This window comes from Collinsella sp. CLA-SR-H006 (assembly GCF_040097075.1).
Lineage (GTDB): Bacteria > Actinomycetota > Coriobacteriia > Coriobacteriales > Coriobacteriaceae > Collinsella.
In genome coordinates this window covers 1-57,671 of sequence record NZ_JBBNPD010000014.1, presented here as the reverse complement: position 1 = coordinate 57,671, position 57,671 = coordinate 1, and the positions used below count along the sequence as shown (strand labels likewise).

The 57,671-nt window shown below is 61.1% G+C and carries 47 protein-coding genes and 1 tRNA gene (1 of these 48 running past the window's edge); 24 read left to right on the top strand and 24 right to left on the bottom strand.

The genetic code is table 11. From position 1 onward, the window contains the following. The 3 genes in view from AAA069_RS08415 to AAA069_RS08405 are tightly spaced (at most 3 nt apart) and all read left to right on the top strand, a layout consistent with a single transcriptional unit that may run on beyond the window. Positions 1–376: the 3' end of an FAD-binding protein gene (locus AAA069_RS08415; RefSeq protein ID WP_349128093.1), read on the top strand. The gene continues 1,001 nt to the left of window position 1, outside the view; the window shows 376 of its 1,377 coding nt (coding positions 1,002–1,377); its start codon lies beyond the left edge, outside the window; its stop codon occupies positions 374–376. 3 nt (positions 377–379) lie between these two features. Then, a complete protein-coding gene (nadC, locus tag AAA069_RS08410) occupies positions 380–1,240 on the top strand; it encodes a carboxylating nicotinate-nucleotide diphosphorylase (protein ID WP_349128092.1) in 861 nt (286 codons plus the stop codon). Continuing rightward, the gene (locus AAA069_RS08405; RefSeq protein ID WP_006235217.1) at positions 1,240–1,785 is read left to right on the top strand and encodes a transcription repressor NadR; all 546 of its coding nucleotides are present in this window, start codon (positions 1,240–1,242) and stop codon (positions 1,783–1,785) included. The genes nadC and AAA069_RS08405 overlap by 1 nt, the downstream gene beginning before the upstream one ends. Before the next feature lie 202 nt (positions 1,786–1,987). On the opposite strand, the gene AAA069_RS08400 is transcribed toward AAA069_RS08405, so the two are convergent. Continuing rightward, positions 1,988–2,173 (bottom strand): 4Fe-4S binding protein, encoded by a 186-nt coding sequence (locus tag AAA069_RS08400; protein WP_006235216.1) that lies wholly within the window; start codon positions 2,171–2,173, stop codon positions 1,988–1,990. A 658-nt stretch (positions 2,174–2,831) separates the two neighbouring features. Between AAA069_RS08400 and dnaK the strand changes: the two genes are divergently transcribed. From dnaK to AAA069_RS08375, 5 genes are all read left to right on the top strand, one after another. Further along, positions 2,832–4,724 (top strand): molecular chaperone DnaK, encoded by a 1,893-nt coding sequence (gene dnaK, locus AAA069_RS08395; RefSeq protein WP_006235214.1) that lies wholly within the window; start codon positions 2,832–2,834, stop codon positions 4,722–4,724. A gap of 2 nt (positions 4,725–4,726) precedes the next feature. Beyond that, complete coding sequence (locus tag AAA069_RS08390; protein WP_271737415.1) at positions 4,727–5,569, top strand: nucleotide exchange factor GrpE; 843 nt, start codon at positions 4,727–4,729, stop codon at positions 5,567–5,569. A gap of 108 nt (positions 5,570–5,677) precedes the next feature. Next, positions 5,678–6,643 carry a DnaJ C-terminal domain-containing protein gene (locus AAA069_RS08385; RefSeq protein ID WP_006235211.1) on the top strand — a complete coding sequence of 322 codons (966 nt, stop codon included), beginning with the start codon at positions 5,678–5,680 and terminating at the stop codon, positions 6,641–6,643. A 72-nt stretch (positions 6,644–6,715) separates the two neighbouring features. Continuing rightward, positions 6,716–7,132, top strand: a complete 417-nt coding sequence (locus AAA069_RS08380) for a helix-turn-helix transcriptional regulator (RefSeq protein WP_006235210.1) — start codon at positions 6,716–6,718, stop codon at positions 7,130–7,132. A 439-nt stretch (positions 7,133–7,571) separates the two neighbouring features. Further along, the gene (locus AAA069_RS08375; protein WP_349128091.1) at positions 7,572–9,872 is read left to right on the top strand and encodes a hydratase; all 2,301 of its coding nucleotides are present in this window, start codon (positions 7,572–7,574) and stop codon (positions 9,870–9,872) included. Between the two features lie 469 nt (positions 9,873–10,341). Here AAA069_RS08375 and AAA069_RS08370 read toward each other — a convergent pair whose 3' ends face one another. Further along, positions 10,342–11,010, bottom strand: coding sequence for a hypothetical protein (locus tag AAA069_RS08370; RefSeq protein ID WP_349128090.1), 669 nt, complete (start codon positions 11,008–11,010; stop codon positions 10,342–10,344). A gap of 141 nt (positions 11,011–11,151) precedes the next feature. Next, the gene (locus tag AAA069_RS08365) at positions 11,152–11,799 is read right to left on the bottom strand and encodes a hypothetical protein (RefSeq protein ID WP_349128089.1); all 648 of its coding nucleotides are present in this window, start codon (positions 11,797–11,799) and stop codon (positions 11,152–11,154) included. 623 nt (positions 11,800–12,422) lie between these two features. Between AAA069_RS08365 and clpB the strand changes: the two genes are divergently transcribed. The 3 genes from clpB to AAA069_RS08350 all read left to right on the top strand — a co-directional run bounded on the left by clpB (position 12,423) and on the right by AAA069_RS08350 (position 17,053). Further along, entirely contained in the window at positions 12,423–15,050 is a 2,628-nt protein-coding gene (gene clpB, locus AAA069_RS08360) for an ATP-dependent chaperone ClpB (RefSeq protein ID WP_055310051.1), read from the top strand. Between the two features lie 133 nt (positions 15,051–15,183). Beyond that, positions 15,184–15,378, top strand: a complete 195-nt coding sequence (locus tag AAA069_RS08355) for a hypothetical protein (protein ID WP_229066879.1) — start codon at positions 15,184–15,186, stop codon at positions 15,376–15,378. 322 nt (positions 15,379–15,700) lie between these two features. Next, positions 15,701–17,053 (top strand): ATP-binding protein, encoded by a 1,353-nt coding sequence (locus AAA069_RS08350; protein ID WP_349128088.1) that lies wholly within the window; start codon positions 15,701–15,703, stop codon positions 17,051–17,053. A 73-nt stretch (positions 17,054–17,126) separates the two neighbouring features. On the opposite strand, the gene AAA069_RS08345 is transcribed toward AAA069_RS08350, so the two are convergent. The 3 genes from AAA069_RS08345 to AAA069_RS08335 form a co-directional block, all read right to left on the bottom strand. After that, a complete protein-coding gene (locus tag AAA069_RS08345) occupies positions 17,127–18,623 on the bottom strand; it encodes a hypothetical protein (RefSeq protein WP_349128087.1) in 1,497 nt (498 codons plus the stop codon). A gap of 236 nt (positions 18,624–18,859) precedes the next feature. Continuing rightward, a complete protein-coding gene (locus AAA069_RS08340) occupies positions 18,860–19,867 on the bottom strand; it encodes a DUF5692 family protein (RefSeq protein ID WP_152068161.1) in 1,008 nt (335 codons plus the stop codon). 63 nt (positions 19,868–19,930) lie between these two features. Then, positions 19,931–20,593 (bottom strand): TetR/AcrR family transcriptional regulator, encoded by a 663-nt coding sequence (locus tag AAA069_RS08335; RefSeq protein ID WP_117770275.1) that lies wholly within the window; start codon positions 20,591–20,593, stop codon positions 19,931–19,933. Positions 20,594–20,782: 189 nt separating this feature from the next. Between AAA069_RS08335 and AAA069_RS08330 the strand changes: the two genes are divergently transcribed. The 7 genes from AAA069_RS08330 (at position 20,783) to AAA069_RS08300 (ending at position 27,974) form a co-directional block, all read left to right on the top strand. Then, positions 20,783–23,560, top strand: coding sequence for an FAD-dependent oxidoreductase (locus AAA069_RS08330; RefSeq protein ID WP_349128086.1), 2,778 nt, complete (start codon positions 20,783–20,785; stop codon positions 23,558–23,560). A 96-nt stretch (positions 23,561–23,656) separates the two neighbouring features. After that, positions 23,657–24,085: a hydrogenase maturation nickel metallochaperone HypA gene (locus AAA069_RS08325; protein ID WP_117770276.1), complete on the top strand. Its 429-nt coding sequence runs from the start codon at positions 23,657–23,659 to the stop codon at positions 24,083–24,085. 405 nt (positions 24,086–24,490) lie between these two features. Then, positions 24,491–25,480 carry a PTS sugar transporter subunit IIB gene (locus AAA069_RS08320; RefSeq protein WP_195246705.1) on the top strand — a complete coding sequence of 330 codons (990 nt, stop codon included), beginning with the start codon at positions 24,491–24,493 and terminating at the stop codon, positions 25,478–25,480. 18 nt (positions 25,481–25,498) lie between these two features. Continuing rightward, complete coding sequence (locus AAA069_RS08315) at positions 25,499–26,317, top strand: PTS mannose/fructose/sorbose transporter subunit IIC (RefSeq protein WP_343006487.1); 819 nt, start codon at positions 25,499–25,501, stop codon at positions 26,315–26,317. Between the two features lie 16 nt (positions 26,318–26,333). Next, on the top strand, positions 26,334–27,254 hold the full coding sequence (locus AAA069_RS08310) for a PTS system mannose/fructose/sorbose family transporter subunit IID (protein ID WP_055310058.1): 921 nt from the start codon (positions 26,334–26,336) through the stop codon (positions 27,252–27,254). Between the two features lie 120 nt (positions 27,255–27,374). Next, positions 27,375–27,773 carry a DUF956 family protein gene (locus tag AAA069_RS08305; RefSeq protein ID WP_195919107.1) on the top strand — a complete coding sequence of 133 codons (399 nt, stop codon included), beginning with the start codon at positions 27,375–27,377 and terminating at the stop codon, positions 27,771–27,773. A gap of 125 nt (positions 27,774–27,898) precedes the next feature. Next, positions 27,899–27,974 (top strand) — tRNA-Arg (locus AAA069_RS08300). 332 nt (positions 27,975–28,306) lie between these two features. Here AAA069_RS08300 and AAA069_RS08295 read toward each other — a convergent pair. The 17 genes from AAA069_RS08295 to AAA069_RS08215 form a co-directional block, all read right to left on the bottom strand. Next, entirely contained in the window at positions 28,307–28,819 is a 513-nt protein-coding gene (locus AAA069_RS08295; protein ID WP_349128103.1) for a restriction endonuclease subunit S, read from the bottom strand. Between the two features lie 22 nt (positions 28,820–28,841). After that, positions 28,842–29,408: a restriction endonuclease subunit S gene (locus tag AAA069_RS08290; RefSeq protein WP_349128085.1), complete on the bottom strand. Its 567-nt coding sequence runs from the start codon at positions 29,406–29,408 to the stop codon at positions 28,842–28,844. Next, complete coding sequence (locus tag AAA069_RS08285) at positions 29,392–31,317, bottom strand: N-6 DNA methylase (RefSeq protein ID WP_349128084.1); 1,926 nt, start codon at positions 31,315–31,317, stop codon at positions 29,392–29,394. Before AAA069_RS08285 ends, AAA069_RS08290 begins: the two co-directional genes overlap by 17 nt. A 585-nt stretch (positions 31,318–31,902) precedes the next feature. Then, the gene (locus tag AAA069_RS08280; RefSeq protein WP_349128083.1) at positions 31,903–32,841 is read right to left on the bottom strand and encodes a relaxase/mobilization nuclease domain-containing protein; all 939 of its coding nucleotides are present in this window, start codon (positions 32,839–32,841) and stop codon (positions 31,903–31,905) included. 10 nt (positions 32,842–32,851) lie between these two features. After that, a complete protein-coding gene (locus AAA069_RS08275) occupies positions 32,852–34,774 on the bottom strand; it encodes a type IV secretory system conjugative DNA transfer family protein (RefSeq protein WP_349128082.1) in 1,923 nt (640 codons plus the stop codon). Further along, the gene (locus tag AAA069_RS08270; protein WP_349128081.1) at positions 34,771–35,115 is read right to left on the bottom strand and encodes a hypothetical protein; all 345 of its coding nucleotides are present in this window, start codon (positions 35,113–35,115) and stop codon (positions 34,771–34,773) included. The genes AAA069_RS08275 and AAA069_RS08270 overlap by 4 nt, the downstream gene beginning before the upstream one ends. Positions 35,116–35,118: 3 nt before the next feature. After that, complete coding sequence (locus AAA069_RS08265; protein WP_349128080.1) at positions 35,119–36,015, bottom strand: DnaB-like helicase C-terminal domain-containing protein; 897 nt, start codon at positions 36,013–36,015, stop codon at positions 35,119–35,121. Next, the gene (locus tag AAA069_RS08260) at positions 36,015–36,257 is read right to left on the bottom strand and encodes a hypothetical protein (RefSeq protein ID WP_006235186.1); all 243 of its coding nucleotides are present in this window, start codon (positions 36,255–36,257) and stop codon (positions 36,015–36,017) included. Before AAA069_RS08260 ends, AAA069_RS08265 begins: the two co-directional genes overlap by 1 nt. Before the next feature lie 76 nt (positions 36,258–36,333). Further along, the gene (locus tag AAA069_RS08255; protein WP_349128079.1) at positions 36,334–37,065 is read right to left on the bottom strand and encodes a hypothetical protein; all 732 of its coding nucleotides are present in this window, start codon (positions 37,063–37,065) and stop codon (positions 36,334–36,336) included. Between the two features lie 122 nt (positions 37,066–37,187). After that, on the bottom strand, positions 37,188–38,489 hold the full coding sequence (locus AAA069_RS08250) for a tyrosine-type recombinase/integrase (RefSeq protein ID WP_349128078.1): 1,302 nt from the start codon (positions 38,487–38,489) through the stop codon (positions 37,188–37,190). Positions 38,490–39,071: 582 nt separating this feature from the next. Then, the gene (gene pknB / locus AAA069_RS08245) at positions 39,072–41,033 is read right to left on the bottom strand and encodes a Stk1 family PASTA domain-containing Ser/Thr kinase (RefSeq protein ID WP_349128077.1); all 1,962 of its coding nucleotides are present in this window, start codon (positions 41,031–41,033) and stop codon (positions 39,072–39,074) included. Between the two features lie 132 nt (positions 41,034–41,165). Next, a complete protein-coding gene (locus tag AAA069_RS08240) occupies positions 41,166–44,036 on the bottom strand; it encodes an FtsW/RodA/SpoVE family cell cycle protein (protein WP_349128076.1) in 2,871 nt (956 codons plus the stop codon). Positions 44,037–44,052: 16 nt separating this feature from the next. After that, positions 44,053–45,852, bottom strand: a complete 1,800-nt coding sequence (locus tag AAA069_RS08235) for a Stp1/IreP family PP2C-type Ser/Thr phosphatase (RefSeq protein WP_349128075.1) — start codon at positions 45,850–45,852, stop codon at positions 44,053–44,055. Then, the gene (locus AAA069_RS08230) at positions 45,849–46,265 is read right to left on the bottom strand and encodes an FHA domain-containing protein (protein ID WP_006235180.1); all 417 of its coding nucleotides are present in this window, start codon (positions 46,263–46,265) and stop codon (positions 45,849–45,851) included. The genes AAA069_RS08235 and AAA069_RS08230 overlap by 4 nt, the downstream gene beginning before the upstream one ends. A gap of 6 nt (positions 46,266–46,271) precedes the next feature. After that, on the bottom strand, positions 46,272–47,285 hold the full coding sequence (locus tag AAA069_RS08225; protein WP_035136732.1) for an FhaA domain-containing protein: 1,014 nt from the start codon (positions 47,283–47,285) through the stop codon (positions 46,272–46,274). Next, positions 47,282–49,135, bottom strand: coding sequence for a serine/threonine-protein kinase (locus tag AAA069_RS08220; RefSeq protein ID WP_349128074.1), 1,854 nt, complete (start codon positions 49,133–49,135; stop codon positions 47,282–47,284). Before AAA069_RS08220 ends, AAA069_RS08225 begins: the two co-directional genes overlap by 4 nt. Positions 49,136–49,279: 144 nt before the next feature. Then, positions 49,280–49,996: a hypothetical protein gene (locus AAA069_RS08215; RefSeq protein ID WP_349128073.1), complete on the bottom strand. Its 717-nt coding sequence runs from the start codon at positions 49,994–49,996 to the stop codon at positions 49,280–49,282. 116 nt (positions 49,997–50,112) lie between these two features. On the opposite strand from AAA069_RS08215, the gene dnaX reads away from it, so the two are divergent. Beyond that, positions 50,113–52,569: a DNA polymerase III subunit gamma/tau gene (gene dnaX / locus AAA069_RS08210; protein ID WP_349128072.1), complete on the top strand. Its 2,457-nt coding sequence runs from the start codon at positions 50,113–50,115 to the stop codon at positions 52,567–52,569. Positions 52,570–52,590: 21 nt separating this feature from the next. Here dnaX and AAA069_RS08205 read toward each other — a convergent pair whose 3' ends face one another. Beyond that, positions 52,591–53,064 carry a hypothetical protein gene (locus AAA069_RS08205; RefSeq protein ID WP_349128071.1) on the bottom strand — a complete coding sequence of 158 codons (474 nt, stop codon included), beginning with the start codon at positions 53,062–53,064 and terminating at the stop codon, positions 52,591–52,593. A 340-nt stretch (positions 53,065–53,404) separates the two neighbouring features. On the opposite strand from AAA069_RS08205, the gene AAA069_RS08200 reads away from it, so the two are divergent. From AAA069_RS08200 to AAA069_RS08180, 5 genes are all read left to right on the top strand, one after another. Further along, positions 53,405–53,725, top strand: coding sequence for a YbaB/EbfC family nucleoid-associated protein (locus tag AAA069_RS08200; protein WP_006235174.1), 321 nt, complete (start codon positions 53,405–53,407; stop codon positions 53,723–53,725). Between the two features lie 13 nt (positions 53,726–53,738). Then, a complete protein-coding gene (gene recR, locus AAA069_RS08195) occupies positions 53,739–54,335 on the top strand; it encodes a recombination mediator RecR (RefSeq protein ID WP_006235173.1) in 597 nt (198 codons plus the stop codon). 245 nt (positions 54,336–54,580) lie between these two features. Continuing rightward, positions 54,581–55,486 (top strand): hypothetical protein, encoded by a 906-nt coding sequence (locus AAA069_RS08190; protein ID WP_349128070.1) that lies wholly within the window; start codon positions 54,581–54,583, stop codon positions 55,484–55,486. Further along, a complete protein-coding gene (locus AAA069_RS08185) occupies positions 55,483–57,327 on the top strand; it encodes a hypothetical protein (RefSeq protein ID WP_349128069.1) in 1,845 nt (614 codons plus the stop codon). Before AAA069_RS08190 ends, AAA069_RS08185 begins: the two co-directional genes overlap by 4 nt. A gap of 3 nt (positions 57,328–57,330) precedes the next feature. Continuing rightward, the gene (locus AAA069_RS08180) at positions 57,331–57,606 is read left to right on the top strand and encodes a hypothetical protein (RefSeq protein WP_349128068.1); all 276 of its coding nucleotides are present in this window, start codon (positions 57,331–57,333) and stop codon (positions 57,604–57,606) included. The last annotated feature ends 65 nt before the right edge of the window (positions 57,607–57,671 follow it).

Sequence of the window (57,671 nt, the reverse complement as noted above, 5' to 3'; positions counted from 1 at the left end):
CAACATTCGCGCGCGCTGCCTGGAGGACGGCCGCGACATCTTGGACGAGCCCATTCCCGTTACGCCGACGCAGCACTACTTTATGGGCGGCGTGTGGGTCGACAAGGACGGCCGCACCTCGATGCCCGAACTCTACGCCGCGGGCGAGACGGCCTGCAACGGCGTTCACGGCAAGAACCGCCTTGCATCAAACAGTCTGCTCGAAGCACTGGTCTGGGGTCGTCGCGCCGCGTGGTACATGCGTACCGGCGAGTCGCTGGCCGTGGAGCAGGCGGGCGATCCCGCGCTCGATGGCCGTCATCGCGCCCTGAGTGCCGACACCCTGGCAATCGATGATTTGGCCCGTGCCGCCGGCACGCAGGCCGTGGAGGAGTAGACCATGAATCCCATTACCATGAAGCTCGTCGTCGATGATCTGATTCTGCAAGCTCTGCGCGAGGACATTACGTTTGAGGACGTGAGCACGGCGAGCGTGTGCCCCACGGCGCGCCCCGCCACGGTGGAGCTCATCGCCAAGGCCGACGGCATCATTGCGGGACTGGATGTGTTCGCTCGCACCTTTGAGCTGCTGGATTCGCAGAGCTCGGTGCTGTTTGATGTTGCCGATGGCGACGAGGTGCACGCCGGCGACCATGTGGGTCAGGTGCGCGGCGATGCGCGCGTGCTGCTTTCGGGCGAGCGCGTGGCACTCAACTACCTGCAGCGCATGAGCGGCATCGCTACCTACACGCACAGCATGGCCGCGGCGCTCGAGGGTACCAAGACCGTGCTCGTCGACACGCGCAAGACCACGCCGGGTATGCGTGTGTTTGAAAAGGCGGCGGTTGAGATTGGCGGCGGTAGCAACCACCGCTACAACCTGTCGACGGCCGTCATGCTCAAGGACAACCACATCGATGCCGCCGGTGGCGTGGCGCGCGCGATCGAGATGGCGCGCGCCCATGCGTCGTTTACCACGACGGTCGAGATCGAGTGCGAGAACCTGGACATGGTGCGCGAGGCCGTGGAGGCCGGTGCCGACATCATCATGTTCGACAACATGACCCATGACGACATGGCCGCCGCTATTGAACTTATCGCCGGCCGCGCCAAGACCGAGTGCTCGGGCAACGTGGATGCCAGCAATATCCGCGCGCTTGCCGACCTGGGCGTTGACTTTATTAGCTCGGGCGCCCTGACGCACTCCGCGCCGATCCTCGACCTCTCGCTTAAGCACCTGCGTCTGCTGGACGGTAAATAATGAACGCCCGCGAGCGTCGCCGTGCCATCATGGCCGTGCTCGAGGGGGCCAAGGGGCCCGTATCGGGCAGCGCGCTTGCCCGCGAGGTGGGTGTGAGCCGCCAGATCGTGGTGCAGGACATCGCCCTGCTGCGCGCCGATGGGCACGATATCGTGGCGACCAACCGCGGCTACGTGCTGCAGGAGGCCCCCAGCAGCCCCGCCGTGCCTACGCGCTTGGTCAAGGTTCGCCACAGCGTGGAGCAGGCAGGCGATGAGCTCACGAGTATCGTCGACGCCGGCGGCGCCGTGCTCAACGTGATTGTCAATCACCGCGTGTACGGTAAGATTACGGCCGACCTGGACATCCGCAATCGTCGCGATGTCGAGCGCTATCTGCGCGATATCGAGAGCGGCAAGAGCTTTCCGCTGCTGACGGTGACCAGCGGCTACCACTTCCATCGCATTGCGGCGGAGGACGAACAGACCCTCGACGAGATCGAGGCGATGCTCAAGGAAAAAGGCTACCTAGCAGACCTGATGCCCTACGAAGACGATTTGTCCTAGTCGACGCCGCATCTATAAGTTGCGGTGAAATAGTTCCTAAAATCGGCATCCAAGACATAAAACAGGAACTATTCCACCGCAACTGCCAAGGGTCCCGCTCCAAATTAGCTGCCCACATATGCAAAAGGAGGCCTCCGCGGCGATGCGGAAGCCTCCTTTTTTTGTGCACGGTGTACTTTTGAGTGTGCAAGTGGGGGAGTTGTTACTCCTCGACGATCTCGGTGATCGCGCCAGCGGGGCAAGCGTCCTGGCAAGCGCCACAGGCGACGCAGGAGTCCTCGTCAGCGACGGTAGCGACGTCCTGGAGCTCCAGAACGCCAGCGGGGCAGGAGTCGACGCAAACGCCACAAGCGATGCACTCGTCGGCATCAATTACGGGATGAGCCATGGTAGTTTCCTCTCTGTTGACCGACGCTACAGGCGATGCGCGCCGGTTTGATTCGGGCAAAAACATACCACGGGAGCGACCGTTTGCAATACCCTCTGGCCGGCATCTTCATACCGTTCGCCGAGTATGCCAAGGTTTACTAAAAAACGCGCAGGTGGGGCCGTTGAGCTGCATAAATGTTAGCTAAAGGTGACTTGAAATATAGGGCGATTGAGCGTGCTTGCGGAAACCGCATCCCATTATTTTGTCGAAAAACGGGTTGCAGTTTCCGGTTAGGCCCGCTAGCGGAAACTGCGACCCGGTATCAGCTCTCAAAACGGGATACGGTTTCCGGTTGAGCCTTCAGATGGAAACTGCGACCCGGAATCCACGCTCAAACCGGGATGAGCTTTCCGCAAGACGGCCCCCAGGCACCCCCGGACGCAAACCTCAGCCATCTCTACATAGATCTCGATAGATTTGCCGAGAACTCAAACAGTGCGTCTACCTGCATATTTGCGAACCTAAACTCTCGGCAATAAGAAATCTTATATGAATTGACTTAGATTTTGTATATTCCGGCCCATAAGGGGATACACTACATCCTGAAAGACAAGCCGAAACACCGCTCGGCAGACCGCCGAGTCGGTGCAAACGCACAAGAGAGAGGGAATTTCTAATGGGCAAGATTCTTGGTATCGACCTTGGTACTACTAACTCCGCAATGGCCGTCCTCGAGGGCGGTTCTCCGACCATTATCGTGAACGCCGAGGGCGACCGCACCACCCCGTCCGTCGTGGGCTTCCGTGCCGACGGCGACCGCGTCGTGGGTAAGGCCGCTAAGAACCAGGCTGTCACCAACCCCAAGAACACCGTGTTCTCCATCAAGCGCTTCATGGGCCGCAAGTACTCCGAGTGCACCTCCGAGATCAAGACCGTGCCGTACGAGGTCAAGGAGGGCCAGGGTGGCCGTGCCGTCGTCGACATCGAGGGCAAGGATTACACCGCCGAGCAGGTGAGCGCCATGACGCTCGCCAAGATGAAGGCCGACGCCGAGAAGTATCTGGGCGAGACTGTCACCGACGCCGTCATCACCGTCCCGGCCTACTTCAACGACGCCCAGCGTCAGGCCACCAAGGACGCCGGTAAGATCGCCGGCCTCAACGTCAAGCGTATCGTCAACGAGCCGACCGCTGCTGCCCTGGCCTATGGCCTGGACAAGCAGGGCACCGACCAGCGCATCCTGGTCTTCGACCTGGGTGGCGGCACCTTTGACGTCTCCATCCTCGACCTCGCCGACGGCGTGTTTGAGGTTCTGTCCACCTCGGGCGACAACCACCTGGGCGGCGACGACTGGGATCAGCGCGTCATCGACTGGATGGCCGATAAGTTCCAGCAGGAGAACGGTGTCGACCTGCGTCAGGACCCCATGGCCCTGCAGCGTCTGAAGGAGGCCGCCGAGAACGCCAAGAAGGAGCTCTCCGCCGCCCAGCAGACCACCATCAACCTGCCGTTCATTACCATGAACCAGTCCGGCCCGCTGCACCTCAACTACACGCTGACCCGCGCCGAGTTCGAGAAGATCACCCGCGACCTGCTCGAGCGCTGCAAGCAGCCTGTCACCAATGCCCTGCGCGACGCCAAGCTTAAGCTCTCCGATCTGACCGAGGTCATCCTCGTCGGCGGCTCCACCCGTATGCCCGCCGTCCAGGAGCTCGTCAAGACCATGACCGGCAAGCAGCCCAACATGTCCGTGAACCCCGACGAGGTCGTTGCCGACGGCGCTGCCGTCCAGGGCGGCGTGCTCACCGGCGACGTCGAGGGCATCCTGCTGCTCGACGTTACCCCGCTGTCGCTGGGCGTCGAGACCATGGGCGGCATCATGACCAAGATGATCGACCGCAACACCACGATCCCGACCTCCAAGACCGAGGTCTACTCCACCGCTGCCGACAACCAGACCAGCGTCGAGATTAACGTGCTCCAGGGCGAGCGCGAGCTTGCCCGCGACAACAAGTCGCTCGGTAAGTTCCAGCTGACCGGTATCCCGGCTGCCCGCCGCGGCGTGCCGCAGATCGAGGTCACCTTCGACATCGACGCCAACGGTATCGTCAAGGTCTCCGCTAAGGACAAGGGCACCGGCAAGGAGCAGCAGATCACCATTTCCGGCTCCACTGCTCTGTCCGACGACGAAGTCGATCGTATGGTCAAGGACGCCGAGGCTCATGCCGAGGAGGACAAGAAGCAGAAGGAAGAGGTCGAGGTCCGCAACCAGACCGACAGTCTGTGCTACTCCACCGAGCAGACCCTCAACGAGCTGGGCGACAAGGTTTCCGCCGACGTGAAGTCCAAGGCCGAGGCCGCTATCGCCGACGCCAAGAAGGCGCTCGAGGGCTCTGACGTCGAGGCCATCAAGGCCGCCGGCGAGTCCCTGCAGTCTGTGGCCTACGAGCTGGCTCAGGTTGTCTACGCCGACGCTCAGCAGCAGACCGACGGTGCCGCCGGTGCCCAGCCTGCCGACGATGACGTCGTCGACGCCGACTACGAGGTTGTGGACGACGAGGACAAGTAATCATGTCCGCCCGTAAAGCTCGCACGGAGGCGGCTGCCGCTGGCGCCGCCCCCGTTGACTCTGAGGAGAAGGACGTGAAGATTCCCGTAGAGGCCGTCGACGATACCGAGGCCAACGAGGCCGAGGCCGCCGAGGCTGCCGAGAACCAGGTAGAGGATTCCAACAAGGAGGCGACGATGACCGAGGACGAGATGGTGGAAGCCGCTATCCGCGCCGGTGAGGAAGCCGCCGACAACGACTTTAAGCTCAAGTTCGAGCAGGCTCAGAAAGAGCTTGCCGACGTGCGCAATGAGCTCGATGCTGCGGCAGAGGCTCAGAAGGCCGCCGAGGACAAGGCAAAGGACGCCACCGAGCGTACCGCCCGTCTGCAGGCCGACTGGGAGAACTTCCGTCGCCGCACCGCCAATGAGCGTATCGCCGAGCGCGAGCGCGCGACCGAGAAGCTCGTCACCGCGCTGCTGCCGGTGATCGACGATATCGAGCGCGCGATCGACCATGCCCGCAGTCAAGAGCTTTCCGACGACTTTAAGCAGTTCGTCGATGGCGTTGACGCGGTACATGCCAAGCTGCTCGATGTGTTTGCGCACGAGGGCGTTGAGCCCATCGACCCCAAGGGCGAGGCGTTCGATCCGCTCGAGCATCAGGCCGTGGGTCGCGTCGAGGACGCATCGCAGTATGACGAGACCGTCAACGATGTGTACCAGAAGGGCTACCGCATGGCGGATCGCATCCTGCGTTCCGCGATGGTGACGGTGACCTACGGTGGCGAGAAGCGCCCCGCACCGGAGCCCGAAGCGGCGCCCGAGGATGCTACGGCCGATACGGCCGAGAGCACCGAGGAGTAATTGAGAAGGGCCCCGGGGCAACACCCGGGGCCCTTTCTGGCCTAGTGCCATATGAAAGCATGAGCCGTCGTCTGCATGGGCGGCGGACGTAACAGGAGAGGAGCTACGATGGCTGCAGGCAAAACCTTCTATGACATCCTGGGCGTATCCAAGAGCGCCTCCGACAAAGAGATCAAGAGCGCGTTTCGCAAGCTCGCGCAAAAATATCACCCCGATGCCGGCGGCGACGAGGCCAAGTTCAAGGAGATCAGCGAGGCCTACGAGACGCTTTCGGACGAGAAGAAGCGCAAAGAGTACGACCAGATGCTCATGTTTGGCGGCATGCCGGGCGCGGGCGGCGCGTATGGCGGCGGCTACGGTGCCGGCGCAGGCGCCAGCGGCTGGGGCGATATCTTCGACAGCATCTTTAGCGGCAACGGCGCCTGGGGCAGCGATTGGGGCTCGGGCTTTGCCGGGGCTGCGGGCGCTGCCGGTGCCGGCGCGGGCCGCAGCCGTGCTCGCAAGGGCGGCGACCTGTCGTTGACCGTCGATGTTTCGGCCGAGGACGCGTTTCGCGGCGTGACGCACAAGGTCACCTACCGCATTCCCTCGACGGGCGAGCAACAGACAATTACGGTCTCAGTGCCTGCGGGCGCGGTCGACGGTGGCAAGCTGCGCTACAAGCGTCGCGGCGAGTACGGCGTTGCCGGCGGCGAGCGCGGCGACCTGGTCGTGACCACGCACGTGGAGGAGCATCCGCTGTTTAAGCGTAAAGGTGCCGACGTGACTATGGAGGTACCGGTCTCGGTCTACGAGGCGGCGCTCGGCTGCACGGTGGACGTGCCCACGCCCGGCGGTGCGACGGTTCGTCTGAAGGTGCCCGCGGGTACCCAGACGGGCAAGAAGTTCCGCTTTAAGGAGATGGGGGCGCCCGACGTTAAGCACCGTGGCCGTACGGGCGCGCTGCTCGTCGAGATCAAGGTGCAGGTCCCCACGAACCTATCCGATGATGAGCGCGACGCCATGACCAAGTTGCGTGAGGCCGACACGCGCGACTATCGCGAGAAGGTCAACCGTTACAAGGCGACGTACTAGGGCGGTCGTGGCGCACGCCCGCGCCCGCGGGCTTATGATGGACGATAACGAGACGGAAAGGGGTCAGGTAGCATGGCCGAGGACAATAGGAACAAACCGCTGTACATGATCAGTGTGGCGGCCGAGCTGACCGGCATGCATCCGCAGACTCTGCGCGTCTACGAGTCCAAGGGACTGGTGAACCCCCAGCGCTCGGGCGGTAACACGCGTCTGTATTCGCGTGCCGATATCGAGCGCCTGGAACTCATCAACCAGCTGACCGACGAGGGCATCAACCTTGCCGGCGTGGTGCGCATCCTCGATATGAAGGAGCGTGCCGAGGAGCGCGAACGCGAGAACGAGAAGCTCCGCGCCCGCGTGCGCCAGCTCGAGGACGAGCTGCACGAGTACAAGATGCAAAAGAAGATCACCGCTCTGGCCCCGCGCGACGGCTCAGTTAACCCCGAGCAAGTCATGCGCAAGCTGCTGGGCGCCGGCGGGGATTTGTAGTTACGCGGTTTTACCAAACCGCGTAACGGGCCGACGCTGCGCGCCGCCCAGAGCGACAATTTGTCATTCAAAAGGCAAGGCATGACCAGAAGGTCTATACCTTGCCTTTTTCATGCCAACTTGTTCGCTCTGGACGTCGCTCGCTGTCCGTCCTCTACCTGCGGCGTTGCCTTGCTCCGGATGCGGTAGTCATTGGGGACGTTCTTAAATGACTGGTCAAAGGGGACATTCTTGCGGCACTTGGCACTTGGGGACGTTCCTTTTGTGCCGGCACTTTGGGACACTCCTTGTCCAGAGAGTGATGCAAGGGGCTCGTCCTTTGCTTTACTGAGATAAAGTGAACGTGTAGATTCGTAACCCACTCGCAACCGTTCTATGGCACGATATTGAACGAATGTATGCTATGCGCCCAAATCTTTTGGGCAGAGTGGGAGACAGTATGGTCAAGCTGTACGAGGACGGCATCTACCTGCGCGGCGGCAGCGAGGTTGTGCCTGCGGCCGAGGCCGCTGAGCGCGGCATTACGCAGACACCCGAGGATGCCAAGCGCGGCACCATCGCGTATTCGATCCTTCAGGCACACAATACGTCCGGCGACCCCGAGGCGCTCAAGATTCGCTTCGATGCCATGGCGAGCCACGACATCACCTTTGTCGGCATCATCCAGACGGCGCGTGCCTCGGGCATGGAGCAGTTCCCGCTGCCCTACGTGCTTACCAACTGCCATAACTCGCTGTGTGCCGTGGGTGGCACCATCAACGAGGACGACCACGTCTTTGGCCTCTCGGCTGCCAAAAAGTACGGCGGCATCTTCGTTCCGCCCCATATCGCGGTCATCCATTCCTTTATGCGTGAGAACTTCGCCGGCTGCGGCAAGATGATCTTGGGCTCCGACTCGCACACCCGCTACGGCGCTCTGGGCACCATGGCCGTGGGCGAGGGCGGTGGCGAGCTGGCAAAGCAGCTGCTGCGCGACACCTACGATGTCGCCTATCCCGGTGTCGTCGCCATCTACCTCACGGGCGCCCCGCGCCCCGGCGTCGGCCCGCACGATGTGGCACTCGCCATCATCCGTGCCGTCTTTGCCAAGGGTTACGTTAAGAACAAGGTTATGGAGTTCGTGGGCCCCGGTATCGCGAGCATGACGACCGACTACCGCAACGGCGTCGACGTCATGACCACCGAGACCACCTGCCTGTCGAGCATCTGGGCCACCGACGAGGACACGCACGCGTTTTTGACCATGCACGGTCGCGGCGAGGACTACCGCGAGCTCAAGCCCGCCGATGTTGCCTACTACGACGGCTGCGTCGAAGTCGATCTGTCGAGTATCAAGCCCATGATCGCGTTGCCGTTCCATCCTTCTAACGGCTTTGAGATCGACGAGCTCAACGAGAACCTCGAGGACATCCTGCATGAGGTGGAGCTCGAGGCCGCCAAGATCGGCGAGGGCAAGACGCACTTTAGCCTGCTCGACAAGATCGTCGACGGCAAGCTGCACGTGCAGCAGGGCGTTATCGCCGGCTGCTCGGGCGGCAACTACGACTCCGTGGTCCAGGCTGCTCGCGTGCTCAAGGGCGCTAACACCGGCTGCGGCGAGTTCTCGCTGTCGGTCTATCCCACGAGCCAGCCCGTGGCACTCGAGCTTACACGCCGCGGCTACATCTACGACCTTATGGAGGCCGGCGCGATTGTGCGCACGGCATTCTGCGGCCCGTGCTTCGGCGCCGGCGACACGCCTGCCAACAACGGCCTTTCGATCCGCCACACCACGCGCAACTTCCCCAATCGCGAGGGTTCCAAGCCGGGCAACGGTCAGCTGAGCGCCGTGGCCCTGATGGACGCCCGCTCCATTGCGGCGACGGCTGCCAACGGCGGCGTCCTGACGCCGGCGACCGACCTGCCCGAGGAGATTTGGGACGAGGCCTGCGAGTACACCTTTGACGACGCGCCGTACAAGAAGCGCGTGTACTGGGGCTTTGGCAAGGCTGAGCCGGCCGACGAGCTGGTCGAGGGCCCCAACATCAAGCCGTGGCCCGCGATGGAGCCTCTCGGCGACGACATCCTGCTCAAGGTGTGCTCCAAGATCATGGACCCGGTCACTACGACCGACGAGCTCATTCCCTCGGGCGAGACGAGCTCCTTCCGCTCCAACCCGCTGGGTCTGGCCGAGTTTACGCTCAGCCGTCGCGACCCTGCCTACGTGGGCCGCTCCAAGGAGGTCGACGCGGTGGAAAAGCGCCGCGTTGCCGGCGAGGCAGCGGGCGACCTGGTGGCACTCGATGCCGAGCTTGCCAGCGTGTTTGAGGCGCTGACCGGCGCGGGTGTCGCGGCCGATGCCAAGGCGACTGAGTACGGCTCCATGCTCTATGCCAAGAAGCCCGGTGACGGTTCTGCCCGCGAGCAGGCCGCGAGCTGCCAGCGCGTAATTGGCGGCCTGGCCAACATCGTCCACGAGTACGCCACCAAGCGCTATCGCTCCAACGTGATGAACTGGGGCATGGTGCCCTTCCAGATGGAGGCCGAGCCCAGCTTTGAGGTGGGCGACTACGTCTTTGTGCCGGGTATCCGCGCCGCGCTCGATGGCGACCTGAAGGGCATCGCCGCCTACGTGGTGCGCGCCGATGGTGCGGTCGAGCAGATTGAGCTCTACATTGCCGATATGACGGCAGAGGAGCGTGCCATCGTCAAGGCTGGCTGCCTGATCAACTACAACAAGTTCAAGGCAGCTGCCGAGTAACGCACTTAATTGTCCGCCCGGGGCCACACCTTTCCCTCGTGCTCACGCGCTTCGCGAGGGTCGCCCGAGGGAAAGGTGTGGCCGGGGCTACCGCGACGTTCTCGTTGGGTCTTGAGGGGCGCTAATAAATAGACTTGTTTGATGCCGCCTCCTTTTATTGGGGCGGCTTCTTTTTGTCGAAAACCACCACGAAGGGGTAGGCGCCTTTGCGGTGGTTCCGTTTGTCTCGACCTGTAACATCTGGGCCCCTATTTGACGAGCGGCTGTTACAGATTGAGACAAACGATCGCCGCCGATCATTTCATCTCAATCTGTAACATCTAGGATCGAAAAGGGCCGCTAGATGTTACAGATCGAGACAGTCGAGTGCCAGAGTCGAAAACTGCCACAAAGGGGGCGGGCACCTTTGTGGCGGTGGGGACGAGCTCGATGTTGTTGTGATCGTTGAGCGGCATGTTAATGGGCGGCTCTAGAGAATTTCATCTGGGCTGGCGGGCTTGGTTGTTTTGGGGATGCCGAGTTTGGATGACGCGAAATCGTCAACATTGTCCTTAATTCCGTCTTTGGTGTAGACAGTGACCGTATAGGTGCTGTGCCCGAATTCGCTCTTGTCGCGTGTCGCCCAGGCCTGCCAGTAGGCAGCCCCGCTTCGCCCTTGGATTTTTCCGATACGGCGGAGTTCTGTTCGCTTTAATTTCCGGTCGCTATAGATGGTTCGACCGGCCTCCTCGGTGAGCCCGCACTGCCCAAGCAGCTTGTCGAGGACTTGGTTCATATGGCGCTCGTCGGTGTTTGGAGCATAGTCGTAAGCGAGGGTGATGGAGTCAAGAGGCTGGTCGTCGATCAGATAATTCATCGCCTGAGGGTCAAGGCAGAAATAAGGAGAGCATCCGTCGACCTGGCCGAGCAACGGTAACTTGGACTGCCAAAGTCCGGTGGGAATTCTATCTTCGTAGAAAACACCGCGGCAGATAAAGGAGAGCGAGGTGGCACGCGAGCCAGCGTCGACCATTCCGCATAAATCGAAGGGCGAGGCGATGCCAAGGGAAAAGGGCGTGGCGACGATAAGGAAGAGCATAACGATGGGTATGGCGAGAATGGCGATGACGTTGCGACCGGTGGAATGAGGCGGCTTCATATGCGCTCCTCGAGACAAAGAGCAGACAAGCTCGATGACAAATGAATAATCTCAGCTAACAATTCAATTTTAATCTCATAACGTGTGACAGCTGGCCGTCGAAACCGAGAAGCACCACAAAGGTGCCTGCCCGGCGGGTCCTTATTTCGATGGGGCCCAGGTTATTTCATCGTCAAATAGCCAAGTGCGTGCTGAGCCACTGTCGCGCGCTGTCTGTGGATCGGGCTCGCAAGTTTGTTCGTAGGCATCCTCGGTACACCGATCCATAAAATCGACGACTGCCGTCTGGTCGCCCTCCATGACGTAGATTACGTCGCCATCCGAGATATAGACCCCCGGTCCTTCATTGTCCACGTAGCCGGGGTCGTATGAGACGTTGCACAATCTGCTCCCGTTTGCCGCATCGAGCTCAAGGGTCGAATAATACCCGCCAACCATTTGGCCGTTCTTGGCTCGATATATTGCGGCGCCGTACCATCGCTTAAACGTCTTGCCTTTGAGTAAACTGGTTGCCTTGCCGATAAGCTGCTCATCTTGGGTATAGCGCGTGGCTCCAAGTTCGATTCGGGGATAGTTACTGACCCCAAGCGCTGCGGGCGTACCGTCGAAATCGACGGTGATTGAATCGGGTTTGACGATATCGGTGAGGATTTCGATGGGGTAGCTTACGGTTTCAACCGCCGCCTGCGTTGCCGAGGCAGGGAGAAATGCGAGATAGATAATGCCCACGCCGACTGCGGTAATTGCAAACGCTAAGACGAGCAGGCCGATATAGGTGGAGCGTTTCACGGCGGGTACCTCGCAAACAGTATGAATTCATTAAGATAAGTGATACCAGCTTACGACAATATTCAAAAGAAAGCGATCGGTCGAAATGACGGGGCGAAAAGGCCCTATTGGGCTTCGATTTGACCTCTAATAGGAATATTTGCCCCACTCATTCTGGGCGAGAGGTCAATAATTGAGTCCACGAGTCTTGAGCGATACTATTCTCACTAAACTCACTATTTTCACAGTAAGCACTATAAATACGATAGGGAGGACAACGAGAACGTTGTGACGTGCGATAGCTAAGCCGTTTAAGCCGGACTCTGACCTTGAATCTCCGCCTCTATCTGTGCGAACGGGCTATTGTCGGTTCTCGATTCCATCGCTGCGTTCTCGTTGGGTCTTGGGATCGCCAAACGTAGACCGGGCTTGATGCCTCCTCTTTTAATCGGGGCTGATTCTTCTCTGGACCACCACAAAGGGGACAGGCACCTTTGTGGTGGTTTGCATGTCGTGGGGGCACTCAGAAAATCTTATATATAGAGACTTAGATTTGTGTATAAGATCGTACAAAGCTGGCAACAATACTTCTCGAACAACGTGAAGCCGCCCCGTAGGGCGGCCGCCCCAAGAGAGGTGATTCCATGAGAATCGATAAGCTAGCAATGACGTCGCGCGAGGCGCTGCAGACCGCCATGAGCACGGCTGCCGACGCGCAGGCCGGCGCGGTGGAGCCGATTCACCTGCTGTCCGCCCTGCTCGGTGCCGGCGAGCGCAATATCTCCGTGATCATCGAGCGCATCGGTGCCGACCCGGCCCAGCTCGCACGCTCCACGCAAGATGCCATCGACCACGCGCCCAAGGTTTCGGGCGAGGGCCAGCAGATGGGCCTGTCCAACGAGCTCGTCCGCGTCATCGAGAAGGCCGAGAAGAAGGCCACCAAGATGGGCGACAGCTTTGTGGTGACCGAGCATCTGCTGATGGCACTTGCCGAGGACAAGGGCGAGGCCGGCCGCGTTCTGCGCGACGCAGGCGTCACCAAGGAGCGCATCGAGCAAGTCTACGAGGAGCTGCGCGGCGATGACCGCGTGACGTCCGCCGAGGACAAGACGCAGTTTGAGGCGCTGGAGCAGTACGGTCGCAACATTTGCGACCTCGCCCGCGCCGGCAAGCTCGACCCGGTCATCGGCCGTACCGATGAGATTCGCCGCACCATCCAGGTCCTGTCCCGCCGCACCAAGAACAACCCCGTGCTCATCGGTGAGCCGGGCGTCGGCAAGACGGCCATCGTCGAGGGCATCGCCCAGCGTATCGTGGCCGGCGACGTGCCGAGCACCCTGCGCGATCGCGACCTCATCGAGCTCGACATGAGCGCGCTGGTCGCCGGCGCCAAGTACCGCGGCGAGTTCGAGGACCGCTTGAAGGCCGTGCTCAAGGAGGTACAGAAGTCCGAAGGTAAGGTCATCCTGTTCATCGATGAGCTCCACACCATCGTGGGCGCGGGTGCCACCGAGGGCTCCATGGACGCCGGCAACATCCTGAAGCCGGCGCTTGCCCGTGGCGACCTGCACGCGATCGGCGCGACCACGCTTGACGAGTACCGCAAGTACATCGAGAAGGACGCGGCGCTCGCGCGTCGTTTCCAGACCGTTATGGTGAGCGAGCCTACCGTCGAGGACACCATTTCGATCCTGCGTGGTCTGAAGGAGAAGTACGAGATCTTCCACGGTGTGCATATCACCGATAGCGCGCTCGTGGCAGCTGCCGACCTCTCCGATCGCTACATCGCCGACCGTTTCCTGCCCGACAAGGCCATCGACCTGGTCGATGAGGCCGCAAGCCGCCTGCGCATGGAGCTCGACAGCATGCCGGTTGAGATCGACGCCACCACGCGTCAGCTCACCCAGCTGCAGATCGAGGAGCAGGCGCTCATGAAGGAGACCGATGACGCCTCCAAGGAGCGTCTGGAGGCCCTGCGTCAGGAGATCGCCGAGGTCCAGGAAAAGCTCAACGTGCAAAAGGCCGGCTGGCTCAACCAGAAGAACGCCATCGATCACGTGCAGGAGCTCAAGGGGCAGCTTGACGAGGCCAAGAGCGAAGAGGAGCGCGCGACGCGCAACGGCGACCTGGGCCGTGCGTCCGAGCTGCGCTACTCCGTGATTCCGGGCCTGCAGCAGCAGATTCAGGATTCCGAGGCCGCGCTCGAGGCACAAAAGCAGCAGGACGGCGAGGGCCTCAACGAGCAGGTGACCTCCGATGAGATCGCCGAGGTCGTGAGCGCCTGGACCGGCGTGCCCGTCTCCAAGATGATGCAGGGCGAGCTCGACAAGTTGAAGGGCCTGGAGGGCGAGCTGCATAAGCGCGTCATCGGTCAGGACGAGGCCGTCTCCGCCGTTGCCGCGGCCGTGCGCCGCAGCCGTGCGGGTCTCTCCGATCCGGACAAGCCCATCGGCAGCTTCTTCTTCCTGGGCCCCACCGGCGTGGGCAAGACCGAGCTCGCCAAGGCGCTTGCTGAGTGCCTGTTCGACGACGAGCGCGCACTCGTGCGTATCGACATGTCCGAGTACATGGAGAAGTTCAGCGTCCAGCGTCTGATCGGTGCGCCCCCGGGATACGTGGGTTACGACGAGGGCGGCCAGCTTACCGAGGCCGTGCGCCGTCGTCCGTACTCCGTGATCTTGCTCGACGAGATGGAGAAGGCTCATCCGGATGTCTTTAACGTGCTGTTGCAGGTGCTCGACGACGGCCGTCTGACCGATGGCCAGGGTCGCCAGGTGTCCTTCAAGAACACGATTATCATCATGACGTCCAACGTGGGCTCCAAAGCCATCGCCGATCTGTCCGGTAAGGACGAGGAGGAGATGCGCCATCAGGTCGACGCCGCCATGGCTCAGACCTTCCGCCCCGAGTTCCTCAACCGTATCGACGATATCGTGGTGTTCCATCCGCTCGGCATGGCGCAGATTGAGAAGATCGTCGACATCCAGCTTGCCGACGTCCGCGCACGCCTGGCCAAGGAGCGCATGACGCTTGCCATCACCCCGGCGGCCAAGCAGATGCTCGCCGTGGGCGGCCTGGACCCCGTGTTCGGTGCCCGTCCGCTCAAGCGTCTGGTCCAGCGCGAGGTCGTGGACGCCATCGCCGCCGCCATCATCGACGGCACGGTGCGCGAGGGCGATCAGGTGACGGTCGATGTCGACAAGGACGGCGGCTTTACCGTCGTGTGCGATAACACGCCGGCGGCCACCTACGAGGTCCCCGACGCCGAGTAGATTTTGGGCCATGCCTTAAAATCTGTCAGTCGTCTCTAAACGCCAAGGGCGGCGGATCCAATTGGGTCCGCCGCCCTTTTTCGTGCGACAATCGATGATGTTGAACACGATTGCATGGCAAGGAGATATGCAGATGAAAGACGAGATCAAGACAAGCGCGCCGGCGACCGATGCCGCACCCGCCGCGCCCAAGCCTGCGCCTAAGCCGGCGCCCAAGCCGCGCGACCCCTACATCCGTGCCGAGAACGAGGACGACGACGGCTACGATCCCTACAGCGATCGCCGCCCCGAGCGCGAGCCGATGTTCGAAGCCGATCCGTGGCGCTGAGTGCCACCCAAAAGGCCACCAATAAGTTGCGGTGAAATAGGGACTGTTTTGCAGTTTGGCCAGCAAAAACAGTCCCTATTTCACCGCAACTGCGTTGGGGATTGTTCTACAGGGGGAGGGTAGTCAAAAAAGCCCCGTCCCAAATTGACTGCTCGGGGAGTCGCATTCGAGCTCGGTTGTCCTCTTAGCCACTCGATATCCTTCGGAGCAATAACGGTGATAAAACTTGCTTAAGTGTTAATCAAGCCACACACAATCTTGCTCTCTAATTAATCAAGAATCAGTATAATTTTGATTAGCTAGAGAGCAAGATTGGAGAATCATGGCATTCAACGACTTGATCGCCCAGAAAATAAAGGACTTTGAACAGCAGGGGGTTCCGCAGGTCTTTGAGCGAGACCTTGATCTGGGAAACCCACAGGAGCCAAAGCGCGACAACATCGTAAATGTGGTTGTGGGGGCCCGCCGTTGTGGAAAGACGTATCGCCTGTATCAGGAGATGCAGCGGCTTCAGGGTCGGGGCGTCGAGCTTGACCGGATGCTTTACTTTAATTTTGAGGACGAGCGCTTGCGCCCGTATGAGTCATCGCTGCTGGCGGACGTGCTCGACACGTTCTATGCGCTGTATCCTGCTGCTCGAACCGAGGGCGCTTACATTTTCTTTGACGAGATCCAGGAAATTCCCGAATGGGGTGCGTTTCTGCGGCGTGTAGTCGATACGGAGAAAGCGACCGTCTATGTGACGGGATCTTCTTCTAAGATGCTGTCCTCAGAGCTTAAGAGCGAGTTCAGGGGTCGTTCTCTTATACGGGAGCTTTTTCCGTTGAGTTTTTCGGAATACGTTCGATATAAGACGGGGAACGTTTTCGAGCCAGATGCGACCTTTTCCCCAAGCGATGCAGCGCTGCTTCGACATCATCTGATCGGATATCTTGAACGAGGGGGATTCATCGCGACGCTTGAGCAGACGCCTGCAGACGCGATTCAGCTGCTACAGGAATATGCTTCGCGAACGGTCGCTATGGACGTCGTTGAGCGTTACGACGTCAAGAACCCTCGCTTGGCATCGCTGTTCCTAACGCGGTGTATGGCATCTTCGGGACGAGAGCTGTCGGTGAACAAAGTGTACAACGAGTTCAAGAGCAGGCAGATACCCGTCAGTCGTAATTCGCTCAGCGACTTACTTGAGTATTATGAGGACGCCTACCTGCTGTTCTCCGTGCCGGAGTTCACGCGTTCACTGGCAAATAACATGCGGTCTGCGTCTAAGGTCTACGCTGTCGATCCTGCGATGTTTGGAGCATTCTCTCCCGCATCGGCATTGGACCAGGGCCAGAGGCTCGAGACCGCAGTGTTCAACGCGCTAAGAAGAAGGACTCCCGCGGTGAGGATCGGATCGGTCTGCCGCCTGCTGATCAAAGAGAAGAGCAAAAGCCATGAGGTGGACTTTGTGGCTGGGGACGCACTTCTCATGCGGGCTTATAGCCTGATTCAGGTGAGTGTGGATATGGCAAGTGAGAAAACGCGCGAGCGCGAAATTGCCGCGCTTGATGCCTCGATGGCCCAGTTCGATCTTGGCGAGTCGGCAATCGTTACCATGGATGAGCAGGCCGATATTCCATGCGAACACGGTGTGGTACACGTTGTGCCCGCATGGAAGTGGCTCCTTGCCTAATCGTCTATGGGCCTGTGGGGTCAGGACCTCCTGGCCCCTTCATCACGGTTGGGGAGCACCATGATGCGCCCGGCTAGTCCTGGGCTTTGATACTCGGCAGGAGAATCTGGGCGAGGTAGTCGGTCTCGAGTTTGGTCGCGGCGTCAGCCTTGCCGTCTTTGCCGACCAGCACGTTCTTGATCTGGCTATAGGTGTAGCGGTTGCCGGTCGTAAGCTCGACAAGCTCAATGGCCGTGTCCATGGGGTAGGTCGACACGGGGTCTTGCGTGCGCCCGTTGATGGTCTGGGGCACCACGTACGGATAGACGGGGCCGCTGGCGTAGACGGTGTAGCCGTTGCCGAGGTTTGCCGCACCCAAAACCGCATCGCCCTCATCGGGCGTAAAGCTCTCGCCGTCGCGCACCGTGACAAGCGTCACAAGCGGCGTGTTCGTGTCGCCGGCAAGATAGATGCACAGCGTGCTGCCGTTTTGCCAAGTCGCGACTTTACCGTACCACTCAACGGGAATATCGAGCTGATACAGGTCCGTTGCCTTATGTCGAGCATCGGCGTCGCGGGCCGCCTGTGCCTCGCGGGAGCTCACGGCGTTGACGGCGGCATCACGGCGCGCGGTTGCCGCCTGCTGGAGCACCTTTGCGACCGCGGCGGAGTTCACCCCGCCTTCCTCGGCATACTTGGCGGCGGCATCGATCTGGTCGTCAGTCACCGTGTCGGCCGAAGGCACCTTGAGCTTAAAGGTGGCCTGGGCACTTAAATCCTGTCCATCGCTCTTAACGGTGACCTGCGTCTTGGTGGTCGGGACGGTATAGATGGTGCCGTCGGCCGCGATGGGGGAGGCAGCGATGGAGAGCGTGTAATCGCCGGGCAGCAGTTTGATGCCGCGACCGTGCTCGTCAACATAGAGCGTTTCGCTCACGGAGGAGCCGTCAGAATCCTGACCGCTCACCTGTACGGGAATCTTGGAGCCAGTGGAACAGTCGAGGCCCGCGGCATGCACGCCAATCTGCACTGACATCATCGTGTGGGCATTGGCGGCGACAGTGGCAGCCTGCTCTTGCTGATATCCGTTCCAGGCAGCATAGCCTGCACCGCCGGCGACGAGCGCGACGGCCACGACACCGGCGACCATCAGATTGCGGCGCTTGGGCGACATCTTGCGATGGCGAACCTCGGCCTCGCGTGCCGAGGGAACGGACGGCAGGGGTATATCGCCCATGGCGATGGTCTCGTCCACGGCTGGTGCGGAACCCAGGCCAGGAAGCTCGCGAGTCAGCGAATCCTCGGCCGGCAAGCTGTCGAGCAAGACGGTTTCCTCGCCCGTGTCGGATTCGGGCTGGTCGTCGGCCTCGCTTTCGGTGTCTTCGTGATCTGCCTCATCCTCGGCAGGCTCAACGTCGCCTGTATCCTGATCATCGGGCTGCGCCTCGATTTCCGGCTCATCCTGCACATCAACGCTCGAATCGTCAAACGCAACATCGTCAAGCGAAATCCGGTCTAGGCTCTCCAGGGCCTCGGCACACGCTTCTGCATCTTGGACCGCGTCCTCTTGGCCCGTCGTCTCATCTTTCATATATCCCCCAAGCTCAATATCGGGACAACACTGTACCCAAAAACAGGACCCTATAGAGCCGCCTCATGATTTGAAATCCGATTTTATATATGCGCATGTTTTTGAATAGATGAATAGAGACGCAACGACAAAAGCCCCCGAAAAGCGAGCGAAACGCTTTCCGGGGGCTCTGCGAGGCATTGGATGAAAAACCTGGCGGGCGGGCCTATGCCCAGGCGCCAACAGCGACCAACATGTTACTCGGCGTGAGCGTAATCGACCTTGGCGCGACGAGCGGTGGCCTTCTCCCAATCGCTGGTGCCCTCAAAGACATCCTGCTTGTAGGGATTGCGGCCGAGCTTCTTGGCGCGGTAGGCGATGTAGATGATCGCGGCGACGTTGGCGACCAGTGCGGCGATCGAGACCGCGGTAGCGGCGCCGGGGTCGAGCGTGGAGTGGGTCACAAAGATGGACTCCTCCTGGAAATACGGGAACACCTGGGCAAACATGCACCAAATAGCCAGCGTAAAGGCGCGGTTCTGGATCCAGCCGCCCTTGTTCCAGATAAAGGCGGCGACGGTGGGCGCCAGCAGCAGCGCAAAGCCGCAGAACCAGGAGTGGGTGGGCAGGCAGTTGTAGGTGTAGCAGAAGTTCCAGATATCGTAGGCGATGATGTAGACCCAGGTCATATCGGGCCACAGCATGTCGGTCTGATCCTCGGAGGCGTAGACGCTCCACCAACCGGTCATGCAGAAGATGTTGATGATACCGGCGATGCCGTTGAACACGTTGTTCCAGCCGGCCAGCTGCGTAGCGCCTTCGGAGGTGACCCAAGTGGACTGGCCCAGGACAAAGAAGTGATAGGCGCTCTCAAAGTCGGACACGACGGCGATCATGATGTTGATGGCGACGATCACAAACGGCCACGCGCGGAACCAATGCGCCTTGCCGATCTTGCCCCACTGGTACTTAATGGCAATGAAGCCCCAGCAACCGGCCAGCGCCGCGTATACCTTGGCGTAGTGGAACCAGCTGTTCTGGTACACATGGGTGGGGTTGGTGAGTGCCCACTCGGCACCCTGCGAAACGCCGATGGCGATGGCGACGCAGTAGATGGTCATGGCCAGCGGAGCCACGCCAAAGATGATTGCCGCGCCCAGCTTGGTGCGGCGGCCGACCTCGTTGAGCACGATCAGGCCAATAAAGACCATGGCCCAGCCGGCCCAGTGGATAAGGGTATCGCTACCCCAAACATCGAACAGCATGCTGCTCTCCTTTCACACGCCCGCGGCCCCTCTTCTGATCGCGGGCAGTTTGGCCAAATGTCGTCAGTTCTGGGGCTTGCGCTCCGGATACTTGGCGGTATAGCCCTCGATGTGGAGTGTCGAGGCGATGATTTCCTTGACCGTTTCGTCGGGCACATCGGGGTGCGTGCGGATATACATCAAAAGGCCCATGATGAGGGTGTAGAACGTCTCGTAGACATGGTCGATGCGTAGCTCATGATGGGCGACAAAATCCACTACGGTGGTGTCGCAGATATACTGCGCCACGCGCTGGACCACGTTGTGCAAAAAGCCGCCGTAGAGCGCGCCGCTGCTCGAGGTAAGCGTGCTCGGCAGCTCGTGGCCGCTGGCGACCAGGCGCTTAAAGAGCGGGGCGACGGTGTCGAGCGCGCCCTCGATATCACCGACGGTGCGGTCGGCGTTCCACCGCTCGAGTTCGGAGATAAAGTCGTCGATCGCCTCGTCCATAACAGCGGTGACGGCGGCGTCCATGTCGGCGAAGTAGTGGTAGAACAATGAACGCGTGCAGCCGGCTCGCTTGGTCACGGCCGATACCGATAGGTGGGACACGCCCAGCTCGGAGCTTACGGTGCGCACGGCATCGAGGATCTCGCGACGGCGTTCGTCGCCCGTCAGGCGCTTTGCCGCGCTATCGGATGCGGGGACGGCATCGACCACAGAGGTACCTGCTGTGTTATTGCCCATGTTTTGCCGCCTTTCATCCTCTTTTGCCTGACCGTTCGCCTAACAGTCTTGAATATTGTTGACGGTTCGTCAATACTATTTTTGACACAATGTCAACAATGGCGGGTGAACGGCATGGGGGCATGTCCGGCCTGCAAAAAAAGAGGGGCGCTGCGGTCCCGCCGGGCTGCGGCAAGAGAAGGGACAACCATGATTCTCAACGGACCGGGGATTAGTTACACCGAGCCCGACATCGGTTCGGAGTTCGTGCCGCCGCTGCCGGAGCATCCGCGCGAGGCCATCGTCAAGCTGTGCGAGCACTGCACCAACCGTCTGCTGCATCGCGACGAGCTGCTGGGCTACGAGTACTGGTCGTTTGCCGAGGCCGCAACCGACGAGCAGGCCGAAGTGCTCTGCAAGATGAAGATGCGCCGTCCCTATACGCTGCCCGAGATGGTCAAGCTCACCGGCATGCCCGAAGCCGATATCGAGAAGATGCTCGACGACATGAGCTACACGGGTCTGCTCGAGTACAACTGGGAAAACCCCGAGCGCGCCAAGCAATGGGTGTTGCCCATGCTGGTGCCGGGTTCTGCCGAGTTCCTCAACATGCGCGTGAGCCAGCTCGAGGAGCACCCGGTCTATGCCAAGTTCTTTGAGCAGGCGTCCAAGGGACCGCTGTCCAAGGCCACGCCGATGGTGCCGCCCGGAGGCGCCGGCATCGGCATGCACGTCATTCCGGTCGAGAAGGCCATCGACGCCGCGAGCACCTCGGTGCCGATCGAGCATATCGAGCATTGGCTCGACAAATACGATGGCAAATATGCCGCCAGCACCTGCAGCTGCCGCGCGAGCCGTCGCGTGATGGGTGAGGGCTGCGCCGACGACCCGGCCGATTGGTGCATCGCCGTGGGCGATATGGCCGACTACGTGGTTGAGACCGATCGTGGCCATTACGTGACCCGCGACGAGGTTTACGACATCTTGCGCCAGGCCGAGGACAACGGCTTTGTGCACCAGATCACTAATATCGACGGCGAGAACAAGATCTTCGCCATCTGCAACTGCAACGTCAACGTGTGCTACGCCCTGCGCACCTCGCAGCTGTTCAACACGCCCAACCTGTCGCGCTCGGCCTATGTCGCTAAGGTCGAGAAGGACAAGTGCGTGGCCTGCGGTCGCTGCGTCGAGGTGTGTCCGGCCGGCGCCGCCAAGCTGGGCCAGAAGCTCTGCAGCAAAAAGGCCGGCGGACAGGTGCCCGAGTATCCGCGCCAGGAGCTGCCCGATGCCACCAAGTGGGACCACACCAAGTGGTCGCCCAACTACCGCAACGACAACCGCATCGAGACGCATGAGTCCGGCACCGCTCCCTGCAAGACGGCCTGCCCCGCGCACGTTGCCGTTCAGGGCTATTTGAAGCTCGCGGCTCAGGGTCGCTATGACGAGGCGCTGGCACTCATTAAGCGCGAGAACCCGCTGCCCGCTATCTGCGGCCGTGTGTGCAACCGCCGCTGCGAGGACGCCTGCACCCGCGGCCGTGTGGACGCCGCCGTGGCCATCGACGAGGTCAAGAAGTTCATCGCCCAGCGCGATCTGGATGCCGCGACCCGCTACGTCCCGCCCGTGGTGACGCCGACGCGCGCTGGCGGCTTTGATCAGAAGATCGCCATCATCGGTGCCGGTCCGGCCGGCCTGTCCTGCGCTTTCTATCTGGCCGAGAAGGGCTACAAGCCCGTCGTCTTCGAGAAAAACGAGCGCCCGGGCGGCATGCTCACCTACGGCATTCCCAGCTTTAAGCTGCAGAAGGACGTCATTGAGGCCGAGGTCGAGATCATTCGCCTGATGGGTGCCGAGTTCCGCTATAGCGTGGAGGTCGGTCGTGATGTGACGCTCGACGAGCTGCGCGCGCAGGGCTTTAAGGCCTTTTACGTGGCCATCGGCTGCCAGGGCGGCCGCCTTGCCGGTATTCCGGGCGAGGATGCCGTGGACGTGACCGTGGCCGTCGACTTCCTTCGCGAGGTTAACAGCGGCAAGATCGATACCCTGTCCGGCCGCACCATTGTGGTGGGCGGCGGCAACGTGGCCATCGACGTTGCCCGCAACGCCTGCCGTCTGGGCTCTGGGCACGTTGAGATGTTCTGCCTGGAGAGCGAGGTCCAGATGCCCGCCAGCGAGGAAGAACGTCGCGAGGCCGTTGAGGACGGCGCTCACATCAGCTGCGGCTGGGGCCCCAAGGAGATTCACCTGGACGAGGCCGGTCGTGTGTGCGGTATCACCTTCAAGCGCTGCACGCGTGTCTTTGACGACGAGGGCCGTTTTGCGCCCGAGTACGACGAGAACGATCTGCGCCGTGTCGATGCCGACCGTGTCGTCATGTCGATTGGCCAGTCCATTGTGTGGGGCGACCTGCTGGCTGGCTCCAAGGTGGAGCTCGGCCGCGGCCAGGGCGCCCTTGCCGATCCCCAGACTTACCAGACCGCCGAACCCGACATCTTTGTGGGTGGTGACGTCTACACTGGCCCCAGCTTTGCCATCGACGCTATCGCCGCCGGCCACGAGGCCGCGGTGTCCATCCATCGCTTTGTGCAGCCGGGCTCCACGCTCACCATCGGCCGCAATCAGCGCCGCTACACCGCGCTCGACCGCGACGACGTTGTGCTCGAGAGCTACGACAACGCGAGCCGCGAGGTTGCCCACGTGGACCGCGAGCGCGAGAAGGCTGCGCCGTTTAGCGAGTACGTCGAGACCTTTACCGAAGAGCAGGTGCGCGCCGAGACCGCCCGTTGCCTGGGTTGCGGTGCCTCGATCGTCGACCCCAACAAGTGCATCGGCTGCGGCCTGTGCACCACCAAGTGCGCGTTCGACGCCATCCATCTGGATCGCGACCGCCCCGAGTGCTCCACGATGGTCAAATACGAGCAAAAGCTCCCAAGCCTCGGCAAGTACGCTCTAAAGCGTGCCATCAAGATTAAATTTGGTCGTAAATAGGTAGCCATGGCGGGTAAGGGGACGGCGCAGACTAGATCTCGTCGTCCCCTTGCTTTGAGTTTGCATCGAATCAACCTCTGCAGAAAGGGTTTCGCCTTGCATGAATTGGGAATCGTCTATCACATCATTCGCGATGTCGAGAACGTGGCGCGCGCCAATGGCGTGCGTCGCGTTTCGAGCGTCACGCTGCTGCTGGGCGAGGTCTCGGGCGTCGTTCCCGACTTGCTACTCGACGCTTGGCGCTGGGCGGCAGATAAAAAGCCCATCACCGAGGGTGCGGAGCTTATCGTGGAGCCCGTTGAGGCCGTGACACATTGCGAGGCGTGTGGCTGCGACTACGCGACGGTCGAGCACGGCAAGGCCTGTCCCCATTGCGGTAGCGGCGAGACCTATTTGCTGCAGGGCCAAGAGGTAATGATCAAACAGATCGAGACCCCCGAAGAGGATCCGGCAGGCGCTGCCCCCGACGGCCCTTCCGACGCGCCCGATGCCGTCGACGCCGCCAACCCACTCCACATCGTCTAGGATCCCCTATAAGTTGCGGTGAAATAGTTCCTAAATCCAGCCTTCTGGCTCTTAAACAAGAACTATTTCACCGCAACTTTTTTGAGTAGTTTTGTTGAGCATAAGTCGTGCAAATAGTCAAGCCATGTCTGTTTAAACAAAATAGTGACAGTACGAGCACATTCGCACTTGCTTAATATCGATATTAATGAACAGCTTGCTTGTATCTATAAAATACATAGCTTGATGAGCGACGCCTTGTCGTGTAATGAGTCAAAAAGCAGTAACGTAATCAACTTGTAACAAACCTAGACGTTTAAACAAATAATCCAACCTTTTGCGGATTTAGCTATAATTCCACAATCCAAACAGGTATACTCCTTTCATGTCGTGTAGGAAATACGTAGACAAAAAGGAGGTTATGTGATGGTAAGTATTGTTCTTGCTAGCCACGGGGACTTGGCAGCTGGAATCAAGCAGACGGGCTCGATGGTCTTTGGCGATCAGCCGTCTGTTGCCGTGGTCTCGCTCGAGCCGAGCATGGGCCCCGACGACTTCCGTGCCAAGGTCGAGGAAGCAGTCGCTTCCTTCGAGGACCAGGAGCAGGTGCTCTTCCTCGTTGATCTGTGGGGCGGCACGCCGTTCAACCAGATCAGCGGGCTCATCGAGGGCCACGATTCCTGGGCTATCGTCACCGGTGTCAACCTGCCTATGCTCATCGAGGCATATTCGCAGCGCTTTGACGCAAAGAACACTGCACATGCGATCGCAAAACATCTCGTGACTGAGGCTAAGGCTGGCGTGCGCGTCAAGCCCGAGTCTCTGGAGCCCGAGGAGAAGAAGCCGGCTGCGGCCGCCGCTGCTCCTGCAGGCGCCATCCCTCCGGGAACGGTCATCGGCGACGGGCACATCAAGATTGCCCACGTCCGTATCGACACCCGTCTGCTGCATGGTCAGGTGGCCACCACGTGGACCAAGCAGATCAACCCCAACCGCATCATCGTGGTTTCCGACGGCGTTGCTCACGACGAGCTCCGCAAGACCATGATCGAGCAGGCTGCCCCTCCGGGAGTCCATGCCAACGTCGTTCCCATCAAGAAGATGGCCGAGGTCGTCAAGGACACGCGCTTTGGTGACACCAAGGCCATGCTGCTCTTTGAGAACCCGCAGGATCTGCTCAAGGCCATCGAGGCCGGCGTCGACATCAAGGAAGTCAACATCGGTTCCATGGCTCACTCCAAGGGCAAGGTCGTCGTCACCAACGCCGTCGCTATGGGCGATGACGACGTCAAGACTCTCGAGGCCCTCAAGGCCAAGGGCGTCAAGTTCGAGGTCCGCAAGGTTCCTTCGGATGCTTCCGAGGATCTCGACGCCATGTTGAAGAAAGCTAAGGCCGAACTGGCCGCTCAAGCATAGTAAAGGAGGGTCCGATACATGTCTGCAATCACTATTCTGCTTGTTGCGATTGTCGCGTTGCTTGCCGGTATGGAAGGCATTCTGGATGAGTTCCAGTTCCATCAGCCGCTCGTGGCATGCACGCTTATCGGTCTCGTAACCGGTCACCTTCAGGAGGGCATCCTCCTGGGCGGTTCGCTCCAGATGATGGCCCTTGGCTGGGCTAACGTCGGCGCCGCCGTCGCGCCTGACGCCGCTCTGGCCTCGGTCGCTTCTTCGATCATCATGGTGCTCGCCCTCAACGGCGGCGCCACTGATTCGGCCAAGGCCGTTACCGCGGCCATCGCCGTCGCCGTCCCGCTGTCGGTCGCTGGCCTGTTCCTGACCATGATTTGCCGTACCATTGCTACCGCTATCGCTCACGCCATGGACGGTTGCGCCGAGAAGGGCGACTTCTCCGGCATCGAGCGCTGGCAGTACATTGCCATCCTCATGCAGGGCCTTCGTATCGCCATCCCGGCAGTGCTTCTGTGCGTCATCCCGGCCGAGGCCGTTACCAACGCGCTTAACGCTATGCCCGACTGGCTGTCCGGCGGCATGGCTGTCGGCGGCGGCATGGTCGCTTCCGTCGGTTACGCCATGGTCATCAACATGATGGCCACCAAGGAGACCTGGCCGTTCTTCATCCTCGGCTTTGTCCTTGCTGCCATCCCTCAGCTCACGCTGATCGCCCTTGGCCTCATCGGCATCTCCCTTGCCCTCATCTACCTTGGCCTTAAGGATCTGGCCAAGCAGGGTGGCGGCATGGGCGGTGGCTCCGGCGACCCGCTCGGCGACATTCTGAACGATTACGAGTAGGAGGGGAGTGATACATATGGCAGAGAACAAGATTCAGCTCACCAAGGCTGACCGCAAGAAGGTTTGCTTCCGTCATCAGTTCCTTCAGGGGTCGTGGAACTACGAGCGTATGCAGAACGGCGGCTGGTGCTTCGCAATGATCCCTGCGATCAAGAAGCTCTACACCAGCAAGGATGACCAGATTGCCGCTCTTAAGCGCCATCTGGAGTTCTATAACACCCACCCCTATGTTTCCGCCCCCGTCATTGGCGTTACCCTCGCCCTCGAGGAGGAGCGCGCCAACGGTGCTCCGATCGATGACGTCGCCATCCAGGGCGTCAAGGTCGGTATGATGGGCCCGCTCGCCGGCGTCGGTGACCCCGTCTTCTGGTTCACCCTTCGCCCGATTCTGGGCGCTCTGGGCGCTTCCCTGGCCATGTCCGGCAGCATCGTCGGTCCGCTGCTGTTCTTCTTCGCGTGGAACATCATCCGTTACGCTTTCCTGTGGTACACGCAGGAGTTTGGCTACAAGGTCGGCTCCTCCATCGCCAAGGACCTCTCCGGTGGTCTGATGGGCAAGGTCACCGAGGGCGCTTCCATCCTGGGTATGTTCATCATCGGCGCCCTGGTCGAGCGCTGGGTGTCCATTTCCTTCACCCCGATCGTCTCCACGGTCAAGCAGTCTGCTGGCGCCTTTATCGACTGGGCTAGCCTGCCCTCCGGTTCCGAGGGTATCAAGGAAGCGCTGACGATGTACAACTCCGTCGGTGCTACCGCCCTTGATCAGATGAAGGTCACCACGCTTCAGGCCAACCTCGATCAGCTCATCCCCGGCCTTGCCGCCGTGTGCCTGACCCTGCTGGTCTGCAAGCTCCTCAAGAAGAAGGTCAGCCCGATCGTCATCATCCTGGCTCTCTTCGCCGTCGGCATCATCGGTCGCTTCTGCGGCTTCATGTAAGCACGCTTCGGCTTAAGACCGAGAATTGCTAGGCAAGGGCTTTTGAGCCATTGAAACGGACCGCACCCGGTGGGTACACTGGATGCGGTCCGATTGTTTTTATTGGAGGGCGAGGCGCGTATGGCGCAATCTCAGAACAGCACGGTCGATCTGGCAACGCCGGCAACCTGCCTGATGGGGCTTACCAGCCACGGTAACGTGATGGTGGGCAATAAGGCGTTTGAGTACTATAACGAGCGCAATCCCGAGGATTATATTCAAATCCCGTGGGACGAGGTCGACTATATTGCCGCCGAGGTTTTGCGCGGTACCAAGAAGATCACGCGTTTTGCCATCTTCACCAAGGACAACGGTCACTTTACGTTTTCGACGCGTGACGACAAAGAGACGCTTCGCGCGGTCCGCAAGTACGTCGACGAGAATAAGCTCGTGCGTTCGCCCGACTTCATCGATGTGACGGCCAAGGGTGCGAAGAGCATTCCCTCCGTTATCAAAAACCTCTTCCACAAAGGTAACTAGTCGCTGGGTAGTCGTTGGGGACGTTCTTAAACGACTAGTCATTAAAGAACGTCCCCAATGACTACCTCGAAGAGTGGCTATGCGCTGCATGGCAGTGGCGCAAATCTGCTACACTAGTACAACATGCCTCCGTAGCTCAGGGGATAGAGCACCGCTCTCCTAAAGCGGGTGTCGTGCGTTCGAATCGCACCGGGGGCACCAGAAGAAAATGCAGGTCAGACGGTATAAATCGTCTGACCTGCTTTTGTATAGATAGGGCTAAATAGACGATAGAGGGGTGAAAAAGGGGTGAAAGATAGTTCTATGATGAAAACAGCTCGCCTACATATTTCACTCCGATATTTCACCCAAATATCCGGTTTTCAACCCTTTCCACAGTCTGCGGGCTTATAAGAAGCCCTCCGACTATGGAAAGCGTTGAAAACCTAGGGTGACGTTGCTGTGAGAAGGGCGAGTTTCCAACAGCCCCCGGTGTCTCCGGGTTACACTTGGGACCCTCCGACACCGAGGACCGTTGAAAACTCGCCCTTCTGCTAGGCAGGCATTTTTTCTAAGTAGGCCAGTTGCTTCAGAAGCAGCTGGAGAGTAATTGACATTCCAAATATTTCCATGAAAGTGAAGTCTGGCTCGCCACCGTTTACAGAGGGAAGCATAATTGCCTGGCGTGCCATCCTTGTAGCATTGAACTTGTACAGATAGCCAAACTTGCTCTTTTGCTGCTGGATGGCGACTTTTAGGAAGAGGTAGATAAACTCGTTGCCCTTGTTGTTCTTGACGTGAAAGCGTTTAACGTCATCGGAGAAAATGCACTCATAGGGGTGGTAGAACCCAAGGCAGACGCCATTACCGTTATAGTTCACGCCAAGGACATTGTTGTCGAGCGACGAATTCTTATCAGCCGTAAAACCGGCAATCCCGTTGCTATTGTCAAGCGCCCCAATAAACGGTCGTCTTCCATACTTTCGGTTACGAGATTCCAAGCGCCTCCCGGAACGAATGTCGAATATTTGGCTGATTGAGTACGATTTCCAATCTCTTTCGTGCAGTGAGGAGTGGTCGAACTCGGGGTTATTTACTCTCTCTCTCTCTCTCTCTCTCGATAGAGGCGATGCGCTTCATCAGGAATTCGCGGCAGCGCTGGACTTGAATGGCTTCTCGCTCGCGGATGTAATCCTCCATGAACTGCCAATCGGGATTGCTGGACTCATCGATGGGAAGCATTACTCGTAGCAAATTGAGCCGTTTTAGGCTGATCGACCTTCCGTGGCCGAATAGCGTTCGCTGTTTAGAAATGGATGCGGCCACGAATTGCATGGCATATCTTGAGAGGTTTCCGATTGAGTCTCTTGGCCTTAAGTCCGTTACGTGGGTGTCGAGAGCGAACTCCATTGGTTGGTAGTACGCGAGACCCGCCCCGCCATCGCCGTCGTTGTTTAGAGTGATGGCGTGGCCACGATGAAGTCTTTCGTTTGGGATAGAGACAAAAGCCTTTACGCCGTTGTCGCAGTTGCGAGCGGAAATAAGTGGAACGTCTCCGACCTGAAGAGAGGTCATGTTTTTCTCGGTGCCGCGAGCCGGTTGAAATAAATCCGAGATTTTAAAGGGTGCCCAATCCCTGTTATTCAAATCGAGCATCGGGGTCCTCCTCGAAGAGATAGCTACGACCATGAGAAACCATGTCTAGCTGGAATGTTAGATAATCGGCTATTGCTTTCTCGAAATCCTCTTCGGTAGGTATCTCGTCGTTGAAGTAATAGAAGCTGTGCAGCCACTCGTCATCTGGCTTGACGGTCGAGCTGACGCAGAATTTCGATGGGGCGTCTTCGCGGCCGTTCCAAACGTCAAGAAGATGCTGCTTTCTGTCCTTTGCAGAGTCGCCTTCGACCAGGCCGACGTGCGCCCTTACCTCATAGCCATCATCCCTAAAGTCGATGAAACGGCATTCCTTTTCAGGGTCATGTGGTTCGCCGGCGGTGAACACGGCTATGACGGGATTCGTTCCGACCCCATAGAATGTATCGGTGTTGCACGTAATAACGCCTTCGAGGGTGTGATGCTTGAGGATGGAGACCTTGAACTCCTTCTCGGCTTTGCTTTTTCCGGTCATGGATGATTGCGGAACGATGACCGCCGCTCTCGCACCTATTGTGAGAGAGTCGAGAAGACGTTCCACAAAAGATGGCTCGTATTGGCTTGGATCCGCTTTGGTTCCTTGGCTGTATGGAGGATTCATCAGCCCGACCGTTGCCCCTTTGAGCTGTATCTGGGCCGGGTTTTGCTTGAGGAAATCGCAGCATTCGAGGTTACTGTTTCCGTCTCGCCTAAGAATCATGTTTGCAGCCGCGACTGCAAACATGTTGCTTTGGAGCTCGATGCCGTGAAGGCGCTTTTTCTTAATGTCTTTGCGTTGCTGCTCGCTGGTTGCAGAAGAAAGCATGCGATGCATGGCGGCGATGAGAAATCCCGCCGTTCCGCATGTTGGGTCAAGCACCGTATCTGTAGGCTTAACATCAACGAGCTCACACATAAGGTCGCAGATGTGCTTTGGCGTGAGTACGATGCCGAGTGTTTGGCCGTCCCCGCCGGAATAGCTCATAAACTCGCCGTAAAAGCGACCTATGAAGTCTTCAGAAGTCTGCTGGTACTTGATGCTTTTGAAAACGTGTTCGTTAAGGAAGTTCGTGTAGTAGTGCAACGGGGTCATCCCTAGGGTGTCATTGACCTCGTTTAAGCGAAAGCTTGTTTGAACAATGCCGAACTCAGCAAGAAGCTTGTTTTTCTTCACATCTGGCCCGGCGTTGGAGCGCGTGAGTCTTCCACGAATGGCGTTCATCAGCTTATCGCCGTCGCGCATGCCTTCGGTCTGGTCCCCGGTAAGGGAATCGATTGAGAATCCGCCGTATTCGATTTCATCCAAAGCTAGAAGAATCCCCGCTACCACAAGAGCCTTGTCTTGGTCCTTGATGGAGCCGTAGGTGCGAAGATATTCGTGAAGCTCTGCCGCATCCTTGAGAATTTGTTCGGTGGTCTTCTCGACGTCGGTTGGTTCGTCAAGAACATACCGTGTGTAGTATTCAACGATGTTGCTCGGTGAGAGCCAAGTGAACGATTCGAGGTCTGGGAGCCTCTTGTAGCCTTCTCGGTCATTCACGAACACGGGAGATATGGTGTGATGCTTGGAGTCCCCTGAAACCCCAACGGCGAAGACCTCAGTGAAAGGGCTCTTCTTTGCGATGTGCGAGGCGTAGTGATAGGCACCGTTGACGGCATAATCGGTAACGGCCTCGGTGCTCATGTCGAGGATGTCAGCATCTGTTAGCTTTTCATGTCGGCTCTGGCTCGCCTTATCTTCGATGACAAGAACAAAGCGGCCAATTTTCGAAACGTATTCAGGATAGCCAGCGTTTCCCGTTCCGCGCTTGGATGCGTCCTTGAGGGCGTTGTCGATTTCTTTGATGCTGCTCCCCTGTGATGTGAACTCAATATCACATTCGGTGAGCCTGTCGGCAACCCAAAGGTCGAGTGCGGCTTCTTTCCTGGCCATGTGAAATCCTTTGATAACGAGCTGGTGCGAATTGAATCGCGACAAAGATATCCAACAGTTTAACCTCCGGCTATAGAGCAAAGGAAAACTACTTCCAATCGGAATTATCGAACGGTAGCGATTCGAGGTTGTCACGTAGCGATCGGCCTTGAGGCCGATGGGTCCCGCTTATGGGCGGGACCCCCGCGACGCATAGCGTCGCTCTCGCTGCGGCTCCCTGGCAACGCTCCCCAGGGTCGCGTTTCGTCCGCCTCCGCTCACGCCGGCCCCACCCGCCGAACGGCTTCGCTCGATGGCTTCCAGAAGTCGCCATCGCTCCGCCGTGGTCGCCGGGCGGGGCCTCTCGCGCCGGGTCGCCGAGCACCGTCGTGCGACGCTCCCCATGGGTCGCGTCTCCTCGGCGTCGGCTCAACCGGCGCTCACCTGCCTGGGCTCGCGTTGCCTTGGCAACCGGCTCGCTCCGTGCAGGCAAGATATGGATTCCGTTGCACGGAATCATCTTGCCGCCTGCGGCGGGGGCGAACCGCTCCGAAGTCGCTCTCGCCAAAAGGGGCCGGGACGCCTGTTGCGTCCCGGCCCAAATGCTCAGTCCCCTCGCCCGTTCTGGTTCTCGAGCGCCTTGCGCTCAAGCTCCCAGAACGCCCTCATCGCCGTCGCTATCCCGCGCAGCGTGAAGCGGACGACGAGGCCGGTCGAGTGGTCGACCGCGAAGCCGAGCCTGCCGCCGTTGACCTTCCGCACAGCCCCGAGGGCCTTCGAGAAGAATCGGTACTGAAGGCTCCCGCCCTTCGACCTGGCGAGCTCGATGCCGTCCCGCCTGAGCCGCCGCTCAAGCTCGCCCATCCGGTCGGGGCAGTCGCGCATGCGCCCGACCTCCTCGATCCGGCGGGCGACCGCGACGCGGATGCGGGCGTTCTCCGAGCGCTCGGCCTGCCCCTTTCGGGCCATGTCGCGCTCTTCCGTGCCGGGTTGCCTCGCGTGGACGCGCGAGTTGGCCTTGCCGCGCTCAAGCTGCCTGAGTCCATACCTCTCGTCCAGGGTACGGACGGTCTTCACGCGTGATGCTGCCGCCTTTCGGGCGGGGCCCTCGTCGAGCCTTCGGCCGGTTTCCAGATCACTGCGGTTGATGCCGAGGTGCACGGCGTAGCGGTCAGTGGCGTCCGCGCGGCAGCGCTCGCGGTGCAGCATCATCACGACCTCCTGGTTGGGGTAGCGCTCGGCCACGTACTCCCTCGCATAGCGCATGCACAGCTCCGGCGTCATCTTCCCGCCGTTGAGGTCGCACTCGTCTGGGAGGAACCCGAGTATCTGGTGCTGCATGTAGGTACACTTGGCACCGGCCTTGCCGGGCCTGTCGTGACCCATGGCCGCCCTCGTGTCCGCCATCTCCTGAAACCAGCGGTCATCGTCGATGATGTTCTGCGTGCCGTGGGCGAGCGCCTTGTCGCGGTCCCAGGAGAGGTAATCCCTGAGTCTCGCGAGGTGCCTCTCGCTGCAGACGCTCGTCTGCTTTATCGCCGTCATGGTCGCCTCCCTAGTCGAGCGAGAGCCCGCTGAATTTGCCGCCCGGCTTGCTCCCGTTCTTCTTCTCCGGCTCGGGCCACTTTGGGCACCAGGTCGAGGCCTCCTCGCGCATCTTCCCAGCAGCTGACTCGTCGAGGCGGCGCTGGTAGGCGCGACGGTTCTCCGCCTCGTGCTCGGGGGTCCCGAGGTCGAAGTGCTCCCTTGTGGGCGTGTTGGTGCAGTCGGTGACGGGGGAGCGGAAGACGCCGGCTCGACATGCGGGCATACCGTTGTCCGCGTGCTTCACGACGATGATCCCGTCCCGGTCCGGGGCCATGCCGCGCCACTCCCAGGGGTGTATCACGTCGTCGGCGCTCTCGCTGTAGGACGTCGAGGATGACGTGCCCGACGCGGCCCTGCCGTTGCTCGTGCCCTGCGTGTGGCGCGTGGTCTTGCCGATGAGCTCGGTAAAGTACCGGCGGTCCTCCTCCTCGGCGAGCTTCATCGCAATCTTGACCCCGCAGTTCGCGAGGATCTTCCTGCGGCCGTCTCTCTCGCCATACTTGTTGAGCTGGGATACGTCCTGCGTCGCTCCGACCCAGAACGTTTCGCACCCGCGCCCGAGACTGAGGAGGGCGGGCAGGCACTCGACGCGGGGCAGGTTGCCCCACTCGTCGCCGAGTATCTGCACGGGGCGGGGGAGCCTGCCGCCGTTCACGTCCGCGACCGCCTGGACCGAAGCCCAGAGCTGCGAGAGGAACATCGCCGCGATGCAGTTGTAGGGGGAGCCCTCGTCGAGCACGTGGAGGAAGACGGCGCTCTTCTCCGTGAGTACCGTGTGCGGGTCGATGTCGGAGCCGGAGGTCATCCAGGCGACCGGGGCGGAGGAGAACGGGCGCAGGGCGACCTTGAGCGTCGAGAGGATGCTCCTGAGCTCGTTGCCGCCCGAGGAGACGAACTGCGACGCCCGGCCCTTGGCGGGGTGGCCGCTCGGCAGAGCGCGGAAGACGGCCTTCAGGGGCTCGGACGGGTCGTCTCCCTCGGCCTCGGTGCCGCGGTCCAGGACCTCGCAGACGGTCGCGAGGTGCTTTGATTCCTCGGGACACTCGTCGGACATGGAGACCAGCAGGACCAGGGCCGAGAGCAGGCCCCTGGCCGAGGCGGTCCAGTGCGAGCCCTTGTCTTTCTCGTCGTCCTGCACCACGAGCTCCGCGATGGCGTCCGCCGCCTGCTCGGCCTCCTGGTCGCGTCCCTCGGCATGGAGGTCGAGCACCTGCTTGAGCGGGTTGAACCTCTGTCCCCTATAGGGGTGCTGCGTGTCGAGAAGCAGGACGCGATAGCCGCGACGGGCCAGCTCGTCGCCCGTGAGTTCTATGAGCTCGTTTTTCACGTCGGAGACGATTAGGGTCGCGGGCTCGGATCCGTTGGAAGCGCCGCCGTAGCTGAGCAGGTCGATTGAGGGGAGATAGAGGAAGCGACTCTTACCTGACCCGGTGGCCCCTGACACGAAGGCCATCTTCTTGGGCTCGTAGAGATAGCAGGGTTTGCCGTGATACTTGGTGAACCCATAGACGAACCCACGTGACGAGGGATTCGTCGAGCCGTCCCAGGTCATGGACCCTTTTATGACCTCGCGACCCGTCTTGACGTGGGCGTTGCCGAGCACGCCGCCGTCCTCGGCCCTCGCGTTGAGGGTGGTCGAGTAGGCGATGAGAGCGCAGATGCAAAAGGCGAGGAGGAAGGTCAGCAGGGTTCCGAGCGGGCAAGCAGTGAACGCACCCGTGAGCCACCAGCCGAGGACGGTGTCCACGCCGAACGACGACGGAATCGCAGCCGCGCCTAACGGTGTCCCGGCGACGAAATCGTCGACGGGGACGGCGAGGACGGGGCATGCGAGGATCGCTAGGAGAAGAGATGATATGAGCGCTGTGGGCATCTTGGTTTTCATGATCATTCTCGATTCTTGGAGATGAGGTTCGATAGCTGCGAGGCCGTGCTCGATACCAGACGGACGGCCTCCGCGAGCTGTTGGGCCGTCTGCGTATCCACGCCATAGGCGTTTGCGGTGAGAACGGCCTGGTTGAGGTTTCCGCCCTGCTTCTTCATCTGATGAAGAAGCTGCCGCAGCGTCGCCTCGTCGGCGATCCTGACGGGCTTCTCACCGATGAGGAGAGCGGCTTCGCGCATGAACGTCGATGGGGCCATACCAAAAGAGGAGGAGCGCACCGTGATGGCGGCACGCTCCTCCTCGGTCATGCGGACGTTTATATGCGCGGTCTTGGCTTTGCCACGCATGGGCTAGCCCCTGTCGTGGAAGGTGGCGCGCGCACCGTCGAAGTCGAGTCGGGACTCGCCCAGCGTGCCGTAGCGGTTCTTGAGGGCGACGAGCTTGAGGGGCGTGCCGGTTGCGGGAGACTCGTAGGGCCACTCGGGCTTGTCATTGTCATCGGCGAGGTAGAGCACCGAGTCAAAGCCGTACTCGACAGCGGAGGAACCACCGAACATGGCGAGGTTGGGCCTGGCCGACTTCCCGGAATCGTAGGACTTGCGAGTGGTCGAGCTCAGTGCGATGACGGGAGAGCCATAGAGGTTCGAGATTTCGCGGAGGCCCTTCACGCATGCTGTGATAGCCAATCGCTCGTCGATGAACTGCTGGTCCGCCGTGACGCCGCAGGCGAGGAGCTGGAGGTAGTCAATGAAGACGAAGGGGACCTCGCCGCGCTCGCGTGTTACCAGCCCGACGAGGTTGGAGAGCTCCACGGTGTTGAGCGGGCCGGTGATGCAGAGATTGGGGGCGATCTGGGTGCGATATTTGTCGAGTGCGGCCTCGAAAGTCGTGTGCTTAGGGTGATTCTGGGTCGCGCAGCTGGAGACCTCGGACAACGCGACTTTGCCGTCGCTGAGACGCGCCAGGCTCTTCTCGACCAGCTTGTGCGCGGGAAGCTCGGCGGAAACGTAGATTACCGGGTGCCCGTCTGCCGCGAGCTTGTCGGCCTCCTGGAGTGCCAGTGTCGTCTTGCCCTTGCCCGGGGCGGTCCCGATTGCGTAGTTGAGCCCGGGGTAGACACCGCCGAGGATGCTGTTGAGTGCGTCGAGCCCGAAGGAGGCGATGGGCTTGTCTTCCTGAAGGGCGTGGACGTGCTCATCGAGTACATCCAGCTCGAAGACGAGGGGATTGGCGTTCGGGCGCTTCATTACTCGCTCGCCCCCTCTGCCAGCTTGTGGAAGTAGTCGAACAGGTCCTCTTCCATGACGAAGTACTGGTTGGCGATACTAAAGCAGTGGTGGGTGGACTTCATGAGCTTGATGGCGCTGGATTGTCCGATGCCGGTGAGGATCTGAACGTCCAGGCGGCTCATGATGCGCTTGGTGCCGACATGGCGCAGGTTGATGCCTGCGGAGATGGCGTCGGTCTTGGGGTCATCTGCAAGATGCATGATAAACTCCTTGTTTGGGGCGCTCGGCTCCTCTTCGAGGTTTGGCGACTAAGAGAGGGGAGTCGGGTGCCGTTTTCTATTGCCAGTCGGAGCAGACCGTCTCCAGAAGGTCGCTCCATTTGCGGCGCAGCTCCGGGGTGTCCGGTGGTACGTGCTTGTTGCCGCACTTGTTAGCCGAGATGGTGACGCTCTCTTCAAGCGCGGAAAAAGCATCGGCGAGATAGGCGCATGTTGCGTTCAGGCATCCAATCTCGTCGAAGTACTCAACTGCGAAGCGAACGAGGGCTGCTACGGGCGCTCGATTGAACTCCGTCGAGCACTCGTTCATCAGCGAGCGTCCGTACTTGACTGCACGGGACGTCTCGTAGTCGAGAAGGGGATTCGAGGGGTCGCTCCGGGTCTCGTGTTCCATGTAGTCAAGAACAGAATCGAAGCAACGTCGAAGGTGCGGTATGTCCATTGCACCGGTGTAGAGCGCAGTGCCGCAGCTCCTCTCGTGAATGAGCCTCGCTCCGAACTCGATTATGGGCTTATAGTCCGCTTCGGCGACGGTGCCGATTGCGCCGGTGACGTTCGAACGCAATACGTCCGACACACTCGTGAACAGGCTATCACCGCTGTAGACGTTGAGCATTCTGTCCCTCGCGAACGCGGACGCGGGAAGCACCTTCTCGAAGACGAGTCCGATGATGGTTTTCGATTCGTCAGTTGCCCGCAGGTAAGCCTCGTCCGAAACCATCTGCGCGAAGGGGGCCCTGAGATTCTCGGGAATGCGAATTCGCTTCTCAGCTTTCTTTGCCAACGCCACTTATACTCACCTCCTTCCATTCAACTTGCGAATAATGTATCACCGTTCAGTCGATATGGCCCATGCGAATGTCACTAATAGCCCATGATATGGAGAAATAGTGAAGTATCCAGTTGAAATAGCTAATTCTTAGATGAAAGCGATTCAAATACCTCAGCTGCGTTTCGGTCATTTGCCCTGATTGCATGGGTGTAGAAGTTTGCGGTTGTGCTTGCGGACGCATGGCCCATTCTCGCTTGAACGGTCTTTAAGTCGACGTTGCTCGCAACAAGGGCCGTTGCTGCCGTGTGCCTCAGGCCATGGGGAACGAGCCCTGAGTATCCGGTGCCTCGTGTGTGCAGTTTGCCGTTGCGCTCGAACTGGCTTGTCACGTTGGCGTACTCGCCATAGCCGTTGTCGACGCAGAAATCCCTGAACCAGCGTGAATAGTTGTGTCCATCGGGTCGGGTGATACTGACGTGAAGGTTGCCGTTTTCGTCCTTATGCGTGCTGAAGGCGTGAACGAGGGGGTCAGAGTTTCTCTGTCTTAGCCCGCGTTGCTCGAATAGACTGCGCTGACGCATCTTCCAGTCGTTTAGATACGCGGCCAGCGAAGAGTCTATAGACAGGATTCGCCTGCTCATTTCCGATTTGGGTGCCCTGAGCGTTTTGTCATTGGTGTACTGGCGGATGATTCGTATCTCCATCGCCTCAGGGTCGTAGTCTTCCCAACAGAGCCCCAGGGCCTCGCCTTTCCTGAGTCCTAGGTGGAATATGAGCATGGTGCAGACGGTCATCGGCCCCATGGGTTCGGATAGCAGGCATTTGGTGAATCGGGGCAGTTCGTCGGGTGGGAGGAAGTTACGCACTCTAAGGTCTGGCTTTGGGAGTTTGATGCTGATGCATGGGTTGCGCCCGATTAGCTCATTCTCCAGTGCGTCCTGCATGACCTGTTTGAGCTTGACGTGGATACGACGAATCTCGGCCTCTGTGAATCTTCCGGTTGAGATCGCTTCAGCATACGCCCGTTTGATCTCGTCGGGCCTCAGTGCGCCGAGGGGCATGTCGCCGAACAGCTCGCGTATATGGCGCACGTCATATTCCTCTCTTTGGAAAGAAAGAGGGGAGCCGAAGGAGCTTTCTCGGAGCCGATGGAAATCCTCAGCGTATCCGGAAACAGTGGTCGGCATGTCGCTAGCCGGTTCATAGGTCTCCAGCTCCTTCCGGTAGGCATCGAGCGCATTCGCCACCTCACCGGGCCAGTTCTTCGGGTTTTTGCTCTTGCAATGGATGGTTCTCTTGGGCGTCTTTAGGTATCTGACTCGTTTCCCGTTCTTGCCGGATTCGGGGTCGCGACCGAGAGAGAAGTAGATGCGGAAGGAACCGGGTTTTCCCTTGATCGGTTCGGAAGTGCCTTTGGCTGTGGGTTTGATTCTGGTTTCCATGGGTCTCCAGGGGTGGTGCGTTGGGTTAGCCTCGGGGGCGGGGCTTTGAGGGCCTCGCCCCCGAGGCTAACCCAAAAATTTCACCCCTGCAAGTCAAAATGAAGGGGTGAAGGGGTGTAAATAGGGTGAAATTGAAAACTAATCAAGAAGAGCAAAAACGGCAGAATAGCTAAATTACCTGCGGAAATAGAGATATTGATGAAAATGAAAAACCGCAGGTAGGGTAAGAGCTCATGACCTCCTAAAGCGGGTGTCGACGGTTCGAATCCGCCCGGGGGCACCAGAGGATTATGACGGCGTCGCGAGGGCGGCGCCGTTTCTGGTTTGTGGGGACCGCCGGCGGATTCGAGCCGTCGACACCCGCGTCACCAATTTCCCGCGGGGGGAGTTTTCGAATCCGCCCGGGGGCACCAGAGAAATATCGAGCCTGGTACCGCTACGGTGCCGGGCTCTTCTGGTTTAAGGCATGCCGGAGTATTCGCTGCTTCAGATAAAGAAAGCGCCCGCTTGCTGGGGAAGCAAGCGGGCGCCTGTGAGCGAATATGTTTGCGGCGAGAGCCGTGATGAGCGGTGGGGTGGCGACTAGTTGGTCGTACCGGAATCGTCACCCGTGCCCGAGCCAGAGCCCGAACCCGAGCCAGAAAGTGCGACTGTTAGCGTGATCGTGCTGTCGGTGGACTGCTTGCCGGTGGGGGAGACGCCCGTAACGGTGGCATCCTCGTTACCGCTTACGGGATTGCCGTTCTGGTCACAGAAGCCGATGTTATAGAAACCGGCGTTGTTGAGCGCGGTAACGGCGGTGGAAATGCTCTTGCCGTACAGGTTGCCCGGGACGGTGGCCTTGCCGGACTTCTTGGCAATGACGACGGTAATCGTGGCGCCGGGCTTCTGCTTACCGCTGGGGTTCCAGCTGATCACGGTGCCCTCGGTAACAGAGTCGTTCTCCTGGTAGCTCACGTCGACGCCAAAGCCTGCCATATCGAGGGCGTTGCGCGCCTGCGCCTCGGTCATGTCGGTCAGGTCGGGGACGGACGTGGTATCCGGGCCGCTCGAGACCTTGTACGAGATGGTCGTGCCCTTCGCGACTTCCTTACCGGCTTCGGTGCCCTGCTCAAAGACCTGGCCCTCATCAGCCTCGTTGGCCTCCTCGGAGGCGTTGCCCTTCAGGCCAACGCTTGCCAGCGCGGCTTCTGCCTGGTCCTTGGTCAGGCCGACAAGCAGGGGAACCTCAACCTTCTCGGAGGGCTTGGGACCCTTGGAGATTACCAGGTTCACCTTGGTGCCCTTGGCCTTCTTGGTGTTGCCGTTGGGGGTCTGCTCGGCGACCTTTCCCTCGTCGACATCGTCGTTGTAGCTCTGGTCGACGGTGCCAACCTCAAGGCCGGCTTCCTTGATCAGCTCAATAGCAGTTTCCTGGTCCTTGCCCAGCACGTCGGGCACCGTGACCTGTTCGCCACTGAACATGCCCGAGGCAAAAGCAACTACAACGCCAATCACGGCAACGGCGGCAATCACGGCGGCGATGATCTTGTTCTTGTTGGACTTAGGCTTCTCGACCTCGTAGGAGCCCGTGGAGCCCGAGACAGCGCTACGGGCAGTGTTCTGACCGCTCACGCCCGAGACGGGACGAACCATAGCGCGCGTTGAGTCGGAAAGCTCGCGGGTCTTGGTGGCGCCCAGGTCGCCGGCGGCACCGATGATGCGCGTGGGCTCCGAGACGTTGACGGCACGGCCGGACAGGTAGCTGTTGAGCACCTGGCGCAGCTCGTCGGCCGTCTGGAAGCGGTTTGCCGGGTCCTTCTCCATGCACTTGAGGATAATGCGCTCAAGGTCGGCATCGACGCCGGAGTTGATCTGGCTCGGCGGGATGGGGAGCTCGTTGACCTGCTTGAGCGCGACCGAGATGGCGTCGTCGCCGTCAAAGGGTACGCGGCCGGTGGCGCACTCGTACATGACGACACCCAGCGAATAGATATCCGAGGTGGGGCCGAGGTCCTGGCCGCGGGTCTGCTCGGGGCTTACATAGTGGGCGGTGCCCAGAACGTTGTTATCCTGCGTGAGGTGGCTGTTCTTGGCGCGTGCGATGCCAAAATCCATGACCTTGATGTTGCCGTCGGGCAGCACCATGATGTTTTGCGGCTTAATGTCGCGGTGGATGATCTCGTGCTTGTGTGCGACCGAAAGCGCGGAGCTGATCTGCGAGCCGATCTGTGCGACCTTTTTGGGATCGAGTGCACCGTGGCTCTTGATGCCGCTTTTAAGGTCGGTGCCGCGCAGGTACTCCATGACGATGTAGTAGGTGTCGCCGTCCTTGCCCCAGTCGTAGACGCCCACGATATAGGGGGAGGACAGGCCGGCAGCTGCCTGGGCCTCCTGCTTAAAGCGGGCGGCGAAGGTGGCGTCGCCGGCATACTGCGGCAGCATGATCTTGACGGCAACCGTGCGGTCGAGGACCTGATCCTGTGCACGGAAGACGGTCGCCATACCGCCCGTTCCCACCTTATCCTTGAGGAGGTATCTTCCCCCGAGGACCCTCTGTTCCATTCCTGCTCCTAACATAACTATTCGCTCAACGATGTGTGTAGTACCAGATGTGTGGCCGCTGGGGCCGTGTGGCGCGTTGCCGCTAGCTCATCGGCCGCGGCGCGCCATAAGTATCCGCTTTGATCATGGGCATCACGCTCCCTGTGCGGCGAGCGCCGCGGTCAGGACGATGCCGGCAATCTTGGCCGCCTCGACGTCGTGTTTGTCGTAATCCTCCAGGGCCACCGAGATGGCAACCGTGGGTGAATCGTAAGGTGCAAAGCCAACAAACATAGAGTTGACGTTGGTGCCGCCGGTCTCGGCCGAACCGGTCTTGCCGGCAACCTTGACGCCCGGAATCTGGGCATCGGTGCCGGTACCGGACTGGACGACGGCGAGCATGGCCTGCTTAACCTGGTCGGCCGTGGCGGAGCTGACGGCCTGACCCAGCGAGCGGGACTGCGTGGTCTTGACCACGGTTCCGTCCGGGGCGAGTACCTGGGCTACAAAGTACGGGTCCATGACCACGCCGCTGTTAGCGATGGCAGCGGCAATCACGGCGTTTTGCATAACGGTGGTCTGCGGGCCAGGCGTGTGGTCCATGCCGACGGGCTGGCCTGCGCCTGCCCAAGCGGTCTCCCACTCGGTCATAAGCGACGGGTCGGCCATGATGGAGGCCGCGGAGGTCAGATCCTGACCGAGCTTTTGACCGTAGCCAAAGGCGTTGGCAAACTGGACGAGCGAGCTGGCACCGACCTCGTTTGCCACCTGGCCAAAGACGACGTTGGACGACACGGCGAAGGCCTGCTGCAGGCTGATGGTGCCGTAGCTCTCGTTGGCATAGTTGGTGACCGGCGCGTTGCCAATATCCATGGAGCCGGGCGCCTGGTACGTGCTGGTAAGGCTGGCGGTGCCGGTCTCGAGCGCCGCGGAGAGTGTGACGACCTTAAAGGTCGAGCCCGGGGTGTACAGCGCGTCCATGGCACGGTCATACATGGAGCCGTCCTCGCCGCCGCCCGACTGGAGCAGCGCATCGATGTTGGTGTTGTCGTAGGTGGGCGAGCTCGCGCACGCAAGGACCGCACCGGTGCGCGGATCCATGACCACCACAGCGCCCTTAAAGCCCTTGAGCGCCTGCTCGGCAGCCGTCTGGATGCGCGAGTCGATGGTGAGCTTGGCGGTATTGCCCGGCTGGGTCTGCCCCGCGAGCGACGCGATGGCGTTGTTCCAGCTGGAGTAATCCTTGGAGCCGGTGAGCGTATCGTTCATGACGCTCTCGATGCCGGCGGTGCCGTATTGCTGGCTCACGTAGCCCACCACGTGCGCGGCCATGTTGCCGTTGGGGTAGGAACGGGCGTAGGTGCCGTCCTCCTGCTGCAGCGACTCGGCTAGCGTCACGCCGTCGGACGTGATGATGGAGCCACGCTGGATGTACTTGGAGCGGGCGATGGTGTGGTTGTTGGTCGGCATGTCCTGATAGTCCTTCGCCTTGATGACCTGGACATAGGTGAGGTTGCCGATAAGGATGGCGAACAGCGCCGTGAAAGCAAACACGGCACGAGTCAGACGGTTGGCAAGCGCCACGCGGCCGAGCACGCCGGACTCTGGCGTGTCGAGCAGGCGACGACGCATGCGAGAACCCGCGGAGTGGTTGCCGTGGCCGTAGGAAGATGCGCTGGCAAAACGTGTGCCGGTCGGGGCGGCGGCGGATGCGACCTGGTCATCGGTGATGGCGGCCATGGTGCCGGTGCCGGTGAGTTCGGCTTCGCGTCCGGTTGCCTCGTCGCCGGCGCGCAGCAGCAGCGCGACGATGATAAAGCTCGCCAGCAGCGAGGAACCGCCCTGGCTCATAAAGGGCAGGGTGACGCCGGTCAGCGGGATCAGGCGGGTAACGCCGCCTACGATCAAAAAGGCCTGGAAGCTGATGGCTGCCGTAAGGCCCGTGGCACTAAAGGCGGCGAGGTCGGATTTAGCGCGGGCAGCCGTGGTGAGGCCACGCACGGCAAAGAGCATAAACAGGATGAGCACGGCGCCGCCGCCCAAAAGGCCCATCTCCTCGCCGATAGCCGAGAAGATAAAGTCGGACTCGACGACAGGGATGTTGTTGGCCATGCCGTTGCCGATGCCAACACCGACCAGACCGCCGTCGGCGAGCGAGAAGAGCGACTGGACGATCTGGTAGCCCTGGCCCTGGGCGTCCTTAAACGGATCGACCCAAACCTGGAAACGCACCTGAACGTGCGACAGGAACTTGTAGGCGCCCACGGCTCCAACGGCTAAGAGCGCAAGGCCGATAACGACATACGAAAAGCGCCCCGTGGCAACGTAGAGCATCAGCAAGAAGATGGTGTAGAACAGCACGGCCGAACCCAGGTCGCGTTCGAAGACGACGACGAGCAGGCACACACCCCACACGGCAAACAACGGCAGTAGCAGTCGCAGGCGAGGGATCTTAAAGCCCAAGATCTTGCGGTTGGAGATGGAGAGCAGCTCGCGGTTCTCGGCCAGGTACCCGGCCAGGAACAGCACGATAAAGACCTTGGCGAACTCGCCGGGCTGGATGGTAAAGCCCGCGATGCGAATCCACAGCTTGGAGCCCGAGATCGTGGTGCCGATAAAGATAGGCAGCATCAGCAGGATGATGCCGATGATGCCAAAGGTGTACTTGTAGCGCATGACCACGTCGAGGTTTTTGACTAGTGCAAGCGTTCCCACCATGAGCGCCACCGAGACAAACAGGATGATGAGCTGTGAGATGGCGAGAGCGGGGGCGAGACGCGTCACGAACGTGATGCCGATGCCCGAAAGTATAAATACGATGGGCAGGATGGCGGGGTCGGCACCGGGCGCCAAGATGCGCACGGCAATGTGGGCCGCGGCAAAGGCGGCAAAGAGGTCGATCGGTACGGCGAGCGTCTCAAAGGAGATAGCGGCGACCGCAGTGAGCACGTACATCGCATACAGCAGGATGACGGGGAACGCCGAGGCGATGAGCAAGAGCAGCTCGGTGTTGCGGCGACTCATAAGCGGCACTCCCTTTCTAGTTCTTATCGGAGGCTTCGGCCTCGGCGGACTGTTCGGCGGTTTTCTCGGAATCTGATTCGGAGGTCGATCCCTGATTGGTGTTGTCGCGAATCGTTTGCGCGTCGATCACCTGGCGGGTCTGCTCCTCGTCGATCTGGTGGCGGTACTTGGATATCGTGTCCTGCGCATCGTCGACACTTGTTTGCGGAATGCCCGCCTTGAGGCGGTTTTGCGTGTCTTCGGGCAGGTCGGACAGCTTAATGCTGGTTTCGCTCTCGAGCCAGTGGAGCTTGAGTCCGAGCGGCTTGCCGGGCAGGCCGCGCCAGACGGCGACATTGCCCTGGTAGGTACCCAGGTAGTATGAGCCGGTGACACCCGTGTAGGCCCAGATGCCAGCTGCCAGCACAAAGACGAGGGCCAGGATGGCGGCGATAGTAATGTTGCGGCGACGCACGCGTTGCGCCTCGCGCATAACGCCATCGTCAACCAGGTCAACGACTACTACGGTCACGTTGTCGTGGCCGCCGGCGGCAAGCGCCGCGTCCACTAGGTTGTCGACGCAGATTTGCGCGGTTGAGGACTGCGTGGCGATGTTCTCGATATCGCTATCGGGAATCATGCTCGAGAGGCCGTCGGAGCACAGGATCAGACGGTCGCCTTCCTCGATATGCAGAGTGAAGTGGTCGGCATACATGGCGGGGTCCGAGCCCAGTGCGCGGGTGATGACCGAACGGTTGGGGTGGACGCGAGCCTCGTCTGCCGTGATCTCGCCGGCGTCCACGAGCTCCTCCACGTAGGAGTGGTCGCGGGTCACGCGGATGAGCGTGCCCTCGTGGAGCAGATAGGCGCGAGAGTCGCCCACGTGGGCGATGGCGAGCGTGTCGTTTTCGATGTAGGCGCAGGTGGCTGTGCAGCCCATGCCGGGCTTGCCCAGGCCGTTCAGGGCCGCCTCGATTACGGCGGCGTTGGCTGCCTCGACGGCTGCGGCCAAGCGTGCTGCGTCGGCGGACTGCGGGGCCGTTTTGGCAATAGTCTCGACGGCGATAGAAGAGGCTACCTCGCCGGCGGCGTGACCGCCCATGCCGTCGCATACGCAAAAGAGCGGCGACTGCACCAGGTAGGAATCCTCATTGTGCGGGCGCACACAGCCAACGTCGGAGCGGGCGCCCCACATGAGTTGCGTGGTGGTGCCGGCATCATAGGTCGAGTCGGTCTCGATGCGCTCCTCGGTCAGGGGCTCAAAGCTCATGGTCGAGCCGGGGTCTTTGAGTTTGGCCTCAACGGCGGCAACGTCGATCTCGGCTGTGTCACCGGGAGAGACGGTGTCGGTCTCGGCGTTTGATTCGGAATCGCCGGTGTCCGGGGAGTCGGGCTCCTCGGACATGCGGGCGGTCGACTCGTCGTCTTGCGGGCTGACGTCTATAGGCTCGGGCGCCGGCGTAGACGCGGGCGCAACCTCGGATGCCGGGGCTATGGGAAACGCCGGCGCGGCGGGCTCGGGTGCCGCAAACACCGCAGCGCTCTCGTTGATTGCCGCGGCGACGGGCTCTGCAAAGTGAGCCGGCGCCGGGGTTGTTTCGGGCGCTGTGGGCTGTTCCGCAGCATGTGCGCCGATGGGCGCCGCTACGGCATCCTCTTCGTCCTCGTTATCGGCGAGATCCGAAATATCATGCGTTACATGCGAAAGAGGCAGGGAGAACACGGTGTCCTCGGGCTCCACGAGTGCGGAGCCCGCCGGAGCGGCGTGGGCCGGCGCAGCTGTGGCGGCGGCCGGTGCCTCGGTCATAGTTGCGGACTTGTTCTCCTCGTCGATCATCGACGGTTCACCTTCATGACCACGTCGCCAATCTGGACTTCGTCGCCCTCACGCAGCGTCGCGGGCTCCACGAGCTGGCGGCCGTTGACGAGCGTGCCGTTAAGCGAGTTGAGATCCTCGATGATGAGCGCCGGGCCCTGCAGCGAAAAGCGCGCATGCGAGGCCGAGACGAACGGTTCGTTGATGCAGATGTCCGAAGATGGCGAGCGACCGACGATGACGGGGCCGAGCATGTCTACGTGGATGCCGCGGATACCGCGCGGACCCTTGTCCACATCAATCGTCCAGATAGCCGAGTCGCGGCGCTGCCCGCGCACAAGTCCCACGCCGGTCTTCATGACGGCGAACAGGAAGATATAGAGCAGGGCGACCAAGACGATGCGGCCTGCAAAAAGGACGATATCGATGTTCATAAGCGACTATCCCCTAAATTCAAAGGTACTCAGGCCAAACGTCAGCAGATCGCCGTTGCGCAGTGGGCAGCGCGTAATGCGGCGGTTGTTGACGAGCGTGCCGTTGGTGGAATTGAGGTCCTCGATCGACCAATCCGAGCCCGTAAAGGTGAGCTGGGCGTGGCGGCGCGACACGTTGGGGTCGCGCAGGGCAATGTCGGAAACTGAGCGCTCGCGACCGATGGTCACCTGTGCGGAGGTGATGCTATGGCTCTCGCCGCTCACGACGTCGACGAGCTGGGCGAGCGGGCGCTGCGGGGCGCGAGTGCTCGCCATGTTGGAGGCGATGCCGGCTGCGGCGCCTAGGCCCACGGCGGCACCGGTCGCGGCGGCTCCGCCCATGCCGGCAAGCGCGTCGCGCGAGACGGTCTGCGGCACCGGGATGGGTGCTGCGGCGGGGTCGGGGACGCTAGGCGCGAAGGGGTCTGCCACGGCAAGCGGGTCGGGAGCGGCGGCGCGAGGCGTCGGCTGTTGCTGGGGCATGGCGGCGGGGCGCTGCTGCTGCGGGGCAGCAAACTGCTGCTGGCCGGCGCGCGGGGCGCTGGCGGCACGGCTTGCCGCGGAGTTGTTCTGGCCCAGGCCGTTTTGATAGGCGCGCTCTTCTTCGTACAGGCGGCCGAGCGTGGGGGCATCGACGTTCTCGGCAAAGACCGAGAACTTGCCGGCGCGCAGCTGCGGATCGATCATAAAGCGCACGAGGGGCTCGCCGACAAAGACATAGCGGCGCTTTTCGGCCTGCGCCTTCACAAACTCGCGGACCTCGCGCGAAAGCTCGGGGTAGAACGGGGCGAGCATGGGATCGTCGTCGGCGGCGATAAGGATGGTATAGAGTGCCGGCGCCGTGTTGACGCCGTTAATCACCAGAGTCTGATCCTCCATGTCGCGAGCGGCCTGCTTAGCAAGCTTCTTAAAGGAGAACGGGGCACGGGTGGCACCGAAGATGCCGGCCACGTGGTCCTCGAAGATGTTCAGGAAGTTCACGAAAGATCACTCTCCGTATAGGTTCTTTGGTATCCGAGCAAATATAGGCATATCCCAACGATTATAGAGGATAGGGTTCCCGCAACCGCCGCCTTGGCGACGACCGCGGCTGCAAGGCTGGCAATTTCCATATGGTGTGCAAGACAGGACGCCGCTGCGCAGCCGATGCCGGTGACAGCGATGGCGGCGATTGCGGCAAGGTTTGAGCCCTGATCGGCACGCTTGGCATGGGCATTGAGCAGCGCAGATGACGCCGCGGCAGTTGCCGCGACCAGCACAAAGGCGACCCAAAGGAGCGGGTCTCCCAGCGCTGCGGCAACGTTACCGAGCCCCAGCACGCCTCCGGCTGAAAGCGCGACCGTGGCCAGACGGGCAAAAAGCGCGCCCATGCCCGTTGCCGCGGCGGCGCTTGCCGGGCCGAGCCAAAATGACGCGACGCCGGCGGTGACCCCAGCTGCCAGGAAGGTATTGCCGGTCAGACAGCCAAGCGCGAGTGCACAGGTGAGCGCGGCGCTCGCGGCAGCCTCGGTGCGACCCCAGGCGATCCACCAACCGGACATGGCGGCGGCAAAGATCACCGCGACGGGCAGCATCGACAGGATGCCCTGCGCCTGCATGGTGGCGTTGGCCATGAGCACCAAAAAGCCCACAGCCGAGATGGCCGAGCCGATCTGGGGGGCCAGGCCAGCCGCCGCTCCGATCGCGATGGCCGCAATGACCAGGCCGGGAAGCGCCGCGACCCCGGCCGTTTGCATCAGCAAAAAGCTATAGGTGCCGCACGTTAGCGCCGAGATAGTGCGCATGGTGTAGTCGCGCGCATGGCTCCAGCGCGTGCCCGCCCAGCCGAGTGCGGGGTCGACCTCGATGGCGTCGTCCTCGTAGTGCGACGGCTCGATATCGTCGAGCTCCTGCTCGTCATCCGAAAGTTCGCCAACCATTTGCTCCAGGCTGCGACGGCCTTCGCGCACGCTGCCCAGACCGGCAAGGAGCTGGTCGCAAAATGCCTCGATGCTGTTGGGGCGGTCCTGCGGCATGGGGGAGAGCGCGCTCATGAGCGCGGCCTCGGCTCCCGGGGGAAAGTGTGGTATCAGTTCGCTGGGATAGGTGGCGCCGCCGATGATGCGGCCGAGCGAGTCGGCGGGCGTGGCCGCCATAAAGGGAGCGCTGCCGCACAGGCCCTCGTAGATCACACAGGCGAGGGCAAAGACATCGGCGCGCTCGTCGACCGTGCCGGTCTCGATATCGAGCTGCTCGGGCGGCATGTAGCCGATGGTGCCGCCGCGCGAGCCGCCAAAGCCACCGGCGGACGACAGTCGCGCCATGCCAAAGTCGGTGAGCTTTACATTGCCCGAGTGGTCGATGAGCACGTTGGCGGGCTTAATGTCCAGGTGGAGTACGCCATTGCTATGGGCGAAGGTGAGCGCCTGGCCCAGGGCATCGGCAATGGCCGCGGCCTCGTCAAAGGTGAGCGAGTGGCCGTCCACGCGATGCAAAAACTCGGCCAGCGACATACCGTCGACATACTCCATGACCAGGTAGGCATAGGCGGTGTCATGCGTAAAGTCGATGACCTGCACGATGTTGGGATGTTGAAGCATGGCGGCAGTGTGCGCCTCGCGCAGGACATCCATGATGTCGCTGGCGGGCATGCCGGCGCCGTTGATAAGGGGGATGCGCTTAATGGCGACGCGGCGGCGCAGGTGCGTGTCGCGGCAAATCTCGATGGAGCCAAAACCGCCGGTCGCAAGTGTCTCGAGCGGCTGGTACCGCTTGAGCAGCTCGCGAGAGCTGGTGCCCTCCAAAGGAACGTCCGGCGAGAACCGGGCGGTATGTTGCGAGAAAAGCGGCATGGCCAACCCTCGTGCGTTTAAAGTTCGTTTGCGAGCGGCGGGCGTGGGGCCGAGCCATTCGCGGTGGCATAGATGCTGCTAGTGTAGCACGCTCGGGTGCATGGGGAGGATAGCGGGATGCGAGGCTGTCTGTCTGGTTTGGTCTTAGCGCTTCTTCTTGTTCTTCTTCTGCTTGCGCTGCTTGCCTTTGGTCTCCTGGGGCTTGTCGTCCTGCTTGGCCTCGGCGGCGGCCTTCTCGGCCTTCATCTTCTTGCGTTTGGTCTCGATGCGGAGTTTTTTGTTGATGCGCGCCTTGAGGAAGGGGCCAAACTGCTCGGCATCGCCGCGAACAAAGGTGTCCTTGGGGATCGTCACGCCCTGGTCGGCGAACATGGCCACAAAGATGCGCTCGCCGTCGAGTACGTGGTCGAGCTTCTCAAACGGGAAGAACTGCGACTTGCCGCTCTTGCCCCAGACCATCAGGCCGTCCTCGTTGGCGGCGACGCGGCGGTAGCGGCCGCCCATGGACTCGTCGGCCTCGACGGCATCGATAAAGTCGCGGGCGAGCGTGTGGTGGAGGTTCTTGCTCCACCAGGCCAAAAAGGCGCCGAACACGATCAGCACGACGCCGAACTTGATCCAGCTGCCGCCGGCCACCAGCATGCCGATGCCGATGAGCACGGCAATCGCGGCGGCGACGTACAGGGAGCCACGGCGCCTGGGCGAGGCGACCAGGCGGGCGAAGTCGGTGACGAGATCGTTTTCGTACTGATACTCGTTGAGGTACAGAATGCCGTCATCGGCCGCGGCCTGCGCCTCGAGCGCGACCTCGACCTGGTCGGCTGCTTCGGAGGGAATGAGGTTGCTCTCTGCGTCTGCCATGCTCTTTGGACTCCTATCGCGGCGGGCTCGCCGTACGGGTTATTATGGAATGCAGTATGCCGTGCGACCGCATGGCCGCCGCGGCAACAAGACTCAGTATACCCGGGGGAGCACCCATGGAATCGTTGTACCGAAAGTATCGCCCGCTCACCTTCGACTCCGTGGTGGGCCAGCAGCATATCGTCTCGACGCTCGAGCACGCCATCACCGAGGGGCGCCTGTCCCACGCCTACCTGTTCTGCGGACCGCGCGGCACGGGCAAGACCACCATGGCGCGTATTCTTGCCAAGGCGCTGCTCTGCCGCAATGCCGAGGCGGCGCGCGCCGAGGGTGCGAGCGGCTGCATGCCCGACGGCACCTGTGAGGAATGCGAGCTCATCGCCGAGGGCAACCACCCCGATGTTTACGAGCTCGATGCCGCAAGCCGTACCGGCGTGGACAACGTGCGCGAGGAAATCATCAACTCCGTCAACTTTGCCCCGGTGCGCGGCAAGTACAAGATTTATATCATCGACGAGGTCCACATGCTCACGACGGCGGCGTTCAACGCGCTGCTCAAGACGCTTGAGGAGCCGCCGGCGCACGTGATCTTTGTGCTGTGCACCACCGACCCGCAAAAGATTCTGGAGACCATCCTCTCGCGCTGCCAGCGCTTCGATTTCCACCGCATCGGCAACGAGGATATCGAGCATCGCCTGTCCTACGTGTGCGAGCAGGAGGGCTTCGATTACGACGACGAGGCGCTCGCCATCGTGGCGCGCCATGCCAAGGGCGGCATGCGCGACGCGCTCTCCACGCTGGAGCAGCTGAGCGTCTTTGGCAACGGCGCCGTGCATGCGGACGATGCCCGCTCGCTTTTGGGCGAGGTTTCGGACCAGATTTTGGGCGAGTTTGCCCGCGCCATTGCCGATCGCGATGTTGCCGAGCTATATGGACTGATCCGTGCGCAGGTCGAGGAAGGAAACGACCTGCTGGGGCTGACGCGCGACCTGGTGGCGCATGTGCGTGACGTGTACGTTGCCTGCGTTGCCGGTGCCCGTGCCGAGCTGTTTGAGGGCGGCTCCGAGCAGGCCGAGGCGCTTGCTGCCGAGGCCGCTGCCTTTGGCGAGCATCCTGCCGACCGCCTGGCTCGTGTGCTGACAGTGCTCGACGATGCCGCACTGGAGATGAGGGGCGCGAGCGACGTGCGCCTGGTGCTCGAGATTGCCTGCACGCGTCTGGCGCGTCCCGAGGCTGATTTAACGATTGAGGCATTGGCCGAGCGCGTGGCACGCCTGGAGGCCATGGTTGCCAACGCCGCCGTGCCGGCGAGCGTGGCTGCTGTTCAGGCCGCCGCGCCTGCAGCATCCGTACCCGCTGCTGCCCAACAGCCGACGCTCATTTCGGGCGCCCGCGCTGCCGCCCCGGCGGCATCCGCTGCCCCCGCTGCTACGTCCGCGCGCCAGGGCGGTATGCCTTGGGACCGTGGTGCTGCTGTTCCGGCTGCCCAGCCTGCGCCCCGTTCTGCGTCCGTGTCAGCTTCCAAGCCTGCAGCGCCTGCGCCTCAGCCCGTTGCGGCCCCCGCGTCTGCCACCGCTCCGGCACCTAAGCCCCAGTCCAACAATGCCGCCCAGGTTGCCGCCGCCGGTGCTGCCGAGACGCCCGCGGTCGAGGATGCCGGAGAGCTGCAGCGCAAATGGGCCGAGGTTGTCGAGCGTGTCAAGGCACGTCAGGCTTCCTACGCAGGGCTTTTGCTCAACGCCCGCGCCACGGCCGACGACGGCTCCAAGCTCACGGTCTCGTTCCCCGCGGGTTCGACTTTTGCCATTAAGATGCTCGGTCGCGCCGATACGCAGTCGGTGGTCCTGCCGACGGTCTGCGCGGTCTTCGGTCGTCGTACCGTCGACTATGTCTTGGATGGGGGTGGCACGCCGGCTCCTCAACATGAGGAGCATTCTCCATCTGCACGGGCTGCGGCATCTGCGGACCCGCAACCCGTGTCCTCGGCGGCCCCTGTATCCTCGAGCGCCAGCGCGTCGCAGCAGCAAGCGGCGCCGGTAGCGGCATCGACCCCGTCGGCGCCTAAGCCCGCGGCGCCCAAACCGGCTGCTCCGACACCCGCGCCCAAGCCCGTCTCGCCCGCGCCCAAGTCGTCTGACCTGGGCAAAGCCCCCTGGCTACGCTCCGACAACCCCGCCGGCGCTCCTGCCACGGGTAAGCTCCCGACTGAGCCCGCACCTCGTGCGCCCGAGCGCTCGGCTGCCCCCAAGGCTCAGCCTGTCGCGCAGTCCGCGCCGTGGGAATCCGAGCAGGTGCCCTACGACGACGCTATGGTCGGCGGCTTCGCTGTCGATGCGAGCGGGGACGATCTGCCTCCGTTCGACGTGCCGGGTGCGGCGTCCGCGCCCAAGTCCGCTGCAACTGCCCCCAAAGAGGAGGGCGCTCCTGCAGCTCCCTGGGAGTCCAACCCCGGTGCGGGCAGCCCCTTCGGCCATCAGGGTGCAGCCCCGAGCATCCCGCAGACCGAGGACGAGGCCAAAGCCCTCATCCGCAGCGTCTTCGGCCAGTCCACCATCTTCAAACCGGTGGAGTAACCGTGCGGGCGGGTATGCTGCTCAAGAAGAGATCTCTTTGCCCGGGCGCATCTGTATTTCGGACATGTGCAACGCGGTGCCGCGTATCTCGCATTCGAGCAGACAGGTACGTGACGGTCGGCCTAGGATGCTGAGGTCGATACGATACGTCGCATGGCTGTCCGTGTGCTCGACTTGCTCGGCGTTGACGGTTGCTCCGATTGTCAAGAAAGCGCCTAGTTCGGCATCGACAATCTTGGAGTCCTTTATCTTGACCTTGAACTCTTGGTAGAGGGACGGGCTGTTGTAGTAAATGGTTCGAGTTCCGTCGGTGCACTCATCGGTCGCTTCCCATTTGACGACGGGCTGGTCCGAGCTGGCTATCAGCAGTTCTGCTCCAAAGGCTATAGCATGGGTGATGACAACCAGTAATGCCCAGCCGACAAAGAGATAGAGAACCACATATGCAACGGGGTGTTTTGAGCGGATGTTTTGGAGCGCGTCGGGGGCATTCATGGGGGCACCTCCAAATTACTATCTATGGCAATCAAATTATACCCTGCCGCCATGTGCGCCGCCTCGAGCAGCGGTTCGGCATTTAGCTATTTAGTGGCGCACATGAAATGCCGGATTCGGCTCTACTAGATTGAGTGTGCGATATTATGCAACCTTGCATAATTCGACCTTGCATAATCTTTGAGTGCGGTTTGTATTGGAGGACATGTATATCGACTGAGGTAACACGTCCGCCCCGCTCTCTCGCCGCGCGCCGTGGTACGATTTTTGAGTTTGAAAGTCCCGCCGTGCTCCGGCTGCCCTTGCAGCTCGGCGTGCGGCCGCACGTAAAGGAGCCATCATGGCCGGTATGAACATGCAGCAGATGATGAAGCAGGCTCGCAAGATGCAGGAGCAGCTTGCCGCCGCGCAGGAGAACCTCAAGTCCCAGACCGTCGACGCCTCTGCCGGCGGCGGCATGGTCAAGGTGACCGTTAACGGCGAGATGGAGCTCGTCAACCTCACCATCGATCCCGATGCGCTCGATCCCGAGGACGTCGATATGCTGCAGGATATGATCATGGCTGCCGTCAACGAGGCCGTCCGCGGCGTCAACGAGCTCGCCAACAAGCAGATGGGCGCCATCACCGGCGGCCTCAACATCCCGGGCATGCCGTTCTAAGACACGCATATATATGAGTGCGAATCACAGTCTGCAAAAACTGCTTGATGAGCTGGGCCGTCTGCCGGGCATTGGTCCCAAGTCGGCCCAGCGCATCGCCTATTACCTGCTCGAGGCCGATGCCGAGGAGGCCCGCCGCCTGGCCGAGGCCATCCTGGAGGTCAAGCAGGAGGTCCACTTTTGCAGCCGTTGCTTTAACTACGCCACGGCCGACGAGTGCTCCATCTGCCAGGACCCGATGCGCGATACCACTCGTATTTGCGTGGTGGGCGAGCCGCGCGACGTCCAGGCGATCGAGCGCACGGGCAGCTACCACGGCCTGTACCATGTGCTGGGCGGCGTGATCAGCCCCATGGACAAGATTGGCCCTGAGCAGCTGCACATCCGCGAGCTGCTGGCGCGCCTGGGGCACGAGGATATCCATGAGGTCATCATCGCCACCAACCCCAACATCGAGGGCGAGACCACGGCGAGCTATCTGGCCCGTACCATCAAGCCGTTGGGCGTCGAGGTGTCGCGTCTGGCAAGCGGCCTTCCCGTGGGCGGCGACTTGGAGTATGCCGACGAGCTTACGCTTGGCCGCGCCATCGAGGCCCGTCGCGCGATTTAGGTGGCGAGCCTGTTCCTGCCGTATGTTTTCCTCGCGATGCACGGGGTAGTCATAATTTCCCCGTGCGACTGTGAGTTTGTTGTGCAACAAAGATGCTTCGTATCCGCTTATCGCATGGATGCTTCCGCTCGCATCCTTAATTTGCCCATTCGTTGCGCAACCTTTTAGGTTCGCTGATACACTCAAATATGGATTTGAATGAATGCGCCGCTTCTGAGCGGCGTGTTTTTGTTGGAGGAGAACGCATGCGGCCCGGTGGCACTCAGACAAAGCGCGGCGCCGCGGTGCGCATGCGACGCCGACTGGGCTTGGCGCCGCGGGCGTACGTGCTGCTGTCGTGCTCGCTGGTGCTGGTCATGGCTGGCGTTTCTGCCTATGGCATGACCGTGCCGTCCATGATGCAGGCGCATGCCGCACGCGAACCGCGCGTGGGGCATGAGGTCAAAAGTGATTTGGGTACCACGACTGGATATGCTTGGGCAAGTGTGGTCGCGCATATTGTGTTTGGCACCGACGATGCGGACGGCGCCGAGGCCCCGGACAACGAAGTCACGCTTGCCAATGGCAAAACCATCGTGCTCACCAACACCAAGATCATCGATCGGTTGTCCAACAATAGCGTGGCGGCAACGGTGAATAAGGTCGAGCAGCAGAAGGAGCAGGACGCCCAGCAGTCCGGAAAGCCCGGTAGCTCGGATACTTCTGGCTCCGGCTCGAATTCGTCGAGTTCGAGCGGCGGCTCTGGGTCGGGCTCCTCTACCGGAGGGTCTGGAAATGGCGGCTCGACGGGCGGCAACACTGACAACGATGCAAACTCCGGTGGCCTTTCCGCTGCTGAGGAAGAGAGCATTCACAGTTGGCTTGTGACCAAGTACAACATGCTCGACGGCTACGTTTCTCGTGCCAATGACGTGGTCTCGACCTATAACTCTACGGGAGATCCCAGGCCGTGCGACAGCCTGGTCGGGGAGATGTTTGTCATTCGAGCCGAGTTCGGTCGTCAGACATTCTCGCCCCGGTCAAAGTGGTATCAGCAGTATGCCAATCTGTGGGGCTGTTACACCAACCTATGTCAATGGGTCGGCCATTACGGCGATGATGACGTCGCACTCGGTAACTTCAACAATAACGTGGCGGCGCTTGCCCTATGATGACCGATCTTGCATCCACCACACCACAATCGCTCGGTCGCGATTCCATGGTCGGCCTGCGCCTGGCGCGTGTCGACGGGTTTGAGCCGGCCATTGCGCTCGGTCAGGACGAACTGCCTGCCTATCTGCGTCGTTTTACGATGCTGTTTGCCGACGAAGCCACCATGCGCCGTGGCGGTATCGGCCGCGTGACGCGTGCCGTCAACGCCCAAGGCGAGGCCGTGGCACTCAAGCAGCTCATCTTGCCGACGCGCGATGAGTTTGACGACGATGCAGCTCACGAGGCGCTGGTCGCCAAGTTCAAGGCGGCGTTTCGGGAGGAATACGAATGCCATCGCGCCCTTTCGGGTCTTAAGGGCTTTCCCCGCCTCTATGGCTGGGGCGAGGTCGACGGTGTGCCTGCAATTGTCATGGAATGGGTCGAGGGCGAGACGCTTGTCCGCTTGCGTTCGCGACTCGCCGTGGACGATGCCGGACGCCTGTCGCCGCTTGTGGCGGCGCGTCTGGGTCGCGACCTGTTCGATCTGCTCTGCCGTATGAGCCTGGTGGGTGAGGGCTTTGTCCATCGCGATATCTCGCCCGCTAATATTATGGTGCGTACGGCGCGTCTACCGCTTGACCGGCAGCTTGCCGAGGGCACCTTTGACCTGTGCCTGATCGACTTTGGCTCGTCGCTGGCGCTCGAGCCTGCGTCGGCCGTGGCCGGTACCGGCGGCAAGGCGTCGTTTACGGAGCGCTATGCCACGCTGCGTCGCGCGACGGTTGCCTATGCCCCACCCGAGATGCTCACCGACGATATTCCCGATCTGCGCGCTTTGCGTATGTCGCCGGCGATTGACGTCTATGCCGCGGCAAGCACGGTTTACGAGCTCATTGCCGGCGTCGCGCCATACGAAGCCGCGCCGAGCACTTCGGGCACCTCGGGTTCGCGCAAAAAGACGCGCGACATCGCGAGCCCCTACCGTCTCAAGATGGACACGCGGCCCGACTATCCCATTGGTGCCCATGCGCCCGGTTGTGATTTGACTCAGCTGCTTCGTCGTGAGCCCGATGTGGCGCTCGCCGCGGCCGAGCAGGCCCAGCAGCTAGGGCTTGAGCCGGATTCCGAAGAGCTACGCGATGCGCTGGCGTTTGTCGATGCCCAGCTGTTCGACGTGGTGATGGCCTGTCTGTCCAGCCATCAAAAAGATCGTCCCGAGCCGGCGGCGGTCGAGGCGGCGCTCTCGGCGTTTTGTGACCACTATGCGCAAAATGTCGGTCGTTCGCTCCGCGGCGAGCCGCTCACGCCGTGCCCCATGGATGCGTCTGGCCGTGCGGTTCGTCGCGCGCTGATGGTCGGCGCGACGGTCGTCTGTGGCGTGGTTTGGGCTGTGGTCGTGGTTTCGGCCGCGCTGCTGGCGTCGGGCGCTCGCGTGACGGCGACTTTGGGATCGCTCGTGTGGTCTGGGTCGCTACCGGGTATTATTGCCGCACTGGCGTTGGCGCTGCCAGGCATAGCCGGCGTTGCCGCGGGGGCACTTGCGCGCAATCGGCGCTCGGGGTTCCTGCAGGGTGTGCTTGCGCTTTCTGCCTGCGAGGTTCCAGTACTGGTTGTGGCTGCATGTAGCGTATTTTCCCAACGCGCCGTGATGGGCGGCCTTGTTGCCGCTCTGGTTGCAACCTATACGCTTACGTGGTTTTTGCTTGCGATGGGCTTTGCCTTTGAACTTCCCGTTTCGGCACCGCGACGCACAAAAGCCCAGATGGCGACTCCGCTTGCCGGTGGAGCCGCAGCTGCCCGTACTTTTGGCGGACCTGTCGAAGTATCGTCCGATTCTATTTCTACGACCAAGGAGGCCTAGGTCATGGCATCTCAAGTTGAGCTCACCCCATGCGGGGCCATGTTTGACATCTTTAAGCGCGCGGCGCATCTGAGCCATATCGAGCTGTGCGGCCTGGTGCTTTCGTCCCGTCCGCTCGCCGACGGCCGCAGCCCGCAGAGCCGAGCCGCCGATCGCTCTTGGGTTTCCCGCTTTATCGTTCGCGCGCCGGTCGGCACGCTTCAGCAGCGCTACTTTGCCGAATACGGTACCTCGGCTGCGCGTATTATGTCGCAACTGGCCCTGCGCCAGACACTATGACCCAATCCGAGGGCACTAAAAAGATAGGAGCCCCCGCTCGTGGCCGCGGGTCGGGGCTGCGACAA

Bases quoted from the DNA above. Each gene is read 5' to 3' on its own strand.
- AAA069_RS08285 (WP_349128084.1), bottom strand. From the start codon at position 31,317: ATGGCCAGGAAAGAAGCCGCACTCGACCTTTGGGTTGCCGACAGGCTC.
- AAA069_RS08190 (WP_349128070.1), top strand. From the start codon at position 54,581: ATGCGGCCCGGTGGCACTCAGACAAAGCGCGGCGCCGCGGTGCGCATG.
- AAA069_RS08215 (WP_349128073.1), bottom strand. From the start codon at position 49,996: ATGGCAGACGCAGAGAGCAACCTCATTCCCTCCGAAGCAGCCGACCAG.
- AAA069_RS08250 (WP_349128078.1), bottom strand. From the start codon at position 38,489: ATGGAAACCAGAATCAAACCCACAGCCAAAGGCACTTCCGAACCGATC.
- AAA069_RS08315 (WP_343006487.1), top strand. From the start codon at position 25,499: ATGTCTGCAATCACTATTCTGCTTGTTGCGATTGTCGCGTTGCTTGCC.
- AAA069_RS08345 (WP_349128087.1), bottom strand. From the start codon at position 18,623: ATGAAAGATGAGACGACGGGCCAAGAGGACGCGGTCCAAGATGCAGAA.
- AAA069_RS08335 (WP_117770275.1), bottom strand. From the start codon at position 20,593: ATGGGCAATAACACAGCAGGTACCTCTGTGGTCGATGCCGTCCCCGCA.
- AAA069_RS08205 (WP_349128071.1), bottom strand. From the start codon at position 53,064: ATGAATGCCCCCGACGCGCTCCAAAACATCCGCTCAAAACACCCCGTT.
- AAA069_RS08220 (WP_349128074.1), bottom strand. From the start codon at position 49,135: ATGCCGCTTTTCTCGCAACATACCGCCCGGTTCTCGCCGGACGTTCCT.
- AAA069_RS08260 (WP_006235186.1), bottom strand. From the start codon at position 36,257: ATGCATCTTGCAGATGACCCCAAGACCGACGCCATCTCCGCAGGCATC.
- AAA069_RS08375 (WP_349128091.1), top strand. From the start codon at position 7,572: ATGGTCAAGCTGTACGAGGACGGCATCTACCTGCGCGGCGGCAGCGAG.
- dnaX (WP_349128072.1), top strand. From the start codon at position 50,113: ATGGAATCGTTGTACCGAAAGTATCGCCCGCTCACCTTCGACTCCGTG.
- pknB (WP_349128077.1), bottom strand. From the start codon at position 41,033: ATGGAACAGAGGGTCCTCGGGGGAAGATACCTCCTCAAGGATAAGGTG.
- AAA069_RS08385 (WP_006235211.1), top strand. From the start codon at position 5,678: ATGGCTGCAGGCAAAACCTTCTATGACATCCTGGGCGTATCCAAGAGC.
- AAA069_RS08380 (WP_006235210.1), top strand. From the start codon at position 6,716: ATGGCCGAGGACAATAGGAACAAACCGCTGTACATGATCAGTGTGGCG.
- AAA069_RS08320 (WP_195246705.1), top strand. From the start codon at position 24,491: ATGGTAAGTATTGTTCTTGCTAGCCACGGGGACTTGGCAGCTGGAATC.
- AAA069_RS08200 (WP_006235174.1), top strand. From the start codon at position 53,405: ATGGCCGGTATGAACATGCAGCAGATGATGAAGCAGGCTCGCAAGATG.
- clpB (WP_055310051.1), top strand. From the start codon at position 12,423: ATGAGAATCGATAAGCTAGCAATGACGTCGCGCGAGGCGCTGCAGACC.
- AAA069_RS08405 (WP_006235217.1), top strand. From the start codon at position 1,240: ATGAACGCCCGCGAGCGTCGCCGTGCCATCATGGCCGTGCTCGAGGGG.
- AAA069_RS08235 (WP_349128075.1), bottom strand. From the start codon at position 45,852: ATGATCGACGAGGAGAACAAGTCCGCAACTATGACCGAGGCACCGGCC.
- AAA069_RS08370 (WP_349128090.1), bottom strand. From the start codon at position 11,010: ATGAAGCCGCCTCATTCCACCGGTCGCAACGTCATCGCCATTCTCGCC.
- AAA069_RS08185 (WP_349128069.1), top strand. From the start codon at position 55,483: ATGATGACCGATCTTGCATCCACCACACCACAATCGCTCGGTCGCGAT.
- AAA069_RS08310 (WP_055310058.1), top strand. From the start codon at position 26,334: ATGGCAGAGAACAAGATTCAGCTCACCAAGGCTGACCGCAAGAAGGTT.
- AAA069_RS08340 (WP_152068161.1), bottom strand. From the start codon at position 19,867: ATGCTGTTCGATGTTTGGGGTAGCGATACCCTTATCCACTGGGCCGGC.
- recR (WP_006235173.1), top strand. From the start codon at position 53,739: ATGAGTGCGAATCACAGTCTGCAAAAACTGCTTGATGAGCTGGGCCGT.
- AAA069_RS08230 (WP_006235180.1), bottom strand. From the start codon at position 46,265: ATGAACATCGATATCGTCCTTTTTGCAGGCCGCATCGTCTTGGTCGCC.
- AAA069_RS08350 (WP_349128088.1), top strand. From the start codon at position 15,701: ATGGCATTCAACGACTTGATCGCCCAGAAAATAAAGGACTTTGAACAG.
- AAA069_RS08280 (WP_349128083.1), bottom strand. From the start codon at position 32,841: ATGACGGCGATAAAGCAGACGAGCGTCTGCAGCGAGAGGCACCTCGCG.
- AAA069_RS08240 (WP_349128076.1), bottom strand. From the start codon at position 44,036: ATGAGTCGCCGCAACACCGAGCTGCTCTTGCTCATCGCCTCGGCGTTC.
- AAA069_RS08400 (WP_006235216.1), bottom strand. From the start codon at position 2,173: ATGGCTCATCCCGTAATTGATGCCGACGAGTGCATCGCTTGTGGCGTT.
- dnaK (WP_006235214.1), top strand. From the start codon at position 2,832: ATGGGCAAGATTCTTGGTATCGACCTTGGTACTACTAACTCCGCAATG.
- AAA069_RS08270 (WP_349128081.1), bottom strand. From the start codon at position 35,115: ATGCGTGGCAAAGCCAAGACCGCGCATATAAACGTCCGCATGACCGAG.
- nadC (WP_349128092.1), top strand. From the start codon at position 380: ATGAATCCCATTACCATGAAGCTCGTCGTCGATGATCTGATTCTGCAA.
- AAA069_RS08265 (WP_349128080.1), bottom strand. From the start codon at position 36,015: ATGAAGCGCCCGAACGCCAATCCCCTCGTCTTCGAGCTGGATGTACTC.
- AAA069_RS08275 (WP_349128082.1), bottom strand. From the start codon at position 34,774: ATGATCATGAAAACCAAGATGCCCACAGCGCTCATATCATCTCTTCTC.
- AAA069_RS08180 (WP_349128068.1), top strand. From the start codon at position 57,331: ATGGCATCTCAAGTTGAGCTCACCCCATGCGGGGCCATGTTTGACATC.
- AAA069_RS08355 (WP_229066879.1), top strand. From the start codon at position 15,184: ATGAAAGACGAGATCAAGACAAGCGCGCCGGCGACCGATGCCGCACCC.
- AAA069_RS08305 (WP_195919107.1), top strand. From the start codon at position 27,375: ATGGCGCAATCTCAGAACAGCACGGTCGATCTGGCAACGCCGGCAACC.
- AAA069_RS08330 (WP_349128086.1), top strand. From the start codon at position 20,783: ATGATTCTCAACGGACCGGGGATTAGTTACACCGAGCCCGACATCGGT.
- AAA069_RS08290 (WP_349128085.1), bottom strand. From the start codon at position 29,408: ATGCTCGATTTGAATAACAGGGATTGGGCACCCTTTAAAATCTCGGAT.
- AAA069_RS08390 (WP_271737415.1), top strand. From the start codon at position 4,727: ATGTCCGCCCGTAAAGCTCGCACGGAGGCGGCTGCCGCTGGCGCCGCC.